The sequence below is a fragment of the Candidatus Poribacteria bacterium genome (assembly GCA_026702755.1).
Taxonomy (GTDB): domain Bacteria; phylum Poribacteria; class WGA-4E; order WGA-4E; family WGA-3G; genus WGA-3G.
Genome location: JAPPBX010000068.1, coordinates 1 through 57,671, shown reverse-complemented (window position 1 = coordinate 57,671; position 57,671 = coordinate 1). Strand labels below are relative to the sequence as shown.

General features: G+C 47.2%; 50 protein-coding genes (1 of these 50 running past the window's edge). 30 read left to right on the top strand and 20 right to left on the bottom strand.

The features are described from left to right. The 9 genes from OXH39_12420 to OXH39_12380 all read left to right on the top strand — a co-directional run. Positions 1-1,629: the 3' portion of a DUF5916 domain-containing protein gene (locus OXH39_12420; GenBank protein MCY3551256.1), read on the top strand. 423 nt of this gene lie to the left of the window's left edge; the window shows 1,629 of its 2,052 coding nt (coding positions 424-2,052); the start codon falls outside the window, past its left edge; it ends in the stop codon at positions 1,627-1,629. A 556-nt stretch (positions 1,630-2,185) separates the two neighbouring features. Continuing rightward, a complete protein-coding gene (locus tag OXH39_12415; protein MCY3551255.1) occupies positions 2,186-2,785 on the top strand; it encodes a hypothetical protein in 600 nt (199 codons plus the stop codon). A 140-nt stretch (positions 2,786-2,925) separates the two neighbouring features. Next, entirely contained in the window at positions 2,926-3,705 is a 780-nt protein-coding gene (locus OXH39_12410; GenBank protein MCY3551254.1) for a hypothetical protein, read from the top strand. An 87-nt stretch (positions 3,706-3,792) separates the two neighbouring features. Further along, positions 3,793-4,500, top strand: coding sequence for a DUF4159 domain-containing protein (locus OXH39_12405; protein MCY3551253.1), 708 nt, complete (start codon positions 3,793-3,795; stop codon positions 4,498-4,500). Between the two features lie 302 nt (positions 4,501-4,802). Further along, positions 4,803-5,651 (top strand): sulfurtransferase, encoded by an 849-nt coding sequence (locus OXH39_12400; GenBank protein MCY3551252.1) that lies wholly within the window; start codon positions 4,803-4,805, stop codon positions 5,649-5,651. A 178-nt stretch (positions 5,652-5,829) separates the two neighbouring features. After that, complete coding sequence (locus OXH39_12395) at positions 5,830-6,123, top strand: hypothetical protein (GenBank protein MCY3551251.1); 294 nt, start codon at positions 5,830-5,832, stop codon at positions 6,121-6,123. A 35-nt stretch (positions 6,124-6,158) separates the two neighbouring features. Further along, positions 6,159-6,986: a 6-carboxytetrahydropterin synthase gene (locus OXH39_12390; protein ID MCY3551250.1), complete on the top strand. Its 828-nt coding sequence runs from the start codon at positions 6,159-6,161 to the stop codon at positions 6,984-6,986. A gap of 61 nt (positions 6,987-7,047) precedes the next feature. Next, positions 7,048-7,626 (top strand): GTP cyclohydrolase I FolE, encoded by a 579-nt coding sequence (folE, locus tag OXH39_12385; protein MCY3551249.1) that lies wholly within the window; start codon positions 7,048-7,050, stop codon positions 7,624-7,626. 174 nt (positions 7,627-7,800) lie between these two features. Next, on the top strand, positions 7,801-8,565 hold the full coding sequence (locus OXH39_12380; protein ID MCY3551248.1) for an SDR family NAD(P)-dependent oxidoreductase: 765 nt from the start codon (positions 7,801-7,803) through the stop codon (positions 8,563-8,565). Between the two features lie 76 nt (positions 8,566-8,641). Here OXH39_12380 and OXH39_12375 read toward each other — a convergent pair whose 3' ends face one another. Together OXH39_12375 and OXH39_12370 are read right to left on the bottom strand one after the other, a co-directional pair. Continuing rightward, on the bottom strand, positions 8,642-10,003 hold the full coding sequence (locus tag OXH39_12375) for a hemolysin family protein (protein ID MCY3551247.1): 1,362 nt from the start codon (positions 10,001-10,003) through the stop codon (positions 8,642-8,644). 27 nt (positions 10,004-10,030) lie between these two features. Then, complete coding sequence (locus tag OXH39_12370; GenBank protein ID MCY3551246.1) at positions 10,031-11,377, bottom strand: hemolysin family protein; 1,347 nt, start codon at positions 11,375-11,377, stop codon at positions 10,031-10,033. A gap of 206 nt (positions 11,378-11,583) precedes the next feature. Here OXH39_12370 and eda point away from each other — a divergent pair, with 206 nt between their 5' ends. From eda to rlmB, 7 genes are all read left to right on the top strand, one after another. After that, positions 11,584-12,243, top strand: a complete 660-nt coding sequence (eda, locus tag OXH39_12365; GenBank protein MCY3551245.1) for a bifunctional 4-hydroxy-2-oxoglutarate aldolase/2-dehydro-3-deoxy-phosphogluconate aldolase — start codon at positions 11,584-11,586, stop codon at positions 12,241-12,243. A gap of 95 nt (positions 12,244-12,338) precedes the next feature. Beyond that, a complete protein-coding gene (locus OXH39_12360) occupies positions 12,339-14,276 on the top strand; it encodes a serine/threonine-protein kinase (GenBank protein MCY3551244.1) in 1,938 nt (645 codons plus the stop codon). Positions 14,277-14,289: 13 nt separating this feature from the next. Next, a complete protein-coding gene (locus OXH39_12355; GenBank protein ID MCY3551243.1) occupies positions 14,290-15,066 on the top strand; it encodes an aldolase/citrate lyase family protein in 777 nt (258 codons plus the stop codon). After that, positions 15,063-16,070: a 5-dehydro-2-deoxygluconokinase gene (gene iolC / locus OXH39_12350; GenBank protein MCY3551242.1), complete on the top strand. Its 1,008-nt coding sequence runs from the start codon at positions 15,063-15,065 to the stop codon at positions 16,068-16,070. The genes OXH39_12355 and iolC overlap by 4 nt, the downstream gene beginning before the upstream one ends. A gap of 125 nt (positions 16,071-16,195) precedes the next feature. Continuing rightward, positions 16,196-18,061: a 3D-(3,5/4)-trihydroxycyclohexane-1,2-dione acylhydrolase (decyclizing) gene (iolD, locus tag OXH39_12345; protein ID MCY3551241.1), complete on the top strand. Its 1,866-nt coding sequence runs from the start codon at positions 16,196-16,198 to the stop codon at positions 18,059-18,061. Between the two features lie 26 nt (positions 18,062-18,087). After that, positions 18,088-18,327, top strand: coding sequence for a hypothetical protein (locus OXH39_12340; GenBank protein MCY3551240.1), 240 nt, complete (start codon positions 18,088-18,090; stop codon positions 18,325-18,327). Positions 18,328-18,366: 39 nt separating this feature from the next. Next, a complete protein-coding gene (gene rlmB, locus OXH39_12335; protein ID MCY3551239.1) occupies positions 18,367-19,110 on the top strand; it encodes a 23S rRNA (guanosine(2251)-2'-O)-methyltransferase RlmB in 744 nt (247 codons plus the stop codon). Positions 19,111-19,120: 10 nt separating this feature from the next. Here rlmB and OXH39_12330 read toward each other — a convergent pair whose 3' ends face one another. After that, complete coding sequence (locus OXH39_12330; GenBank protein ID MCY3551238.1) at positions 19,121-19,864, bottom strand: JAB domain-containing protein; 744 nt, start codon at positions 19,862-19,864, stop codon at positions 19,121-19,123. Between the two features lie 279 nt (positions 19,865-20,143). Between OXH39_12330 and OXH39_12325 the strand changes: the two genes are divergently transcribed. The 6 genes from OXH39_12325 (at position 20,144) to OXH39_12300 (ending at position 25,841) form a co-directional block, all read left to right on the top strand. Further along, complete coding sequence (locus tag OXH39_12325) at positions 20,144-20,491, top strand: STAS domain-containing protein (GenBank protein MCY3551237.1); 348 nt, start codon at positions 20,144-20,146, stop codon at positions 20,489-20,491. 60 nt (positions 20,492-20,551) lie between these two features. After that, positions 20,552-20,902 carry an STAS domain-containing protein gene (locus OXH39_12320; protein ID MCY3551236.1) on the top strand — a complete coding sequence of 117 codons (351 nt, stop codon included), beginning with the start codon at positions 20,552-20,554 and terminating at the stop codon, positions 20,900-20,902. Positions 20,903-21,006: 104 nt separating this feature from the next. Then, positions 21,007-21,768: a universal stress protein gene (locus OXH39_12315; protein MCY3551235.1), complete on the top strand. Its 762-nt coding sequence runs from the start codon at positions 21,007-21,009 to the stop codon at positions 21,766-21,768. Positions 21,769-21,820: 52 nt separating this feature from the next. Next, positions 21,821-24,160, top strand: coding sequence for a PAS domain S-box protein (locus OXH39_12310; GenBank protein ID MCY3551234.1), 2,340 nt, complete (start codon positions 21,821-21,823; stop codon positions 24,158-24,160). Between the two features lie 75 nt (positions 24,161-24,235). Further along, positions 24,236-24,673, top strand: coding sequence for a response regulator (locus OXH39_12305; protein MCY3551233.1), 438 nt, complete (start codon positions 24,236-24,238; stop codon positions 24,671-24,673). Further along, positions 24,651-25,841, top strand: coding sequence for a response regulator (locus tag OXH39_12300; protein MCY3551232.1), 1,191 nt, complete (start codon positions 24,651-24,653; stop codon positions 25,839-25,841). The genes OXH39_12305 and OXH39_12300 overlap by 23 nt, the downstream gene beginning before the upstream one ends. Here OXH39_12300 and OXH39_12295 read toward each other — a convergent pair. Further along, entirely contained in the window at positions 25,838-26,293 is a 456-nt protein-coding gene (locus OXH39_12295) for an ATP-binding protein (protein ID MCY3551231.1), read from the bottom strand. The two genes, OXH39_12300 and OXH39_12295, sit on opposite strands and share 4 nt — an antisense overlap. A gap of 19 nt (positions 26,294-26,312) precedes the next feature. Then, complete coding sequence (locus OXH39_12290; protein ID MCY3551230.1) at positions 26,313-26,657, bottom strand: STAS domain-containing protein; 345 nt, start codon at positions 26,655-26,657, stop codon at positions 26,313-26,315. A gap of 301 nt (positions 26,658-26,958) precedes the next feature. On the opposite strand from OXH39_12290, the gene OXH39_12285 reads away from it, so the two are divergent. From OXH39_12285 to OXH39_12265, 5 genes are all read left to right on the top strand, one after another. Then, complete coding sequence (locus OXH39_12285; protein ID MCY3551229.1) at positions 26,959-29,268, top strand: 30S ribosomal protein S1; 2,310 nt, start codon at positions 26,959-26,961, stop codon at positions 29,266-29,268. A 238-nt stretch (positions 29,269-29,506) separates the two neighbouring features. Then, complete coding sequence (gene metK, locus OXH39_12280) at positions 29,507-30,631, top strand: methionine adenosyltransferase (protein MCY3551228.1); 1,125 nt, start codon at positions 29,507-29,509, stop codon at positions 30,629-30,631. Between the two features lie 40 nt (positions 30,632-30,671). Then, positions 30,672-31,934, top strand: a complete 1,263-nt coding sequence (gene ahcY, locus OXH39_12275; GenBank protein ID MCY3551227.1) for an adenosylhomocysteinase — start codon at positions 30,672-30,674, stop codon at positions 31,932-31,934. A 384-nt stretch (positions 31,935-32,318) separates the two neighbouring features. Next, entirely contained in the window at positions 32,319-32,621 is a 303-nt protein-coding gene (locus OXH39_12270; GenBank protein MCY3551226.1) for a BrnA antitoxin family protein, read from the top strand. 80 nt (positions 32,622-32,701) lie between these two features. Then, entirely contained in the window at positions 32,702-33,607 is a 906-nt protein-coding gene (locus OXH39_12265; protein ID MCY3551225.1) for a PfkB family carbohydrate kinase, read from the top strand. Here OXH39_12265 and lpdA read toward each other — a convergent pair. From lpdA to OXH39_12215, 10 genes are all read right to left on the bottom strand, one after another. After that, positions 33,604-34,992, bottom strand: coding sequence for a dihydrolipoyl dehydrogenase (lpdA, locus tag OXH39_12260; protein ID MCY3551224.1), 1,389 nt, complete (start codon positions 34,990-34,992; stop codon positions 33,604-33,606). The genes OXH39_12265 and lpdA overlap by 4 nt on opposite strands. Before the next feature lie 275 nt (positions 34,993-35,267). Then, positions 35,268-35,918 carry a sigma-70 family RNA polymerase sigma factor gene (locus OXH39_12255; protein ID MCY3551223.1) on the bottom strand — a complete coding sequence of 217 codons (651 nt, stop codon included), beginning with the start codon at positions 35,916-35,918 and terminating at the stop codon, positions 35,268-35,270. 167 nt (positions 35,919-36,085) lie between these two features. Further along, complete coding sequence (locus tag OXH39_12250; protein ID MCY3551222.1) at positions 36,086-36,433, bottom strand: STAS domain-containing protein; 348 nt, start codon at positions 36,431-36,433, stop codon at positions 36,086-36,088. A 175-nt stretch (positions 36,434-36,608) separates the two neighbouring features. After that, positions 36,609-37,031, bottom strand: coding sequence for a hypothetical protein (locus OXH39_12245; GenBank protein ID MCY3551221.1), 423 nt, complete (start codon positions 37,029-37,031; stop codon positions 36,609-36,611). 1 nt (position 37,032) lies between these two features. After that, positions 37,033-38,406, bottom strand: coding sequence for a hypothetical protein (locus OXH39_12240; GenBank protein MCY3551220.1), 1,374 nt, complete (start codon positions 38,404-38,406; stop codon positions 37,033-37,035). 655 nt (positions 38,407-39,061) lie between these two features. Next, positions 39,062-39,958, bottom strand: coding sequence for a glycosyltransferase family 2 protein (locus OXH39_12235; protein MCY3551219.1), 897 nt, complete (start codon positions 39,956-39,958; stop codon positions 39,062-39,064). A gap of 2 nt (positions 39,959-39,960) precedes the next feature. Continuing rightward, positions 39,961-41,559: a glycosyltransferase family 39 protein gene (locus OXH39_12230; protein MCY3551218.1), complete on the bottom strand. Its 1,599-nt coding sequence runs from the start codon at positions 41,557-41,559 to the stop codon at positions 39,961-39,963. A 144-nt stretch (positions 41,560-41,703) separates the two neighbouring features. Then, the gene (locus OXH39_12225) at positions 41,704-42,369 is read right to left on the bottom strand and encodes a hypothetical protein (protein ID MCY3551217.1); all 666 of its coding nucleotides are present in this window, start codon (positions 42,367-42,369) and stop codon (positions 41,704-41,706) included. Between the two features lie 74 nt (positions 42,370-42,443). After that, positions 42,444-42,743: a hypothetical protein gene (locus OXH39_12220; protein MCY3551216.1), complete on the bottom strand. Its 300-nt coding sequence runs from the start codon at positions 42,741-42,743 to the stop codon at positions 42,444-42,446. Positions 42,744-43,207: 464 nt separating this feature from the next. After that, positions 43,208-43,567 (bottom strand): hypothetical protein, encoded by a 360-nt coding sequence (locus OXH39_12215; protein MCY3551215.1) that lies wholly within the window; start codon positions 43,565-43,567, stop codon positions 43,208-43,210. An 852-nt stretch (positions 43,568-44,419) separates the two neighbouring features. On the opposite strand from OXH39_12215, the gene OXH39_12210 reads away from it, so the two are divergent. The 3 genes from OXH39_12210 to gltB all read left to right on the top strand — a co-directional run bounded on the left by OXH39_12210 (position 44,420) and on the right by gltB (position 52,269). Next, positions 44,420-45,634, top strand: a complete 1,215-nt coding sequence (locus OXH39_12210; protein ID MCY3551214.1) for a transposase — start codon at positions 44,420-44,422, stop codon at positions 45,632-45,634. Positions 45,635-45,725: 91 nt separating this feature from the next. Beyond that, positions 45,726-47,336 carry a gamma-glutamyltransferase gene (ggt, locus tag OXH39_12205; protein MCY3551213.1) on the top strand — a complete coding sequence of 537 codons (1,611 nt, stop codon included), beginning with the start codon at positions 45,726-45,728 and terminating at the stop codon, positions 47,334-47,336. A gap of 439 nt (positions 47,337-47,775) precedes the next feature. Beyond that, a complete protein-coding gene (gltB, locus tag OXH39_12200; GenBank protein MCY3551212.1) occupies positions 47,776-52,269 on the top strand; it encodes a glutamate synthase large subunit in 4,494 nt (1,497 codons plus the stop codon). Positions 52,270-52,485: 216 nt separating this feature from the next. Here gltB and OXH39_12195 read toward each other — a convergent pair whose 3' ends face one another. From OXH39_12195 to OXH39_12175, 5 genes are all read right to left on the bottom strand, one after another. Then, positions 52,486-52,842 (bottom strand): biopolymer transporter ExbD, encoded by a 357-nt coding sequence (locus tag OXH39_12195; GenBank protein MCY3551211.1) that lies wholly within the window; start codon positions 52,840-52,842, stop codon positions 52,486-52,488. A gap of 254 nt (positions 52,843-53,096) precedes the next feature. Next, entirely contained in the window at positions 53,097-53,519 is a 423-nt protein-coding gene (locus tag OXH39_12190) for a biopolymer transporter ExbD (protein MCY3551210.1), read from the bottom strand. Positions 53,520-53,572: 53 nt separating this feature from the next. Beyond that, the gene (locus tag OXH39_12185; GenBank protein ID MCY3551209.1) at positions 53,573-54,025 is read right to left on the bottom strand and encodes a biopolymer transporter ExbD; all 453 of its coding nucleotides are present in this window, start codon (positions 54,023-54,025) and stop codon (positions 53,573-53,575) included. 75 nt (positions 54,026-54,100) lie between these two features. Then, complete coding sequence (locus OXH39_12180; protein MCY3551208.1) at positions 54,101-55,096, bottom strand: MotA/TolQ/ExbB proton channel family protein; 996 nt, start codon at positions 55,094-55,096, stop codon at positions 54,101-54,103. A gap of 325 nt (positions 55,097-55,421) precedes the next feature. Continuing rightward, positions 55,422-57,671 (bottom strand): hypothetical protein (locus OXH39_12175; protein MCY3551207.1); only part of this gene is annotated, 2,250 nt, incomplete at its 5' end.

Here is a 57,671-nt window from a genome sequence, read left to right as displayed (position 1 = left end):
TGGGTCTCCTTCAGTCTTGACCCGTTTCATACACACCAATTTTCCGACAGAAACTTCTTTATTGTAAATCCGCTCGGCACGAAATTCGCACATCTCGCCACCGGACGCGCTGAGAAAAGTGAGTGGATCGGACTATGGAAAACTGCTGCCCAGATTGTGGAAGATGGATGGGTTGTAGAGATGGAAATCCCATGGCAGATGCTGGATTATCCTGACACAACTAAACCGGTGTGGATGGGTATCAACTTTGACAGAGAACAGCAACGCACTGGGGAACGTTCGTGGTGGTGTAATCTTGGTGTTCAGGAATTTCGGGAAAACGATGGACACTGGATTGATGTGCTACCCCCGCCTCGCACGCGCGAACTCAAGTTGTTACCCTATCTGATTGGTGGTATCAGTGAAACGGAAACCGATGACAGAGAGTATACGGCTCGCGCGGGAGCGGACCTCCGTTATGAAGTTACCCCGCAGCTACGGCTCATTGGGACCGCCAACCCCGATTTTGATAACATTGAACAAGCCGTAGAAGACATTGATTTCTCCTACGGTGAACGCTACGTGCCTGATCGCCGTCCGTTCTTTTCGGAAGGTGGCAATGTCTATCGCCTCGGTCGGCTGTTCCATTCGCGGCGGATAACAGATATGGACGGAGGGCTTAAACTTTTTGGCAAACTTGCGAAAAACACCTCAGTCGGGACCTTAGGCACATATCACCGGAACAACCAGAACGCTATTCTTCAAGTCTCACAATCGCTCACAGCAACATCTAATATCAGCGCGGCGTTCCTTTCGCATCATCACCGGGACACTGGAGCGAACAATGTCGGTTACCTTTCCGGGGACGTGCGACACGGTAAATTTTCAGTGGGTTCTAACCTCATCCAAACTTGGGCAGATGAATCGGATGGAAGGAATGGATTTGTCAGTATAGGCTACAACGGATCGCTCTTCCAACACTACCTGTCCGCGTTTTTTGTAGATCCGGATCTCGTCAATAGACTCGGTTACCTTCCCTTCACTGGCTACCGCGGCGTAGGTTTGGGTAGTTTCGTCAAAAACGAGTGGCGTGAAGGATTCTTCCGCAGAGCCTCCGTTTCTGTTCAAAGCCAAATCTCTAACACTTATGAAGGTGAGGTCTTCCGGCGTGACTTCTATATATCCTCACTTATCCTAACACATAGTGACTACGCACTTGCCGCTGGCTGGAGGGGCGGGCAATTTGAAGAATTCAGCGATAGTGTTTTCAGCATCGGATTACGTGCGCGTGCTTCTGACAGGTTCAATAATATCGGTATTACCTACAATTCAGGTCAACAGGCAGGTGAGAAGATTCATCGCATCAGCGGAAATCTAAATCTTCGTGCTTATGGTTTCACCGCGGGGCTTTCCTCACGAATCCAGTGGCATTTTGAGAGACGCTACCAACAGATTCTAACACTCACTTATGACTTCAGCCCCGCCTTGAGTCTTGGCAGTCGGTTAATCTGGCAAGACGAGAGTATCAACATCTACTTCGCATTACGCCGATCAGGCTACGTCGGCACGGACTTTTTCATTATCCTTGGCGATCCAAACGCTTTGGAATTCAAACAGCGTCTGGTAGCAAAGGTCCTGAGGGCATTTTAACAATTATAACCCAAGTTGCTACTAACAGATTTCACACGTTTCAGAAAAGGTTTGCAGTCCCTTCCACGCCCCGTATGAAGATTAATAATTTAATCGGGTAATATAGGTGTCCGTTGTCTGAATCAGGATTTATAGGATAATAGAACCGTCTTGATTGAGAACTGTCCTTGATAGAATTACCCAAATATTTTCTTAAACTTCATTAGGGGCAGCGTCTGTATTAAATAAAACTCAACTATTTATGAGATGCGCTGTGGACATCTTGTAGAGAGAACCGCCTTTGTGGGTGCCACAAACTCTTGGCTTTTGAACGGGGCTGTCCAAAAGTTGAACAGCAAAAGTAATATGTCGGGTAGAATTAGCGAAAAGCCCTATTTTAGAGCGGTTTCACATTTGAGTTAACTTTGGCATGAAAATTGCTACGACATAACTATATTACGCAAGAAAAAATGGAATTTTTTCTTGACAAATAATGCAGGAATTGTTAATATTGTTAATATCAACAATACCTTCGCCAACTTATCCATGCCTGAGTTGAGCAAAGGAGGATATATGCATGAAATATATGCGGTTGTTATTGATTCAATTTGTACTGCTTGTATTGGGATTGGTCGGTTATTGCATTGCTACTGAGATTGGCTTTGAAGCCGAAGACGCAGATGAAATTGTAGCAATCATGGAAATTTATGAAGATAAGAAAGCTTCAGGCGGTATGTATATATCCGCGGGAAAGGGCGGCGGTGGTCGCCACCCCGGTAAAGCCGATTTCGTGATTAACGTTAGAACACCCGGTCAGTACACGATGTGGGGGCGGGTGATTGCCCAAGATACGGCGAAGGACTCTTTCCATGTCACAGTCGATCAGAAGAAAAGTCCACAACCGGGTGATGCCAACATGATCTGGGATACAGGTCAGCATCAGGAGTGGACGTGGGCAAAAGTAAAATGGCGCGAAAAGAATCCGTTGACCTTTGATCTGAAATTGGGGAAACATACCGTTACATTTTGGTCTAGGGAAGGCGATACCCGTTTGGATGCCGTTTACATGGCAATAGACCCCAACGCTGTCCCCAAACTACCGAGTGAAATTGAGGGTTTTGCTGTGCATCCCCGGAATCGCTTAACGACAACTTGGGCGGAGCTAAAAAAACGGTAGGGCTGGACTCAAGCACGGGTGTGTAAAGTTTTTGTCAAAATATGAACGAGAGGGCATGTTGCAAGGTATTGCATCAAGCATAAAATTAGATGTAACAAACGTTAAAGCGTGAATATTTAACTATATAGGAGGTGCGTAACATGAAATCGCGCCGTATGCCTCTTGTATGGATGGTATCGTTCCTTTTACACGCCTGTTTTGCAGTCGTTATTGGGTACATAGCGATCTCATCTAAACAATTGAAGGCACAAGATGCCATTGATGTGAGTTTTTTCATTGTTACACCGCCACAAGCGGCTAAAAGAGATGTCATCGCTAAGCCAGCGGTTGTAGCAACCCCTATTCCAGATTTGAGAGTCGTTCCACAAACGGAGACAACATCGCGTCGCACAACACTCGCACGAGCAGCGAGGTCGTCGGCAACTGCAGTGCCTGTGGCGTCACTAACGGCTGGCGCACCAGCCGCACCCAGGGGACAGCAAATCAAAGTTCCCAGCACGTCTCCTGTGCTCCAACATACTGAACAGTCGCTGTCAACTGCCGCAGTACTGCCGACAACATCAGACGCACTACCGACAGCGGGCTTGTCAAGCGGCGGAATTACGGATGGTCTGAGTGCCGGTGTCGGAGACGGTTTAGGTAGCGGCACTGGGCGCGGTGCTTTCGGTTCAGGATCCGGTCTTGGGCAAGCACGGACACAAGGCAATGGTAGGTTAAACACACTCGTGGAGGGTGCGGGTGCTGCGAATATTAATGCCTCGTTGTCAGATGTAGAGCAGAGCATGGTTCTCGGTAACGGTGTACCACAGCTTCCGAAGGGAAGTCCAGGTGCTATTATTCAAGGACGCGGCAAGGAGATTATTGGAAGACTCCATCTCGTCCGCCTTGATGATCCGTTGCATCCGAACCTCGATTTCTGAGGCAGCGGCATCGGACATCTCCGATTCGGGGCAGGTCTGCCCTATTTAGTCAAGTCGCTGAATACAGAAACAGGTATCCAAACCCAAATGGTTGACGCAGTCCAAATCACGGACGCGGCGTTCTTTGAATCACCGATTATCTTTATGGAACCGATTTCCACTTCTGGCGGAAAGCTCGAAAATGGATTGTTGCGTGGTAGTGCTATCTGGCAAACGAAAGGGAGTCGTCCTTCCTTCGGTTATACCGATCGGGAAGCACAACGGATTCGCGAATATATTATCAATCGCGGTGGGTTTATCTATATGCCCACGCACGGGAACACGGAATTGGCAATGCAACCCGCGCTTCGCGTCCTGCGTCAAATTCTTCCTGAATACCACCTCACCACGATCCCTCAGGATCACGAGATTTACAACACTTACTATGAGTTGAACGGACCCCTCCGATTTCCTGTTCGGAAAATGGGGAGTACCATTCTCCATCACGGTCCCTACGGGCAGTTACAGGGCGTTTTCATCGACGACAGGCTCGCTGTTCTCGTTGATACAGAGGCAATGATACACGTGATGGATGGGGCAGTGCAGAAACCTTTCTTCGGTCACTATCAGGACCGGAATAAGATTTTAGAGGAATTTGCACCGGCTGCCGCACGGCAACTCATTAACATTGTCATCTATGCGGTAACACATGGGAGTATCTCGGACTATAGCAACTATATCCCCGCAGACGCTCTCGCCGGTGAAGGGATGGAAAACGTCCCGAAAAAGGCACCCGCTGCTGCAAATCGGTTGTAGAAATCCTGATAAAGAGCAGCACAGAGTTATCAATAAGCCGCGTCAAACAATTGACGCGGCTTTTCTTTTTCCAGTTCAGCGACACGCAGGATGTAGACTGACGCACGCTCTCTAACCAGAAAAAACTTGACAAATCCCCTAAAAATGGACAAGATAATAGCAGAAGCGCATTTCTATTTGACAAACGGCACTTAGAAATGTATAATATAAGCAGCGAGACGCTCTACGAGGGCGCATCTCGCAAGGCTGTTATATTTAAGAGAATCTTAGCAAAGACAGAACAAGGAGGCTTGAAAACAGAAATGGCTGATTACGCAAATCCTGATGTTTTGGTGAGTACAGAATGGGTGGCTGCACACGGTGGTGATGCTGGTATCCGACTGCTTGAAGTTGATGTTGATACCTCGGCTTATGCTGAAGGACATATCGCTGGCGCAGTCGGCTTAAATTGGGAAACGCAATTGTGCGACCAAGTGCGACGCGATATTCTCACGAAAGATCAGTTTGAGGCACTTTGTAATGATAGTGGTATCGCCACCGATACGACAGTAATCTTCTATGGCGACAATAACAACTGGTTCGCAACTTATGCCTTGTGGCAATTCCGCTATTACGGGCACGATGAAAGTCTGCTGAAAGTGATGAACGGTGGTCGCCAAAAATGGATTGATGAAGGTAGGGCACTTGTCACCGATGTGCCAGATCATTCCAGTACTGGATACCAAGCGAAATTTCCTGATGACAACGTTCGCGCCACAGCGGGTAACGTTCGAGACACACTCGGGCAAGGTACTGTTAACCTTGTTGATGTTCGTTCACCTGCTGAATTCATCGGCGAAGTCATTGCTCCGCCCGGTATGAGCGAAACTGCACAACGTGGCGGCCATATTCCAGGTGCCGCGAATATCCCGTGGGCGACAGCGGTGGCTGAGGATGGCACCTTTAAGTCTCACGACGAACTGCAAGCCATCTACGGTGGTGAAGGTGTTGACGATAGTAAAGAAACAATCGCTTATTGCCGTATCGGCGAACGTTCATCGCATACATGGTTTGTGCTGAAGTATCTACTCGGTTATGAGAAGGTCCGCAACTACGACGGCAGCTGGACAGAATGGGGTAATCTTGTCGGAGCACCCATCGCACGCGACTAAAGGAAGAATGGTTGTCGGTTTTTGGTTTTCAGTTATCCTTTAAGCGGTGTTCGTCTAACAGAGGTCACCTCTTGAGATAGTCACAAAATCTGTAGCTCGTAATGTAATGGAGAGCGGATATGAGGAACGTCTATCAAAGTCGAAGCGTCCGTTATTCCTCCGCAAGGTAAAATTAAAAGTGCCTAAATTTATTTCTACTCATGCAATCGCCTGCATGACGCGTCAAGATGTCGCACGTCTACTGAAACGTTTCAAAGAAGAAGAAAACGCCGACGTAAGCAGCATCCGAGTCTTGTGCGATACGCTGTCAGGACGATTGGTTTGCGAATGGGAGGCACGCGACAGCGTCACCTTAATCGAGTGGCTGAAAAAGTGCAATGTCCAGATACGTGGAACAGGCGAATGGCTTATGACAGTCCAATATGAGTCCGTTGGTGACGAACTCGTAGTACCTCCGCGGCACAATGCGTAGATCGCTAAGCACACAAGTTAACGGTGCAAAAACCGATGTACTACTTAACCCGGCAGACAGCGTTTGAGGCATCACATTACAACCGTATCCCTGAATTAAGCGATGCTGAGAACTTTGAGTTGTTTGGCGCATCCGCAAATCCAAACAGCCACGGGCATAACTATGTGCTTGAAGTAATGGTCAAAGGTAGTGTGGATGCGGATGACGGTATGGTTATCAATTTGGTGACCTTGGACGCTTTGTTGAAGACGGAAGTAATCGCCAATTACGATCACAAGCATCTGAACCGTCAGCACCCGGTTTTCTCGAAGAAACCGCACCTGCAACCGACATGTGAGAACATCGCTATTGAGATTTGGCAACGGTTTGTGCTGTCTCTACCAGATCGGATGTTGCACAGAGTGCGACTTTACGAGAGTGCCACGAATTTTACAGACTACTATGGGGAAGAACTGATGGTTTATCTTACCAAAGTCTACGAATTCAGTGCAGCCCATCGCTTGCACAGCCACGCGCTCAGTGACGAAGAGAACCTGGACATCTTCGGAAAGTGTAATAACCCAGCTGGACATGGGCATAACTATGTGCTTGAAGTTACCGTAAAAGGTGACGTGGATGCGAGAACCGGTCTGGTTGCGGGTTTGAATCTTCTTGACGAGGTCGTTCATAAACAGGTCTATGCACGTTTCGATTACAAGCATCTGAATCTTGATACGCCTGAGTTTGAGATGCTCAATCCAACCTCGGAGAACTTTGTCAAAGTGCTTTGGGATGTGCTGGAACCGAACTTGCGCCCGGTGGTTTTACACCGCCTTCGCTTACGGGAAACACCCAAAAATCATTTCGACTACTATGGCGAGTGATCTGTTTCTCTGTGCAGTAGGCGTAGGAAAAAAGAGCGCGACGGAGACATATTTTAATATAATGGAGTTTGATCAGGCTAACGTTACCCCAGAATTAACGGGGCTGTTCACCAAAATTCTTGAGACTTTAGGTGAAGACCCGAGCCGCGAAGGCTTGGTGAAAACGCCACACCGCGCCGCGAAGGCGATGGAATTTTTGACAAGCGGCTACCATCAAAACGTTGATGATATTCTGAACGGTGCTATCTTTGACGAAGACTTTGACGAAATGGTGATTGTCAGAGACATTGAATTTTACAGTCTCTGTGAACATCATATCCTCCCTTTTTGGGGCAAATGTCACGTTGGGTATCTTCCGAAAAACCGGATCATCGGTCTGAGTAAAATCCCGCGCATCGTGGATATGTTTTCTCGACGTTTGCAAGTACAAGAACGTCTCACACGTGAAATTGCCGAGGCACTCGAAACCGCACTTGATCCGAGAGGTGTCGCGGTCGTGATGGAGGGGCAACACCTGTGTATGATGGCACGCGGTGTCGAAAAACAAGCACCGAGGATGGCAACGAATGTCATGCGCGGTGCCTTCCGCGAGGATAGTTCAACGCGGGCAGAGTTTTTGAGGTGCGTCCAAATATCCTAAATATGCTTTCTCAGGACTTACGTACCCGCATCTCTGGTTGGTGTCTATTTACATCGGACGAAGCTTCTAACCACGCCAGCACACAGAACGGATATGCGCAAGTCCTAACTTTTTTGTCGTTGTGGGCACCAACATTAACGAATTCAAGCGCGTAGTGGAAATGTGGAGGTGAACATGGTTTCTCCGAGTCATCCTAATGCGACAGAGATAGGAAGACTTCACGGAAAGGTCGTGGTGGTTACCGGGGCATCAAAAGGAATAGGTAAAGCAACCGCTTCCGCTTTCGCAGCAGCAGGTGCGAAAGTTGTGCTCGCTGCCCGAACACGCGAAACACTCCAACAGGTGGCACGCGAGCTTAGCGTAGGAGGGGTTTCTAACCCCGATTCCATACTTGCTGTTCCTACAGATGTCACTGACGCGGATGCTGTGCAGCGACTGATTGAACGGACCCTGGATGTTTACCAACACGTGGATATCCTTGTCAACAACGCCGGAATCGGTCATTTCGGACCAGTTGTTGATTTCGCTCCGGACGACTGGGACGCGGTCCTTAATTCAAATTTAAAGGCGATTTACCTCTGCGCGAAGTATGCGCTTCCGTCCATGTTGGCACAAGGTGGTGGGCAAATTATCAACGTACTTTCGATCGCAGCAAAGGTAGCGTTTGAAGCCTCGGCTGCTTATTGCGCCGCAAAGGCAGGGGCGTTAGCACTAACAAAAGTTTTAGCCAGTGAGGTTCGCCAGCAGAATGTTCGAGTTACTGCAGTGCTACCCGGCTCGGTGCATACACCATTTTGGGATGATGTCCCGCAACACCCCGACTTTGACCAAATGTTAAAACCCGAACATGTTGCAGATACGATTATCTCTATCTGTCAGCAGCCGCCCGGTATGGTGACCGAGGAAATCGTTGTAATGCCGCCGCTCGGAATTCTTTAAACGGAATGTGCCTAAATCCTGTCTAACATCAAATAACCTAATAGTATAAAGAATTAGACCGCTGTAGCTGTGAATGTTAAGAGGTAAAACGTCCGAGTCGTCGCCGGATGCGAACCTTGCGGATAGCACGTGGATCGGCATCTATGACTGTGATGATAGCATCATCTAAATCAAGTTCAGTGCCAGTTTTCGGAATAGTACCGGTCCGATCCAGAATATAACCGGCGACAGTCTCATAGTCACCTTCAGGAATTGCGAGCCCATAATGTTCTTCAAGAAGATCTACTTCGGTTCTTCCATCGCACTCGAGGATGTTAGTTGCAATTAAACGGATAAGTTCGGGAGCATCGCGTTCATCGGCAAATTCGCCGACAATTTCTTCAACCAGGTCTTCGATAGTGACAAGACCAACGGTGCCACCATACTCATCAACAGCAAATACCATCGTATGCCGAGTATGCTGGATCTCTTTGAGAAGCGCATTGATATTTTTGGATTCGGGGACGTGCAACACCTTTCGGATAAACGGTTCAACCGTTTCGGGCAGAGCGTCCAATTCGTCGTGAGAATTTAAGGCAGTTTCTGATTCAACATCATTGTAAATAACATCAAGGAGGTTGACAATCCCAACGATATTATAAATCTGTTCCTCGTAGACTGGGATTCTTGAAAAGCCGGAGTCAGCGGCGATTTGCAAAAAATCTTCGCATCTTGTATTTTTTTCAATCGCAACGATATCGACAAGTGGGACCATAACTTGTTCAACTGTCCGATCTTGTAGATTGAGCAGGCTATGAATCATCCGTCGCTGGTCTGTGTACAAGTTACCGGAACGTTCACCCATCGTTGCGAGGAGGCGTAACTCTTCACGTTGAGCATCAGGGCTTGGTCTGCTTGACCCTTTATCTGCAGGTTTAACGATGAACTGCGTCAAAGTTTGCACGAAATAGATAAGCGGTGCTAAAACCCATTCAGAGAGGCGTAAGAGGTAGGCGTAGCGCAGTGCTAACGCATCTGCCTTGACACGGAAGATAGTTTTCGGTAAAATTTCTCCAAAAATAAGGAGCAAGGTCGTTATGCCAACAGTCGCAATGGCACCTTGTAGACTTACCGTGAGGTTTGGGAATCCGCGCGAGACGAGTCCTTCACCGAATTGTGCGATAAGCACGTTTGCAAGGTTCGTTCCCACGAGTGTGAGTGCGAGCATCCGCTGCGGTGATTCTACTAAACGGTGAATGATACCCGCTTTGGTATTCTCGGATTCAACAAGTTGGTTAATCCGGATTTTATTGACAGACACTAAGGCTGTTTCAGAACCGGAATAGAAAGCTGACAGGACAAGACAGATAAGAACTGCCAGCACAAACGAACTTAGCACAGCGATCTGCGCTGTGCTACTCGCACCGATTAAAAAGAGCGATAATAGAAGAATTTTCAATTGCTTTGTATCCGGTATCTGTTGTTGTTATGCTTCCGCCTTAGTTTCGTGGGTAACCGGCATTTTGATAAACAAACCTGTAATAGCGTTGCCTTCTGTAGTGGTAATTTCAAATTTGATGCCGTTCTCATCGGTATATGATTCGCCAACGGACGGAATTCGTCCGAAGAGACCAAGGACATAACCGCCAATAGTGTCAGCGTCATCTTCACTGAGTTTTAGTTCAAATTGCTGATTGAGTTCCCGGATGCTCATACGTCCGGAAGTTTCAAGTAACAACGGTTCTTCAGAGTGTTTGACAAAATCAGGCGGAGAATCGTCTCTGTCGTGTTCGTCAACAATATCCCCGACGACCTGTTCAACAATGTCTTCGGTGGTGACAATTCCTGAAACACCGCCGTACTCATCTTGAAGAATCGCCATTTTGGTTTTTTCACGTGTAAGTTGTAGTAACAACATCCCAATTTTACGGGTCTCAAGGACGAAGAAACATTCACGGATGAGAGAGGTACTGGACGGTACCTCAGAAATCTGGTCCCGTTTTTCAAGGAAGGCATCAATCGTCAGTGAATCTATTGCAGTGTGCCGCCACAGTGCAAAATCTTTAACGTAGAAGATACCACAGATATTGTCAATTTGCTCTTGATAAACTGGAATGCGTGAAAATCCATGTTCCTTTGCCTGCTTTAGTGTTTCTTGAATGGTATTTGACGTTGGAACTGCGATGACTTCAGTACGTGGCACCATAATTTCTTTCGCCTCAATGTCGCGTAATTGAAGAATATTGCCCACAATTTCTCGTTCATCGGCTGGAAGTGCTTCCTCTTGGTAAGTATCAAGGATTTCTTTAAGATCTGATGCTGTGAGGTGTTCTGTAGGTGATGGATGTCCACCGAATATTGGGATGAGAAAATCGATGATTTTGCGCAATAAAGAACGTAACGGTGAAATAAGAACGGAAAATACCCATAGCGGGGGTGCTGCTATTTTCGCAAAGAATTCCGCGTGTTTGATTGCGAAGCTCTTCGGAGTCATCTCACCGAAGATGAGCATAAGGAGGACACTGGCGGCTGTGGCTGTGGCAAAGTGGAGAACCTCTGTATAGCTGGGGAGAACTCGCTTAACGAGCCATAGCATGAGGATCGCGAACGAGACGTTGACAAGGTTATTACCAAGCAGAACGGTAATAAACAATCTGCGTGGGTTGTCAACAAAATTGACAATTGCAGATGCACCGCCTTTTTCAAGACGGAGTCGCTCAATTTGGACTTGAGTAAGTGCACATAAAGCCGTCTCAGATCCGGAGAAAAATCCTGAGAGGACAAGTAACCCTGTTAAACCGAGCAGATAAGGGAGTAGTGGAACAACTTCCATTCTTTTTTAGGAGACAATTTATCAGCGCAGCTCGTGTGCCGAAAAGTGCCATTATTAGCGGTAATTTGTAATCCGGCTTGCTTTGTATGTTTAATGATAGCATATTAACAGAAAAATCGCAAGAAAAAATATCACCTTTTTAAGCATTACTTTATAGATGGATATTGAGAAGTACCTCGTAACCTCAAGCAATTAAAAGGAGGTCCATGACAAAATTAGAACAAATGCAACGGATTGAAGCGTGTGGTATTGTCGCTATAATTCGTGCCAACAGCGCAAATGAGTTAATTGAGACGGCAGCAGCAATTCTTGCTGGCGGTGTTAACGTAATTGAAGTGACGATGACGACCCCGGATGCGTTACAAGTCATTAACGATGTTTCATCGGCGTATGGAGAGGCCGTTCTCGTTGGTGCAGGATCGGTACTGGATGCAGAAACAGCGCGGGCGGCGATGCTGGCTGGTGCTGAATTCATCGTCAGTCCAGTTACGAAACCAGACGTAATTGAGATCTGTAACCGCTACGGCAAAGTCGTTATTCCCGGTGCCTTTACGCCAACAGAGATTTTAGCCGCATGGGAAACAGGAGCAGATTATGTGAAAGTCTTCCCTTCAAGCAGTGTAGGTCCTGCCTATATCAAAGACGTGAAAGCACCTCTGCCTCAGATTCCGCTCGTTCCAACAGGCGGCATCAGCGCGGAAAACGCTGCTGAGTTCATCACTGCCGGTGCCACCGTATTGGGAGTCGGAAGTGCGCTTGTTAATAATCAACTCATTGCAGCTGGTGAATTTGCAACGCTCACCGAGAGGGCTGAGAGGCTTGTCAAAGAGGTGCAACGCGCCCGTTCAGCGGATAATCTGGCTTAAACCTGTTAAAAATGTCTTTTTGTATTGACAATTAATCTTAATTTTGTTAATTTTATTACTATAAAGTCGTATCCTGTCCCGTTCAAGCTACCATTATGCAGATTGACCAATTAATCTTAGGTAAATATAGATTGCTTGAGTTTCTCAATTCGGGTGGGTTCTCGTCGGTCTTTCGCGCCCGCGAAGAGATGACGAACCGGACTGTTGCGATTAAAGCCTTGGCAAAAACTGCCTATCCTGCCAGTAGAATGAAGTTTTTGCTAACCGAGTTTCAGGCAATGTCACAGATTTGGGGACATCCAAATATCGTCTCTATTCATACCGTTGAACCCGGAGAGGGTGACTATGTCGCGTGGATAGTGATGGAGTATGTTGAGGGCAAGAGTCTTCACGACCTCATGCAGGAAGGGGCACTCAGCTTAACAGATACACTCAATATCGGTTTGGACATCTGTCGTGGACTCGAAGAAGCGCATACGCACAAGATTATGCACCGCGACATCAAACCGCAAAATATACTACTCACAACTGAAAAACAAGCGAAAGTCGCCGATTTCAGCATCGCTCGTATATTTGGTGAGACAACCGAGTTCGCTGAAACTATGGCTGGCACTCGACGCTACATGGCACCCGAACAGCACTATGGTGCCTATGATTACCGGGCTGATCTCTATTCCACTGCATTAATTTTGTATCAAGCGGTAACTGGACGATTTCCCTTCTCAGGCGAAAATAAAGAAATTGATAAAAAGAAAGCAGCTGGCGAAATTGAAGAAATCCACAGATGCCCGGAAGTACTCCGCAATTTCTTACAGAAGGCGCTCCATCGACAACTCCAAGAACGTCATCAAAGTGCGTCTGAGATGTATGAAGAGTTAGATCGGATTCGCCAAGATGAATACGTCAAGCAAGCTTCGCAGCTTATCAATGCAAGCGTCACTTCCAATAACTCAAGGTTAATAGAAGCACTCGAACGATACCGAAAAACGTTCCGTCTTTCGCTTGCAGATGCAGAACGGATGAATCAGAATCTCTTTTTTCAACGGCGGCAGAAAGAGGAAGGTATTAAACGCGGAAAGCTGGCAGCCGAGCTTCAAAGACATTATACACTCGCCACACGCTATATCGAAAACCAAGACTACCCGAGCGCATTGGCAGAAATTCACAGAGCAAGCCACCTTTCTACTGACGACCAAGGCGTAACCAAAACTGTAGATAACCTGTTCAAAAAACTTAGTACTGCAGGTATTGTCCTTCCAGTAAGTCCAACCGTTGAGGAAATTGCTGCGCTCATTCAGAAATTACCAGAGAATGAAAATGCGGTCCTTCGTGAATGGCTTGAACAGTCAATATCTGTCCCACAAGAAGAAATAATTGATGTAACACCGATACAACCCCGAATCAGGGCATCTGGCAGCTATCGACTCGTAATTGAAGAAGCCTCACCGGAATTCCTACTTGATCAGGTTCATAGCGATATCCAATACCCTCACGAAGAGGAAGCCCTTCGCATCTTCCGACAAATTCAAATCTATGAACAACAGGGACGGACCCGACAGTATCATACGCTTTATAGAAGGCTCGGTAGGTTCTACCAAAAACAGGCGAACAACTTTCTCAGGAAAGACGATTTAGAGCTCGTCGCCAACTGTTATACGCGCGCCCGCTTCGCTTACACAGTCGCAGAGAAACAGCGTCTCGCCAGAAAAAATGCCAAAAAGGGCGCGGTTTATTACACGCGCCTCGCACGTCAATTTGAACTACAGCGTTCATGGGAAGAAGCCGGAAAATCTTATATTCTTGCCGGTTATAACCATGGCTATGCGAATATCCCATCTCTTGTTGAAGAATGTCACAGAATGGCAACCGTTTGCTATTTCAACGCTGCTGAAAGTGCGCACCTCAATGGCGAATTACAAACCGCTTATGATTTCTATTTGTTAATCCTCGCAATCGGTGAAAAGATGTCCGTACCGACAAAAATGGTTAGCGAAGCACAGAAATTGATGTCGGAAATCCCAATCGAAAATTAGAGGAATTATATCCGTGAAAGCATCTTTGAAACGCGGGGAAGTGCTCGTTGGAACATTTGTACTTGAATTCGGTGGTGCCGCGATTGCCACGCTGCTTGCGAATGCTGGCGCAGACTTTATTATTGCAGACTTAGAACATAGTTCCTTTTCCATAGAAACTATGGGGCGGATAATTCGGAACGCGCGAGGTTCAAATCTCCCGTGTATTGTGCGTATACCCGCACTTGAACGCCATTTTGTTTCACGGGTACTTGATGCTGGTGCGACGGGTGTTATGATTCCTCGTGTCGAATCTCGTGAAGATATTGAAAAAATTAAAAAATGGACAAAATACGCGCCTGAAGGCGACCGCGGTGTCGCGTTTGGCATCGGACACACCGATTATGGAGACTTCACAAAACTTGATACGAGAAAATACGTCCGCAGCGCAAATCAGGAAATCCTCGCCATTGGGCAGATTGAAACCGTTCAAGCCGTTGAAAACCTGAATGACATCCTCACCACTGGTGAGTTAGATGTCGTATTCATCGGTCCTTATGACCTATCCACATCTATGGGGATCTCTGGTGAGCTGGACCATCCGCTACTTTTAGACGCTATAAAACAAATCATCAGGCTCGCACAAGCCCACGATGTCCCTTTGGGTTGTTATGTCAACGACTTTGAGAGTGGTGAACAGTGGCTGAGCTTGGGGGTTCAACTCATCGCATGCGGAAATGACGCTTTTCTGCTAACCCGTAAATTTGCTGAGGAGCATCAGAAATTCAGAAACGCAGCAACTTCAAAATGAAAACTTACGATATTCTCACAATCGGACGAAGTTCTTTAGACCTCTACGCGAATGACATCGGTGCCGCATTTCCAGACATTAAAAGTTTCGGTGCCTTTGTCGGTGGATGTCCCACGAACATCAGTGTCGGTATTCAGCGGCTCGGATTTCAAGCCGTGCTCCTTACCGCCATCGGCGAGGATCCTGTCGGGGAGTTTCTGCTCAAATTTTTGAAAAACGAAGGCGTTGAGACCCAGTTTATTCCACAGAAACCGGGACACCGAACGAGTGCTGTCGTGCTGGGTATTGAACCACCAGATCGGTTTCCATTAATCTATTACCGCGACAACTGCGCGGATATTGAACTCACCATTGACGATGTTCTCGCTGCACCGATCGCTGAAAGTCGAGCAGTGCTGATATCCGGGACAGGCTTGAGCAAAGAACCGAGCCGTAGCGCGACCCTCTATGCTGCAGAACAGACACAAGTACTCGGCAATCGTGTCTTCCTCGACCTTGATTTCCGAGCAGATCAGTGGCACGATCCAAGAGCGTTTGGTGTTGTTATGAGATCTGCCTTGCGCTATATTGATATCGCTATCGGAACAGAAGAGGAAATCAAAGCAGCCACGCTTACAAATGCTTCACAACTGACAATTGAACACTCTCAAATCTCAAATCCAACGATTGAGGGTGATATGGCAGTTGCTATTGAGACGCTTTTAGGTGCCGGTCCAGAGGCACTCATCGTAAAACGTGGTATTGAAGGCGCGGATGTTTATCTAACGAACGGCGAAGTCATTCACGCCGAGCCGTTTCCAGTTGAGGTCTACAATACGCTTGGTGCCGGAGATGCCTTCGCGAGCGGTTTTATTTACGGTCATCTCAGCGGTTGGGATTGGGAAAAATCTGCCCGCCTTGGCAACGCAACCGGTGCAATTGTCGTAACGCGGCACGGTTGTGCCAATTTTATGCCGACAATGTCCGAAGTTGACGAATTTGTCGCCGAACGCGGCGGATGGTAACATATCTTGTCTGGGGCCTCGGACCGCAGACATACACCACTTTAGTAAAGGAGAAGCATTTTCCTCAAGGGAAAGGAGCGTTCTCAGAAAACCCTCCTCAACGAACCGCAAGGAAAATAAAAGATATGGAAACACGAAAACTCACGATGGGACAAGCCATCGTCCAATTTCTTCAACAACAATATGTTGAACGAGACGGGAACGAAACCCAATTTTTCGCCGGTATGTTCGGAATCTTCGGTCACGGAAACGTTGCCGGTATCGGACAGGCGTTACATCAGTATTCCGATTCCTTCCGTTTCTATCAGACTCGGAACGAGCAATCAATGGTGCACACCGCCGCCGCATTTGCCAAGATGAGCAACCGCCTGCGAACCTTTGCCTGCACAACGTCTATCGGACCAGGCGCAACGAATATGATTACTGGTGCAGCGGGGGCAACAATTAACCGGATACCCGTCCTCTTACTACCGGGGGACATTTTCTCCACCCGTTTAGTTGCTCCAGTTTTACAACAATTGGAGTCTCCGAGTTCACAAGATTACTCGGTGAACGATTGCTTCAAGCCAATCTCACGCTATTGGGATCGGATTAATCGACCAGAACAGATAATCACTGCACTGCCAGAAGCGATGCGGGTGCTGACATCACAGGCGGAAACAGGGACTGTAACTTTAGCACTTCCGCAAGATGTACAAGCCGAGGCGTTCGATTATCCCGCACAACTGTTTGAAAAGCGCGTTTATACTATATCCCGCCCCCGTGCTGATGCGGATTTGTTTAATCGGGCAGTCGCATGGATTCGTGAGAGTGAACGTCCCTTAATCATCGCCGGTGGTGGTGTTATCTATAGCGAAGCCACAGCGCAACTTGCCCAATTTGTAGAACAAACCGGTATTCCTGTCGGTGAAACCTTCGCTGGAAAAGGTTCGCTGTCATACAATCATCCACAGAATCTTGGGGCAATAGGAGCAACTGGAACACCCGGAGCGAACATTACCGCACGAGAGGCGGATTTAGTGATCGCGATCGGTACACGCTTAAGCGACTTCACAACTGCTTCCAAAACTGCTTTCCAAAACCCGAACGTCCGTTTCATCAATATCAACGTTGCTGAGTTTGATGCGTATAAACATGCGGCTTTACCGTTAGTTGCAGATGCCCGTGTCGCGCTTGAGGAGCTTGCCGCTGCTGTAGGAGACTACCGCGTTGACGCAACCTATGCCGCGCAAATTGAGAAATATCGGGACGAATGGGAAGAAGAGGTAGATCGACTCTATCACCTTGGACATACGCCGTTGCCAAGTCAAAGTGAAGTGATTGGCGTGGTGAACGAATTTTCGCGTCCTGAGGATGTTATGGTCTGCGCCGCGGGTAGCCTTCCCGGCGACTTACATAAGTTGTGGCGAACCCGTAATCCGAAGCAGTACCACTTGGAATACGGTTACTCGTGTATGGGATACGAAATCGCTGGTGGATTAGGCATCAAAATGGCTGATCCGAGTCGTGATGTCTATGTCATGGTGGGCGACGGTTCATACTTGATGTTGGCACAGGAAATCATCACGTCAATTCAGGAAGGTTACAAACTAATTGTCGTGCTCGTGAACAACGAGGGGCATAGCAGCATCGGTGGATTGTCTCGGGCGACCGGTGTCCAAGGCTTCGCTACCCGCTTTCGCTATCGGGACGAAGAAAGCGGTGAACTTGAAGGAGATTTTTTACCGGTAGATCTCGCTGCAAATGCCGCCAGTCTTGGTGCCAAGGTAATTGAGGCGACAACCTTGCAAAGTCTGAAAGCCGCCCTGCATGAGGCGCGCGAAGCAGCGCATACAACCGTCGTGAAGATTGATGTAGATTACTACCAAGGGGTTCCGCGCTACGAATCGTGGTGGGATGTGCCTGTTGCCCAAGTCTCCGAAGTGGACTCGGCGCAGGAGGCGTACGAAGAGTACGAATCGGACAAGCAAAAAGAGCGTTACTTTCTCTAATCAATTTTGCGAACGAAAGGCAAGTCATGAAAGCATCAGAACTTTTAGCGAAAGTCAAATCGGGGGTAGCTATTCCCTGCGATTCATGTGATCAGAAAATTCCGGCAGGTGACATCTTAGGGTTTGTGTTTAAGTTGGGAAAACTTGCACCGCGCATGGAGAATGCAAATATCGGTGACATCACCTGTGTCGGATGCCAAACCGCAGACCCAGATATTAAGATTGAGCCGCGCGGTCCAGATATTAAATTCATTCGTGGGGACTAACCTGTAAGGGCGGATAACCCTATTCGCCCATACTCCAATATGCCCGAATACATTGTTGGCAGAAACCCAGTTATAGAGTACCTACAGCACGGGACTCAAAAGATAGAAAAAATCTGGATTGCTGAAGGCACAACCCATTCCCGTATTCGCCGTATTGTCGCAATGGCAACAGAAGCAGGTGTCCCTATAAAACGTTGCACCCGACGCGAGTTGGATAGGATCGAACCCTCTTTACCACATCAAGGGGTCATCGCCCTTGTCAACCCGACGCGCTATAATGACTTACAATCAATACTCGCGAAAATAGAACGCAGTAAGCACAACGCGTTGTTAGTCATGTTAGACAACATTCAAGACCCAAGGAACCTTGGCGCGATCCTCCGGACTGCCGATGCCGTGAATGCTGATGCTGTTCTCATCCCAAAGAACCGTGCTGCTGGTATTACAACCGCTGTGCACAAAGCATCAGCAGGTGCATCCACACATATCCCTATCGTTAGAGTAACAAACGTTGCACAAACCTTAGACACACTTAAAAACGCGGGTATCTGGGTTGCTGGTGCTGCTACCGAGGATGCCTCTTGTCCGTATACAGATGCGGATTTTAGGGTGCCGTTGTGCCTTGTCTTAGGAAGTGAAGGTAAAGGCATTCGGCGGTTAGTCAAGCAAAAGTGCGACTATCTTGTTTATTTACCGATGTTAGGAAAGATTGAATCCCTCAATGTGTCAGTGGCTGCCGGTGTTCTGTTATACGAGGTGATCCGACAACGGAGTGCGTCCTAAATCCGCGCCCTCAAATGAGATTTTCCTCTTTCAGACTAACAAATATCCCGTCGCCAATGATGATGTGATCCAGCACCTTAATCCCGATTTGATTTCCAGCCTCAATTAACTGTTTTGTCGCTCGAATGTCCTCTTGACTCGGCTGCGGATCGCCGGATGGGTGGTTATGAACAAGAACGATTGAATTCGCTGACTCCTCAATCGCGAATCGGAAGATTTCGCGTGGGTGAAAAACGCTCGCGTTTAGAGTGCCTTCAAAAACTGTTCCCTCTGACAATTTTTTCCCCCAAGTCAAATCGCCACCCAAATCACCAGCGACACCTTTGGTTGTCACACCGCCTTTGGTATCAAGGCACAAGACACAAACGACTTCTTTCTGTAAGTACCGCATTTTAGACATCATCAGGTCTGCAACATCAGCTGGAGACGTAATCTTGTCGCGATCCGCATGAAAGCGTGCCAACCGTTTTCCGAGTTCAAACGCCGCGACGATCTGTGCCGCTTTCGCTTCACCAACGCCTTTAATTTTCTCAAATTGCTTGAGTCTGTTATCAGCCATCCGCTTCAGATCACCTTCAAACGCCGTGAGAATCTGTTCGCCAAGTTGAACAGCTGTTGTCCCTTTGAAGCCACTTTTGAGAATGAGGGCTAAGAGATCGGAATCTCTCAGGCTCTCTGGTCCATATTTACGGAGTCTTTCACGGGGACGTTCATCCTCGGGGAGATCCTTAATTCGAGGGTTCGCTTTGTACATTGTTTTCCTTTCTGCCAATATAAATTCGCCACTATTATACTCTGTTTCGGTGTTAAAAACAAACAAAATCTGACGGTGTGAGCGTCTAAAGTTTTTGTGTGCAATCCGTGTAATCAGAAAATTAGACAAAAAAAGATAATCTATCTCAATCCTAACGCTTGACAAAATATTCGTGCACTTGCATCTAAATTGGATATTGACAAATAGTTTGAAATAGTGTAGAATTTAAAAAAGTGGGTTGACATTTCAGTTTCTAAGCAAACGAAGAAGGAGAGAATCATGGCAACTACGATTCGCCAGAGAGATGGCGTTGCGATTTTGGAACCGAGCGGGAAAATAATGGGAGCTTCAGTATCCGAATTACGGGAAGCAATCACTTCACAGATAGATGCGTCCGAAGCACCACGCATCCTCATTAATTTTGACCGGGTCAATATGATGGACAGTTCTGGTCTCGGTACGCTAATGGGTGCCCATGTCGCTGCAACGCGAAAGAAAGGTCGTATCGGGGTCATCAATGTCGGAACAAATATCAAAAACCTGATAGTCCGTAGCCGACTCGTCAGTATCTTTGAACATTTTGATACCGAGGATGCTGCAATTTCGGCACTGTCAAACGAAGGTTAAGTGTTGTGATGGGGAAACCCACCTAACAATTAAAATGGGCGGTAGCGTTAGGAGTATACTATGCCAATCACCGTGTCTGAGAAGGAAGGGATCGTTATTTTCAGGCTGAGCGGTAGGATTATCACCCCAGGTGTCAAAGAGTTTTCGGAAACTGTAGAGGACGCACTTGGAGGCGAGACCTCACCTCCCAAACTACTCTTTGACTTTAAAGAAGTAACTGGGATGGATAGTTCCGGGCTCGGTGCACTCATGAAAATCTATTCCGATATCCATCCGCGTGGCGGGCAGATAGCAGTGATTAATGTAAACAAGCATGTCAAAAATCTCATTGTCATGGCGCGATTAATCACCGTTTTCAAAAGTTTTGAAAGCGAGGATGATGCTGTTGCTGCCTTGCTACAGCACCCCTAATGAGATTAGGCTAACTTTAGTTTTGTTGTAGCGCAAGCAGTCTTACGAATATCGGAAACTTGCGGGTAACGTTCTACTGCCTTGCGCTTATAAGGGGATGTCTCATGATAAAAAATATCCTCGTTGCCATCGGCGATACGGATTATGAAAAAAATGCCTTTGAATATGCCGGGCAATTGGCGGTGCTTTTAGGAACGCACCTATCGTGTGTTTTCTTCCAAGACAGCCAGCACGGCGGAAACGCTGATGTCGCAGCGACTGTTCTACGTCGGACAGAAGCGGAATGTTCACTCTACGATTTTTTGGACTACCACGTCGAGGCGGTCGCTGGCAACCCACGACAGATGATCTGCGAAAAAGCACACTCCGCTGATCTTGTTGTCGTCGGGCTCCCTGAAGATATAAGGAAACGTCGCCTTAAGCTTATTCAGAACCAAATTGACGACGTACTTTTGCATATCACGAGACCTATTATCGTGGTGCACGAACAATGCACACTACTGCGCAAGATTCTCGCCGTCCATCACGGCGACACTTATTCTGACCATGCCTTAGGGCTTGTCGCTGAAATCGGAGAATTGACAAAAGCTGGGATTCTTGGACTCGCCCTTTCAAGCACGCAGCCTGAAGCAACACAGATTCAGCAACAGATGGAAGCCTACTTGAAATATTATGACGTTCAAGCCGATTTCCTTACGGCTCGCGGCTTTACAGTAGCAAATATCTTAGAGAACGCAGAGGAGAATGACTGTGATCTCATCGCCCTCAGCGCAAGTCATCACGGAAGATTATATGAACTCGTTTTCCAAAGCACCACGCAAACCGTTGTAAAATTAGCAAGTCGTGCAGTACTCGTGACAAAGTAAACCTGCCCAACTCACAAAGGTGCTTCCTACCTCGCACCCGGTGGGGGTAAATATGGAACCTAAGGATGACGTTCGCAAACATATATTAACGGACGAAATTGTTGATCCTAACTGTCTTTTGGAAATTGCCACGGATATGTTCGGATATATCAGTTGTGACGGTAGTTTCCTTGCTTTCAATTTGGCGTGGGAAGAAACTCTCGGATTTACTAAATCGGAACTCCAAAGTCCGAAATGGCATGTGTTTGTACATCCGAAGGAACGGCAAGGCACACTCACCGAAATTGAGAAGGTAAAAACAGGTAAAAGCCATACTGCTACCTTTGAAAGCCGATTTCAATGCAAAGATGAGTCTTACAAGTGGTTAAGATGGCGCATAACAAAAGATCCCAAAAAACAAGGCTGTTACGTCGTCGCAACAGATATCACGCCACGAAAACGACTGGAAGCGAAATTGAAAGAGAGTGAAACCCGCTTTCAGCAATTGGCAGCGAAGCGCGCGCAAGAGGGTGATCTGCTGCATACCCTAATGGAGAATACACCCGACCACATCTACTTCAAGGATCTGGAGAGCCGGTTCATACGAATCAATCGCTCTTTGGCGGAACGGTTCGGTCTAAAGAATCCCGCCGAGGCAGTCAATAAAACGGATTTTGATTTCTTTACCCGTGAACATGCCCAACAGGCGTATCAGGACGAGCAAGATGTCATCGAATCTGGAAAACCAATTGAAGGTATACAGGAAAAAGAGACTTGGCCCAACGAACAAGATACGTGGGTCTCAACGACCAAAGTTCCAATTCGAGATAGAGATGGACGTATAAATGGAACGTGCGGCATTTCACGAGATATAACTGAGTACTATCGCGCACAACAAGCTGTCCGAGATTCGGAAGCAAACTGGCGTTCTCTTGTTGAAAGTGTACCCGACCTCATCTCAACGATGGCCCTTGACTATCGCCTTGAATTTATCAACAGACTCCCCCCTACCCTCGGATTAACACCTCAAGACATCGTCGGAAAAAGCGTCTTTGAATTTCTCGCTGAAGAACATCATAAAGGGTTCAGGGAAGCCTGTGCCCGAGTAATCGAAACTGGCGAAGTTGCAACCTATGAAGTTCAGGGACTGATAAGTGGATATTGGTACGCATCCTGCATCGGTCCAATTCAACAGGATGGAGAATTGGTTGGGTTCGTGATGGCATCAACGAATATCACGGATCGGAAGCGAGCGGAAATTGAATTGCAGCACAGCGAAGAGCGTTTTCGTCGTGCCGTACTGAACGCACCCCTACCTATCATGATTCATGCCGAGGATGGTGAAGTCTTGCAAATTAGCCGGGCGTGGACAGAATTAACCGGGTACACTCTTGAAGATATGCCTACAGTCTCAAAATGGTTGGAGCAGGCGAATCATCAGGAAGCTGAGAAGATCAAAGCACATCTTACCCAATTGTATAGTTCTACGGAGCGTGTAGCAGAGGGCGAGTACGAAATTTTTACCAAGTCTGGCAAAAAACAGATTTGGGAGTTTAGTTCATCGTTGCTTGGTGAACTTCCGGGTCCGAGTAAAAGACACTTGGGTATTAGTATGGCACTCGATATTACAGAGCGAATAAAAACCCAAGAAGTAATGCAACATGCCAAGGAAACCGCTGAATACGCAAGCCGCGCAAAAAGTGACTTCCTCGCAAATATGAGCCACGAGTTGCGGACACCCTTGAATGCAATTATTGGATTCGCTGAGATTCTGCGGGATGAACTCGTCGGGAGTATCAACGCTGAGCAGCGGGAATGTGTCAATGACATCCATATTAGTGGTCAACATCTACTGGAAATGATTAACGACATCCTCGACCTGTCAAAAATCGAGGCTGGAAAAATGGCACTACAACTGGAAATATTCTCTATTGTTGAAGCTGTTGAGGAGGTGAACGCTATTATCACTGCGCTTGCTGTAAAGAAAGATTTGGATCTCACCTTGAACTATAATCGGAACGGTATGATTGAGGCTGATCGGGTTAAAATCAAACAGATCTTCTACAACTTACTCTCCAACGCAGTGAAATTCACACCAGAAGGCGGTAAGGTGGCAACGGAAGTAGAAGTGACCGATACAGAACTACGTGCCCAGGTTATTGATACCGGTATAGGTATCGCTGAAGAAGATCAAGCGAAACTCTTCGCTCCGTTCACACAGATTGATACGTCAAAATCTCGGCGGTATGGCGGAACCGGGCTTGGGTTAGCATTGACACATAGACTCATTGAACTGCATGGCGGCGAAATTAGTGTGAAAAGCGAAGAAGGGAAAGGGAGCAATTTCGCTCTGAAAATCCCCTTACAACACTTAAAAAGCAAAGTCGGTACCGGATCTGATAAGGCAGCATAGAGAAACCGAAGCATCGATATCTGACAGTATATTCCGTTCCACTTTAAAACTGCTGGCTTGAACAGAGGACGACCCGTGAAAACTGAAAACTCACTTCCACTCGAAGAACAGGCAGAAACCCCAAAGCGTATCTTGGTGATTGAAGACCAGGAGTTGAACCGTAAAGTTGTTCGGATTGTCCTGCAATCAAAGGGGTATACGGTGGTGGAGGCGACTGACGCTGTGGAAGCGATCGCCAGTTTAGAAAAAGCAATCCCGCAACTCATTCTTATGGATATTGCTTTACCCGGACAAAGCGGTGAAGATTTAACGAGACGGATTAAAGCGAATCTGGCGTGGGTACATATACCGATTATTGCCCTAACAGCTGCAGCGATGTCCGGCGACAGAGAACGTATCCTCAAGGCAGGCTGCGACGATTATCTTAGCAAACCTATTGATATTAAGGTTCTGGTGGAGCGTGTAGAAACTCACATCAAAGGACAGAAACATGAACACGGAAGCAACTCCTGAACCGCAAGAAGCCGCGAAGATCCTTGTTGTTGATGATGAACCGAGAAATGTCAGAATTCTCCAAATTCAACTCAACGCACGGGGATACACAGTCTATACAGCCGCTGACGGACTTCAAGCTCTTGAGGTCGTCAAGGAAGAGATGCCGGATCTCATCTTGTTGGACATTAATATGCCGAAAATGGATGGGTTTGAAGTTGTCAAACAGGTCCGAGCGAATGAAGCAACCGAATTTATCCCGATTGTAATGATAACCGCGCTGCGCGATACACGCGAAAATCGAATCAAGTCTATTGAAGCAGGTGCCGATGACTTTATTGAAAAGCCTTTTGATAGTTTAGAGGTACTCGCGCGGGTTCGTTCACTCTTACGAATCAAGCACTACCAAGATACCCTCGCAAAATACAACGCCCGTTTGCAAGAAGAACTCCAAATGGCACGCAGCATTCAGGAGATCCTGATCCCTCAGGATGGCGTGCAAGAATTATCAGGGTTTCGTGTCGCTTCCCACTGTTGTCCTGAGATGGCAGTCGGCGGCGATTTTTTTGATGTCTGGGAAATTGCCCCGAACCGACTCGGTGTTTTTATCTCTGATGTTATGGGGCACGGTGTTTCAGCTGCTTTTGTAACGGTTTTCATTAAAACAATTTTGGCGGAATTTCAACAACAAATCGCGAATAATCCAGGACACCTGCTTGAGATACTGAATACTCGTTTTAACGATCTCATTAGTTCAAGGCTGTTTATGTTTGCTACCGCCTTTTGCGGTATCATTGACCTTGATAAAGGCGAACTCGTCTGTGCAAATGCCGGACATTCATTTCCATTTTTGTACAATGCAGAGAAAAAAACATACCATCCTGTCGGTGACAAAAATACAGGAAATGGGCTGGGCATTTGGCGAGATTCGGTGTATGAAACGACGCATTATCCATTTGACCCGTTAGGTAGAATGTTTCTCTATACCGACGGTGTTTACGAAGCCAAAAATCCGAAAGGTGAGGAATTTACTGTAGATCGACTTGGACAATTGGTCAGCGCGTGGAGGGAGCAATCCGCAGCAGAACTCATCGCCGGTGTCTCCGAGGCTATTGACACCTTCACCGATAACTGCCCAAAAGATGACGACCTAACGCTTATTGCTATTGAAGTTTCAGGGGGGGATTAAATTTTAATATCGCTCGGTTTCGGAAAGTGAAAAACGACTCGCACATCCGTTCCACCTGCCTCGTTCGGTTGCATTTCATGCATATCCGAGAGAGATTTCACGATAAAAATACCGTGTCCCCTCTCATTGCTTGGGGAACGATTCGTTTCAATCTCTAAAAGTCTTTCATCCGTCAGCCAACTCTTTTTTCCCGCCTGCCGTGTACCGGTATCTTTTACTAAAATTTCGAGGGCGTGTGTATCAATACCGATATGCAATTTAACGCTATCTGTAGGATCCACCGAGCCATGATGGACTGCGTTGCTACAGATTTCATCAAGCACAAGTTGGATGTCTGCCACACGTTTCCTTGAAAATCCGAGGCTCCGCGCGAGGTTCCCAACAAATGCGCGAACAGGTTCTATGTAAAAGACAGCACTCGGAATCTGAAGTTGAATATCTGCTTGCGCCATGTGTTAAAATCTGTTTTGTTTAAAATGCAGCGAGGGCACTGTTTTCTGACTCATAGATTTCAACGACACTGGAGGCACCGATAAGATTAAAGGTACGCGTCAAGTTGTCCGCAAGCGCGCAAATCTTAAGGTCACCACCGTTTTGGCGAAGTCGTTTCGCAACACCCACCAACGCACCTACAGCCGTACTGTTGATATGACTCACCTGACTCAGGTTGACAACGACTTTCTCGACTTTCTCTGCTAAGAGCCCCTCAAGCACCTTCCGTAAATCAGATGCTGCGTAACTACTCAAGTCTGTTTTTATTTCAATTATTTTTATACCGGATTCTTCCCGGAGGTTCATTAATTTTGTTGAATCCATAGCAAGCACCTCCAAATAAATTAATTAGGACTTTAAGAACCGTTTTTAAATTCTATCTTAACTCAACAAAAAAATCAAACAAAATTCTGCACCTGAATCGCAAATTATATGAGGAGTTTTCCAAAACAGAATATCCTTTCGGGACTCAAATCGCAGGAATAAAAAATTGTTGTTGCTTTTCTTTATATATTTGTGATATACTATTAGGTAACCGATTTGAAAGTGCCAAAAGCACTTTGAATATAAGGAGGAACTGGCGGATTAACGCCGTTGCGCGTTTTTAAATGGACCAGGTATCTTAATGAACAACGAACAGGCAAATACAAATGTCTCCACTGTTAATGTGGAAGAAGAAAAACAGTCAACTGAAGGCTCAGTTGAAGTGAATCAGGAAGTAGCGAGCGAGACAGAAGCAGAGGCAACTTTGGCAACCGACGCAGACGTTGAACAGCATGAAGAAGTCACAGACAGCGAGATGGAAGGGGCCGCTGATGACACCAATTCTGAAGATGCAACGCTTACCAATGAAAATGCCTCCGAGACGGCGATAGAAGTTGCTCATACGGACACTGATTCTGAGCAAGCCGACCAAACTGCACCAGAAGAAACGGTAGAAATAACTGATAGCGAGGCTGATGAAGATGAAGCAGCATCGCCGACTGATGAAACCATTTCTGAGGAAGCAGCGGCAGTGCCGGAAGAACCATCGGAGCCGATGAGCCCAGAATCCCTTGAAGAAGCGTATGATAATTCGATCAAAGCGTTTACAGATGGCGAAATTGTTAAAGGGGTCGTCGTAGATGTCAACCGTGATGAAGTCATGATCGATATCGGCTTTAAATCGGAAGGCTATATCCCGGCATCAGAATTTGACGTTGGACAAGGCGATTTACCTGCTGTACAGGCAGGCGATGAAATTGATGTCTATATCGTCCGGCGTGAGGATTCAGAAGGGCAAATAGTCCTTTCGAAGAAGATTGCCGATCAGACACTTATTTGGGATGAGATAGCGACTGCGCATGAGAGCGGTACACCTGTGAAGGGCCGTATCACCGAGCGGATTAAAGGCGGATTAAGGGTAAATGTCGGTTCACTGCGAGGCTTTTTACCGGCTTCACAAGTTGAGTTGCGTCCCATCCAGAACCTTGAGCAGTATGTAGGACAGACGCTTGACATGAAGGTTATCAGCCTCAGCAAGCGACGGCATAACATCGTCTTATCGCGGCGGGCATGGTTGGAAACCGAACTTCTCCAAAAGCGCTCAGAGGTACTCAATACACTTGAAGTCGATCAACTCATAACCGGCGTAGTGAAAAATATCACTGCCTTCGGTGCTTTTGTTGACCTCGGTGGTGTTGATGGGTTACTTCATAAGACGGATATGGCATGGAAGCGAATCCATCATCCCTCTGATGTCGTTTCCGTTGGCGAAGAAATTGAAGTCCAAGTTATCGGCATCAACCAAGAGAACGAGAAAATCTCTCTCGGCTTGAAACAGAAGACACCGGATCCATGGGCGGACATTGAAGGGAAATATCCTGTCGGTGCCACCGTCCGAGGTGCTGTTGTCAATATTGTCAACTATGGGGCGTTCTTACAACTCGAAGAGGGTGTCGAAGGCTTGATTCATGTCTCTGAGATGGCGTGGACTCGCCGTAACGTCGCACCGTCGCGAATCGTCAATAAGGGTGATGAAATTGAAGCTGTTGTGCTTGAAATCTCGAGAGAAGACAAACGGATTTCGCTCGGACTGAAGCAGCTGCAACAAAATCCTTGGGAACTCTTGGCGGAAAGATCACCCGTCGGTAGCAAGATCACTGGACGTATCCGAAACTTAACGAGTTTTGGCGCGTTTGTTGAAATCGAACCAGGGATTGACGGTTTAATTCATACCTCAGATCTCTCGTGGACCAAACGGGGGGCTGCAGCCAACGAGGCGCTTAAGGAAGGTAGTGAGATTGAAGTCGTCGTGCTCCAAATTGATGCCTCTGAACGTCGAGTCTCATTAGGGCTTAAGCAGACACAGCCTGACCCTTGGGAAGAAGTCCCCGAAAAGTACAAGGTTGGTTCTGTCGTTCGAGGCACAGTTGTCAATCTCACCAGTTTTGGAGCGTTCACCAAACTTGAGGAAGGCATTGAAGGCTTAATCCACATTTCTGAACTCGCAGACCGGCGAATCGAAAAGCCGGAGGAAATCGTCTCTGTAGGCGATGAGTTAGACTTAAAAGTCATTAACTTGTCTCCAAAAGATCGACGGATCGGACTGAGCTTGAAAGCACTCCTTGCCGAACAGGAACGCGCCGCGGCACCTGAAGAGGAGCGGCCAGCAAGACCGCGAACCGAACGCCCATCTCGTCCACGACGCGAACGCGAACCACGACGACAAGCAACCGCACATGAAGAGACTGTCACTACATTGGGTGCTTTGCTCAAAGAGGAAATGGGTAAGTCGAACGCGGAGACCGCCGAGAACGTTGAGAGTGTAAAAAACTCTGAGAGCGTCGAAAATGCAGAAAGCTCTGCGGAGGTTGAGAGTGCAGAGACTTCCAAAAGCGTTGAGGATGCAGAAAATTCCGAGAACCCTGAGAGTGTAGAGAACTCTGAACAATAATGTTTCTTGTATCTTCGTTCCAGATCAACTCTAAACTTTCGGAACAGAGGCAGAGATACAAAACGAAAACCTCGCCACAGGGTGTGTCTACGTTTGAAATGTAGGGGCGCGTTTTTGCGCGCCCGTTTTCGTTATCTCACATATCCGGGTGGGCGGCATGTTCATCCATTCTCTCTTTCATGGAAACCTTGATTTACAAACAGAATAAAAATAGATACGTAGATTGGGAGACGCTGAATTGAGCAAAAATTTTTTGTTTACGTCCGAATCTGTCACTGAAGGGCATCCAGACAAAATCGCAGACCAGATCTCCGACGCGGTGCTTGATACCATATTCAGAACCGACCCGATGGGTAGGGTCGCTTGTGAAACATTGGTCACAACTGGGCTTGCTATCATTACCGGTGAAATCACAACGACTGCAAATTACGATGCACAACAAATCGCGCGGAAGGTAATAGCCGATATCGGTTACACCGATATTGAATACGGTTTTGATGCTGAACGCAGTGCTGTACTGAGTGTTATTGATAAGCAATCACCTGATATTGCAATGGGTGTAAATCCGGGAGGCGCGGGCGACCAAGGATTAATGTTTGGATACGCATGCACCGAAACGCCAGAATTGATGCCGCTACCGATTACCCTCGCCCATCAACTAACACGGCGTTTGGCAAAAGTTCGCAAAGATCATACCCTTCCCTTTATCCGACCGGATGGAAAATCTCAGGTAACCGTTGAATATGTTGACAGTAAACCCAAGGCTGTCACCGCAGTTGTTATTGCCTCACAACATAACCCAGATGTTGCGGATACCGAACTGCGCGAAGCAATTATTGAAGAGGTTATCAAAAAAATTATTCCCGAGGATCTCCAAAGTCCAGACATTAAATATCATATTAATCCAACTGGGCGTTTTGTGACCGGTGGCCCCCAAGGTGATGCTGGGTTAACAGGACGAAAAATTATTGTTGATACTTATGGTGGGATGGGACGGCACGGCGGTGGGGCACTCTCTGGGAAAGATCCAACCAAAGTAGACCGAAGTGCAACTTATGCTGCACGACACGCTGCTAAAAACCTTGTTGCCGCCGGACTCGCGGAGCGGTGTGAAATTCAAATCTCCTATGCAATTGGTAGAAAAGACCCCCTCTCTGTTATGGTTGATACGTTTGGGACTGGGGATGACGAAGCACTCACCGAGCTTGTCAACACATACTTTGATCTAACACCCGCGGGTATTATAGAACGCCTCAAACTACGTCAACCTATCTATCAGAATACTGCCGCGTATGGACATTTTGGGCGCGAGGAACCCGGTTTCACGTGGGAAGAAACCGATTACGTCGAAAAACTCCGGTAGTTGAAAAAACTGAAAACACCAGTGAATAAAAAGGAAATTGATGAACTACGATATTAAAGCAACAGAGCTCGCATCGGATGGCAAACAACGGATTGACTGGGCAAACCGATTTATGCCCGTATTAGATTCTATCCGCGTACGGTTTCAAAAAGAACGTCCATTGGATGGGTTAAAGGTAGCCGCGTGTCTGCATGTCACGACTGAAACCGCAAACTTGATGAAAACACTAAAGGCGGGTGGTGCGGAAGCGGTTGTCTGTGCGTCAAACCCGCTTAGCACACAGGATGATGTCGCTGCATCTCTCGTTGTTGACGAACAGATCGGGGTCTTTGCGATTAACGGAGAAGATACAGACACCTACTACAAGCACATTGATGCCACTCTTGATTTGCAACCGACGATTACTATGGATGACGGTGCCGACCTCGTCTCAAGACTCCATTCTGAAGAGACAAATCCAGCTTTAGTTGAACAAGTCGTGGCAGGAACGGAAGAAACAACAACTGGTGTCATCCGACTCAAAAGTATGGCAAATGAAGGCGTACTGAAATATCCGATTATTGCTGTGAACGACGCACGGACGAAACACTTTTTTGATAACCGATACGGAACCGGACAAAGCACATTGGACGGTATTATCAGAGCAACTAATCTACTCATCGCAGGAACAACGGTTGTCGTCGCGGGCTATGGATGGTGTGGTAGGGGCGTTGCTAACCGAGCACGCGGCTTAGGCGCGAACGTTATTGTGACAGAGGTCACCGCCTTGAAAGCGTTGGAAGCCGTAATGGATGGATTTCGAGTTATGCCCATGCAGAAGGCAGCGCAGGAAGCTGATCTGTTTGTGACGCTCACGGGAGATATCCATGTCCTCCGTCAGGAGCATTTTGAAGTGATGAAGGATGGTGCTATTATCGCGAATTCCGGGCACTTCAACGTTGAAATTGATATTCCTGCGCTTGAAAAATTGAGCGTCGATAAAGGAAACGCACGCCCCTACGTAGACATGTACACCCTCGAAGACGGTAGGAAACTCTATCTTGTCGGTGAAGGCAGGTTAGTAAATCTTGCTGCTGCTGAAGGCCATCCAGCAAGTGTCATGGACATGAGTTTCGCGAATCAGGCACTTTCTCTTGAATATATCGCCCAAAACCGTGATAACCTTGAAAATCGGGTGTATGATGTCCCCGAATCCATTGATGAGACCGTGGCAGAGTTGAAGCTGCAGGCGTTCGGTGTTGAAATTGACACGCTCACTGCAGAGCAGGAGAAGTATCTCAACTCGTGGGAAATGGGAACTTAACACCATTCTTCTACCAATTATCCCATATATCCTCTTCGATATCATCCCTGTGTGAGGGAACTTTATGAAGAAATCAGAGATTGTAGAAGGAGTGATATTACTCCTATCAGCAGTGCTATTGTTAGTAATCATGGTGCCTTCTGACGTGCTACAACTCTCGCCGACGTTGGTAAAAGTACTGAGTTATTTATTAGTTATCGTGCTCGGCGTAATTTTTGTTCGTCGTCTACGACGGGTTATCCGCGCGTTTCGCGAAAATAAGAATAAACCTGGCCCTTTTTTATTTTAATTTGTGCTATTTGTTTCGCAGTCACGACTACGCAATTACTAGATCAAGAATTGGAGTGATCCAACGGGTTGAACTTGTGAAAAAGGCGAACACCCATGAAAGAGCGGAATACATACGTCGAATACAGTCATTCTGAAATAGATACACAGCCGGATGAGACCAAGTGGAATCGCTTTGATGCCCTAACGGATGCGGACATTGATACTGCTGTAGTGTCTGACGCGGACGACCCCAAAACGGATGCAACCTTCTGGAAAGATGCAACCGTGGTAATGCCAGAAAATATTGTTGCTATTGATCCGGACCTGTTAGAGTGGTTTAAGACACAGGCACCTGACTATGAAACACAGATTAACACAGTCCTTCGGGAATACATTGAGGCAAACGCCGACAGTTAGCCAATCTTCTATCCAGAGGCATGATGAGGGGAAACGAAGAGCGTTGATAATTCGAGGCATGTCGTAAAAGGGTTCACAATATGGGAGTTTTGGTCGTTGGCACAGTGACTTTAGATACAGTAGAAACGCCAAGCGAACGGGTTGAGGACGTGCTTGGGGGTTCTGGGGTCTATGCTGCTGTCGCCGCGAGTTTTTTTAACGGGACTGTCCAACTAGTTGGCGTTATTGGTGCCGATTTTCCACGCACCTACACGGATTTCCTCGAAACCCAAGGCATTGATCTCCAAGGTCTAAAGCGGGTTGATAACGGCAAATCATTCCGATGGGGTGGTCGTTATACCGAAGACTTTAACGTGCGAGATACACTTTTTACAGAATTAAATGTCGTTGCCGATTTCCAGCCTGTTTTGCCTGAAGCTTACAAAGATGCCCCCTATCTTTTTTTGGCAAATAGCTCACCAGTATTACATTTGAGCATCATTGAACAAGCGACGAATCCAAAACTTATTGTCTGTGATACGATGGACTTTTGGATTAACGAGGAGCGAGAAGCGTTAGAAGCACTCTTAGCACGCGTGGATATTCTCATCTTGAACGATAGCGAGGCACTCCTGTTCACTGGCGATTCCAATTTAATGCGAGCGGCGCAGGCAATTTTACGCTACGGTCCGAAACGGGTGATCATCAAGAAGGGGGAACATGGCGCAATCAGCGTCACGGAATCATCTTTTTTTACTGCTCCGGCATACCCACTCACACAAGTAACGGATCCTACAGGAGCAGGCGATAGTTTCGCTGGTGGGATGATGGGGTACCTCGCCTCTATTGGAGATACGTCTGAAGAAACGGTACGCGGTGCTATGGTATATGGAGCGGTTGTCGCCTCTTTTAATATTGAAGATTTCAGCATCAATCGACAGAAAGATGTGCAATTTTCCGAAATCTCATCCCGTTATCTTGAACTTCAAGAGGCTGTCCGTTTCTAATGTAAACTGTGAATCGCCCTACCGTACGCTGCTTCAGCAGATTCCATCACCATTTCTGAAAGAGTCGGATGCGCGTGAATAGTGTGTGCTATATCTTCAGCAGAAGCCCCTAAACGCACTGCGACTGCTGCTTCATGAATGAGGGTTGATGCCTGCGCACCCACGATGTGAACCCCCAGAATATCCCCACTCTCAACATCGGAAACAGTTTTAACAAACCCATCCGTTTCACCTAATCCCAATGCCTTCCCGTTTGCAGCGTATGGGAATCGTCCTATCTTTACTTCATAACCCTCATCTGTTGCCTCTTTTTCTGTCATACCGACATGTCCAATTTCCGGTAAGGTAAAAACACACCACGGAACAACCTGATAATCCATCTCAACACGCTCACCGAGGCAATTCTGTGCCGCAATCTTTCCCTCTGCTGATGCGACATGTGCCAACAGGTACCGACTCGCGACATCTCCAACCGCATAGATGCCCGGAACATTCGTCTGCATCTGGGCATCCACAACGATTTTCCCATCCGCGGTATGGACACCAACCGCTTCCAATCCTATGTTCTCTGTATTGTAGCGTCTCCCAATCGAGACGAGCATCTTTTCTGCCGCAAGTTCTTCGCCAGATTCAAGCACGGCAGTGACACCTGCTTCCGATTTTTTGACGTGGGTAAGTTTCGCACCGGTGTGGATCGTGATACCTTTTCGCTTCATAAAGAGTTGGATATGGCGAATAACTTGGATGTCTTCAGTTGCTAAAATTGTCGGAAGGAGTTCCAGCACGGTCACCTGACATCCGAGAGCACTAAAAATGGAAGCGAACTCACAACCTGAAACCCCACCGCCAACAATCAAAAGACTTTCAGGAAGTTCTGTAAGGTTGAGAATCCCTGTCGTCGTCAAAACCTGTTCCTCGTCAATGTCAAAAACCGGTGGCTCCGCAGGTTCAGAACCCGTAGCAATGATAATATTTCTCGCGTGCAATTGTTCGGTTGTACCATCAAACTTGCTGACGACAATGCTATTTCTGTCAGTAAGTGTCGCTGTTCCATTGAAGGTATCAACCCCGTTTGCCTTCAGTAGTTGTGCAATACCTCCTGTCAATTGCTTGATGACTGAGGCTTTGTGATCTAATACCTGCGCGTAGTCAATTGTTGCTTCACCACCGATATGTATACCGAAGGCAGATGCTTCCTGAACCTGTGTCGCAAGGTTAGCAACCGCAAAAAGCGTTTTTGTTGGGATGCACCCTCGGTTCAGACAGGTCCCACCCCACTCCCCTTTTTCTATCAGGCAGACGCTGCCACCGAGTTGCGCCGCTTTAATAGCTGCGACGTACCCCCCTGGGCCCCCACCGATAATTCCAACATCATACATAGACATGATTGCTCCTGTTTTGTAAGATGAATTGAATTTTATCACAAAGGTCGGAGGGCTGTCAAACTCAAATTCCCAGTGAGTAGTGCTCTGCCCGCTGCTGGCGAGGATTGTATCCTCGCCTTCTCACAAGTGTAAGTAGTGCTCTGCCCGCTGCTGGCGAGGATTGTATCCTCGCCTTAAAATAAAAAAGGCGATTGCGTTCCAGCTTACAACTGGTATCCACAATCGCCGCTACCTTTGAAGTATGATTATTTCCAAGGGAGTGCCTCCAAAAATAGTTATTCTGATAGACCGAGCCTTTGTCCCGCTTGTGTCAGTTTCAGCGTTACCCGTTTCACCAGTTGGCTGACGCGCGCTTCAGAAAGTTTCAACGCCTCAGCAATTTCGTGATTCTGCTGATTCTCACGAAGGCAGGCGAAAACCTCGCGTTCACGCGCGGTCAACGTTTGTAGGAGTTCCGGTAAGGTCTCCTGAAAGCTGATGTTTTGCACGAGTTCATCCTCAAATTCGGAGTTCAAGTCTGAAACCTCGTGCAACCATCCCACTGCCTGATCGGCTTCAGCATCCACATCTCCGTGCAAATTCCACCCTTCATCAACATGCGGCAGTTCACGCCTGCTGTGTAAGAGTTCCTTCTCTTTTGCGTTCTTCAAAATTCCACAGATTTGTGGGCGGATGAAGGTACCGAAACTCGCGCCACTCTGATGTGTCGAATTGAACCCAGGTCCCTTTTCGACGAGGACAATGGAGGCAATCTGCAGCAAATCATCCCGGATATCAGGGCACCGCGGGGTGGCATACGCCATACAGTTAGCACACCAATTCAAGTCCGGCAGCAACCGTTTTACCGTTTCGTCATCAGGCTGGAAAACCCCATGATGCTTATAACGTGGACATTTTATGCCCTTCAACTGACATCTCAATTTCATGAATGTGCCCTCCGTCAAAACAAGTCCTTAACTTGTGATGTGCTATCTTGACAGCAGGCACTTATCGTGCCGCTATCAAAAAATCCATTGACCGTTTATCTATTTTATAATTTTTAACGGGAAAAATCAATGTGAATTTCAAAATCTTTCAAAATAGTTTCTTTGCCTCAATCGTTGGTGAGTGCCGAAATCGCAACATCCTCGCTCTCAAAATGTTCAAAAATATTCACCAGCCGACTTAGGACGAGGAAACTCTTAATGTGTCGCCCAACATTGATAATACCGATACGACTTTTCATCTGTGCCGCGATAATATGCACATTTACCAACATGCCGAGCCCCGAGCTATCTATCTTGTGAACGTGCTCGAAATTGATGAGAAAGCAGGGCGTATCGGAAGCGTCTAATAACTCTAACGCGAGTTGCTCTCGCAATTCCGATACCGCAGGACCGACAATTTTACCGTGGGGTTCCAAAATCGGAATACCATCTTTCAGACGCGTCATCATTTTCATGGGTTTCTCCTTTATTATTGTTTTGGGAGCCGGTCAACCGTAAAATATACCTTCAGTTTTTCTCATAGACGGGACATAAGATTTTGCATAATGATACAGGCAAATATCCAGTATATTACTTATAAGGATCAAACTGAAAAAGTTAATAGTAAATGGTAAATTTTTTACATTTTTATTAGAAAAAAGATTGAAAGCTTCTTTTGTCACAACTGCCCACTCTCTCAAGAGAGGAGGAATACACCGTAGGTTTCGCTCGGAACTGATCTGCAAGGTGTTGCGCGAATTCCTCCGGCGACATTTTAGAACGCCTTTGATACGTTTGAGGCGGTTCCTCTTGCGTTAATCGTCCGGTAGAACCCTTCTGTGCCTTGCGCTTGCGTTCGCCTGCCTGTTGAATCCGTTTTCGTAGACGATCCATTGTCTTTTTGCAACAGAGACACGTTTTTTTTGGGGATCTTACGGCTGGAGTCGTCTCTACAGGGGGGCGTTGTTTCCAGATGCGTACTGGGGACGACTCTGTCGCAAACAGGAGAAAGCAGACAAGGATACTAACCCCTGCAAGTCGTGCCAATCGGTAAAGAAACTGAGGCGTTTTCATCTTAACGCGCCTCCTGTTTTTGGAGAAGGTCTTCCACCTGTCTACCAACTTCTGGATCAACGGCTTTCAATCTGCGAACGCCTTCTTTGGGACCGTAGCGACTCAGCATCTCTATAGCTTGATTGAACCGTGCGGGAGAAAAGCGTTGACGCAGTTGGGTTTTAAAGCTTTCCTCAGAAGGTAATCCAAGGGATGTGTCTGTCGCACTACTCACCAATTCTCTCTGACTTGGAGAGAGTTGTCGATTCAATTCAGCTTCAATTTCTGCATCTGTCATCTCTAAGAAACGATCCAACGGGATCCCCATAGCCTCTTGAAAAAACTTCTGCATCTCTTCCCACTCAGCGGGGTCAGACGTTTTGAATTCTGTCAGCGACTCCTTCCACGAATCAACCTCTTCTTCCGTAATGATGGGTTGAGGATATTCTTGTGGGAGTTCTGGCGGTGTCCGAACTGTGGCATCCGCCTGCTGCTGAGCAGATGTTTCTTTCCCGTTCGCATCCACATAAACATCGTTGTATTCTATAGCGAACCGTAAATCTTCATGTTCGGGCGGTGGCGGTGTTTCCCAAGGGGGCGTGTTCTCTAACAGATTCACATACGCCTCAATCTCTTGATGAAGATCTGGGTCGGTCGCTCCACCCCTTGAACCGGCGTACTCTATCTCAACTGTTCCGTCGGGGTGATGGATCCTTTTTTTATAGATTGTCAGCATATTCGGGTAGACTTTTGTGTATTCCCCGGTGAGATCGTTTTTTTCTAAGCCTACGATGTCAGGATCCGTCTCTTTTAACGCAGCAAAAACACGTGCCATCTCACGAGTTTCCGCCCCATGACTTTCCAGCACGGCGCGCCGGTTTTCGAGGATAGAGAGAAACGCTTCTTTTGCACCAATGGACATGTCTTCGGAGGCTTTGACTTCTTCTATAGCAGCGATAACATTTTCAAGTTCTTCTTGCCGCTTTTGTTGGCGTTCATAAACGACTTCATGATTTTCTGTCTCCGCATGTGCTTCTAAGCCGATGTCTGGATTCTCAAGCAGGAGTCCCTCGATATGCGCGACAAAACGCTCGTATTCCGCTTGTGGCAGCAAGGGACCCTGTTGCGCCCTGAAAAGTTTTTCTAATGCGAAAGTGTTATCAAGATATACTGTTTTTTCTTCGGGAGTTAATCTGCCCGAAAGTGCATATAGCTTATTGAGATGCCCCTGTGCTTCTTGGCGGATGTTTGAACCTGCCGGAGTTGGCCTTGAAATTGATGCATCCCTGGGGCTTTCTGCTTCTCGGTGGACGTTTTGATCCTTCGCCGAAAAGACGAAAAAAGCACCAACAATGGCGGCAATGCACAATAAGGCAATCATCGTAACTCTTAACATAATGCTGTTCTCCTTGAAATTGATACCACTCCCTATCTATTCTGGTCATTATTGTATTTGTTTCCTCTATATTTGGATTCGTTATATTGTAGTGAGCATGCTACAAGTAAAAACTCGTAGCATGCCAGTTAAATAACTATCGGCAGAGGTAGACTACTCTGATTCAGGAGTGCTAAACACAAATTTATAGAGTGTTTTTAGACCCCACCAAATGCCCTGTATTACGAAGGCAGTTAGCATCCATAAAACACCCCTAAATACGATAACAAACAAAAGTGGTCTTGAACTCAGCTTTGAGTCGCCTGTTATCCAATAAGGAAGCCACAAACACATCGCTGCTATACCGTAGTTTAACAGCCATTTCATAATACGTTTAAACATAGAATACCTCGGGGAATCGCCTCAAAACACTTGACATCTGTCGATGCCATCAGGTCTGGGTTGGCGATATTACCTACGTCCGTCTCAAGGGACACTTCATCTATGTCGCTCTGCTCATAGATGTCTTCGAGCGTATGATAATATGACTGCTAAAAGAATCTCAGCGGATAGCATCCAGACACGACAGAGCAGCGCAACGCGCGTTGCCTGTGAGGCAGACATGCAAGGAGAGACTGCTGGCGGTGTCGGTTTTGCGTATGTATTGACAGAGGGTTCATTCTTTACTCAATGCGATAATCAATTCTCCCAATAACCCCATCGCAGCAAGCAGTAGTCCCGTGAGGATGCAGAGTCCGCCCGCAATCCCGAATGTTGTGCCGTGGCGTTCAATGATGGGGAAAAAGTATAAAGCCTCCCGTCCGGCAAGAAGGACGAAGCCCGTGAAAGCAAAGAGACTGCCAATGCCTGCGAAGAAGTGCATCGGGCGTTTTTTGTATCTCGTTAAAAACAGCACCGTAAGTAAGTCAAAAAAGCCTTTTGGTATCCGCTTGAATCCGTATTTTGACTTCCCAAACCGCCGGGGATGGTGCTTGACTTTTACCTCACCGACAGAAAAACCCTCCGCACTCACCCAGATGGGGATGTACTGATTTAAGTCTCCGTAGAGGTTTAGTTTCTTGGCAACCTCCGCACGGTATGCTTTGAATCCACTATTGATGTCATGGAGTTTGATACCTGTAAGCAGAGAGGTGACGCGGTTGAAGATAAAAGAGATGAAACGTTTTTCAAGTGGATCTTTGCGTGGGTATTTCCACCCAGAGACAACATCGTAACCCCCGTTATGAAGTGTCTCTAACAACTTGGGGATCTCGTTAGGGTCATCTTGGAGGTCAGCATCCATGGTGATCACGATGTCGCCAATGGCTTTCTGAAAACCGGCAGTTAGTGCTTCCGCTTTGCCTCGGTTGCTCTTGAAGTCGATCACATGAACACATAGGAGCGATTCAGAGGCAAGTTTGTTTAGAACTTTTGCGGTTGCATCGGTGCTGCCATCATTGATAAAAATGACTTCTGCGCTATATCCGTGCGTTTTTATGGTCGCTTGTATGTTTGCGAGCAGCGTCGGCAGGGACTTGGCTTCATTATAGGCTGGAATAACAAACGAAAGCATAGTTAAGGGGCTTCTTTACGTGGAATCCGGTATATCCAAACGTGTTCAATACTGTTTAGGGTTATCATGTGTTCTAATTGTCCGCCCCGCGTTCCTTCCTGCGGTACCCGTTTAACTTGTGAATCGCGGATGTAGACGACTTCATAATTTGGTTTAAGTCCTATACTTCTACCTGTACTATAGCTGTATCCTTGGAAGTAGTACCACATAAACTCTGCAGCCAACGGTGATACTTCTACGAAAAGATCCTGTGCTTCTGGTTTGTTATTAAGATATTTTGCGGCGATATCCAAGCCAGAGGCATCACCGACGGTGATAATTCTTGTAATGTCCGTTGTTTTCCAGCAGAGATTATAGTAGGTGCCGTAATACGGATGGCGTGCGAGAACAGGAAATACCTGAATACAAAAGAATCCGATACAGGCAATAACAGTGAGTGTTTCTTTGTATGTGGCGATTTTGTCGTTCCGAAAACGTGTACGAAGTGCCGTGTAACTCCATTTGAGTCCCTCTACTAACCCGATAGCTGCAAGTATCTCCAACATCGGGAAAACAGGCAACAGATAACGGTTGAACTTTTTGCTTGTGGCAGAGAGGCAGATAGTAAAAAGCAGTATCCCAGCAACAAAGGCGATTCCTGTTTTGAAATGTGTGGATGTCTCCGCTGACTCTTTCCGGTGTTTCCAAAGTAGGATACATCCAAGAATCGCAAGTGGCAGCATCAACGGTGTGCTCTTGATGGTCAGCACGAAGGGGTAGAAGAGCCAACCAGGGTCGTTGATAACCTTCCCTAAAAAGAAGTGTTCCACTTCGTGTGGTGTTGTGACAGCCCAAGTTATGCTCTCAAGGACACTCGATATCTTCGGGATTGCTTGCACATAGGTAAGGAGTAGTCCTGCTACTGCTATCCCTACGATCCAAATTGAACAACGTTCCTTTTCCATGCCACGGAATACGGCAAAGGTGAGTCCGAAAAGCCCTAATCCTGTGATTCCAAAACTGGGGGTCCAGAAAACGGGCCAAAGGCCAAGGACGGTGAGAGCAGCACAATTGAGAAAACAGATCCCTTCTGCAAGAGATGTCCAAAAGTTTCCAGTCTGTTTCTCCCAAAATAGAAACAAACATAGCAGTATCCATGGCAACAGAATCAGGGTGTGACTTTTGGAAAGTAGCGCGAGCCCAAAGGCGACCCCCGAAAAAACAAGATAGCGATGGCTGTGCCGATTTTGACAATAAAGCAGGAACAGTAACACCAGTAACAGAATAAAGACGGTGGCAAGTGCATCAGTCATGACTCTCCGGGTCTGTGCTAAAAAGAAAGGCGAATAGGCAAGACAGACAAAACTAGTGAATGCTATCCACTGCCCGAAGAGTCGATAAAGTAAAAGACATGCAATACCAATGCCTATCCATACAATAATTCCGATAAACCATCGTGCAAAGACAAGGTCTTTAACATCTAAATGTGGTGGATCCGTAAAAAAGGTACGGGGTCCCGCAAGCCACATCGTTGTTACACCTGGGTGATAAGCGATGCCGGTTTCGGAGAATTCTCCGTTTTTGACAGCAGACATGAACTGCGCACTTTGACGAAGCCACATTGCTTCATCACTGGACCAGTGCGCGTCTAAAGAGAATAACCGAGGCAAGCATGCAAGAGTGAAGAAGCACACACCTAAAAAAAGGAGGGCAACCTTTCGTACACGAGGCTGCGTTTCGTCTTGGAAAAACTCCATATTTAGGAATTATTTAGGGCGGTAGAGTGTGTAACCACGCTTTAGTGGTATAGCCTCATAATCCTCTTCAAGATTTGGAGGCGGTGTAACACTCTTAGGCAACATTGGAAGTTTTCTCGTTATCTCTAACATAATCTTGTGTTCTTCGGTTGGATACAGGAGGTAATATGCTTCGGCAGCTGCGAGAGCGTCTGCATAAGTCAAACCAAGTATAGAGCCAACCTTGCCCCGCCGTCCCTTCAGCCAATTTTCAGGATTCATATAAATACGTTCGAGTGTTTCCCTTGCTCTTACATACTCCTCAGCCATGGGTTCCGGTGATTCAAAATTCTCTGTTGTGTCATCGTTTTGTAGTTCTTCTAATTCTGCGAGTGGTACCTCAATTGGAACTCTCATTTCTTCGACTGTTAGTTCTGGCATATCCGTGTGTGGATGCACGTGTTCACTCTCAGCGTGGGAGTTGTCAGGTACGGTTTCAGAAAGCACAGAATCTACATCGGTGATATTGCTGTTTCCTGATTCTGTGTTTTCGGTATTAGTGTTAACGGATAGTGTGGAGGTAGGACGTACTTTTGGAAGATTTTCCACAAAACGTTTGTTACTATACTCTAAGTACAACATCCAAGCGGAGCCAAGAACGATTAAAAATAGAGCAGTGAAAATGACTCTTTTCATAAGGTTTCTCCTTATTGAAGAAACCAACACCTATAGCGTTTACAGGTAGTAGGTATTGGTTTCTCCAAAGAAATTCATGAGGAAATAGCACAACCAAGGCACATCCCCGCCTCTTCAAAGCCAATAACTCTCTTAAAAGTAATGTGGGGCAATCCGTCATCATGACCTGCCAATGTAAAATACCAGTTGTCGAGACGCTCTGCGTAAGGGACGCCACACTCGGTGCACTTAATTTCTATCATCTCAAACATAATTGTCACATAAAAGTGTGCATCACCCTCGGCTTCAGTCACTTGAACGAATGGTGCAGCTGTCATAAATCCGACGGCGAGGATAGAAATAATGGTAACCATTTGAAGTGTTGAGAATTTCATTCTGAAATCTCCTTATTTTTCGTGGATTGCTTTTGGAATGCAAACGGTAAGGCGTGTTGCGTTCTTGGCAATCCATTGTTGTATAAGATGCTAACCTAAAAGTCTCGCAAAATAGAGTATTTTTTGATACAATTAGGCTAACGCTGTCATAGTCCAGTTATGGCAGTGCCGCGCCGGTGGGTAGTGGTTATACCCTCGGCGCACCTCTGAAAACAGAGGAGACTACCAAGTACGAAAGATATTATAGAAAAAATGCGAAAAAAAGTCAAGTTTTTTTCTATTCATGTTCTATTGATGTTTTTGTCTTTTCATATCTTAACGTGCTTGGCGATTTTTCCTATGAGCCGCTCTCGTAACAGGTTCACAAATAAAGTAGCAGTGTCATAGTCCAGTTATGGCAGGTGTCTCCCTGTTGATGGGTGTTTTCAGCACCACCAATCTGTAAATCCTGCTTTAGACAATCATCAAAGCACGTGCCCGTCTTCAATAATCCCCTTCTCCTCCAAAGCAGCAAGCGCATTCTCAGCAAATCCGGGTGGGATACGGAGTTTCCGGCTGAGATGCGTTGGGTCGAGCAGTCCGCCGTATGAGAGGTGAAGCCAGACGAGAATCTCGTTGCGGGTTAAATCCTCCCGCTTGGCAACGGGCACAAATCGCCACATCTTTTCCGTTCCGTCGAGTGTATTGGTGATGATATGAAGGTAGAGCAAAACCTCCTCCTTATTGAGGTTATGCTGTACCGCCGTCTGGACAAAAGCAGGAATATCCAGATCATACCGAAACCGCAAAAGTTCACGCGGATTGAATCGGTCAACAGATGACATAAAAAAATAAAATCCTTTGGATTGGTTATCAGTTTGTCTCGCAGTGAGAGTTGTCAGCGATCCGTAAAAGGTTTCTTTGTAGGAGCGACCTCCCAGTCGCAACTCCTAACTCTGATAACTGAAAGATTTTTCGCAGAAAAATCGTACTAATAACTGACGACTATTCCTCTGATAACTATTTATTATTTTAGAGTCTGGAGATTGTGAATTCTCAGACGCATACCCATATTGCCAGATGGGCGGAGACGGGAGGTAGTGGGACTACCCCAGCAATCCGTCTCCAACGTCCATTCGCGATGATACCCGATCCTCCGAAGAAAACCAAATAAAACCACGACGCTTGTTTAGAATATCAGTGACATCAAACGAGATATATGATATGCTTAAACCAGCACTGACAAGCTCCGTTTGGCAGTGCCGCGGTTGGGGAGACTACTATTCTCGCCCAACCATTCAATCCATATATAAACGGATTTTCCGGATGCCGAAAAATAGTATACCAAAAAACAAAATAAAATACAACAATTTTTTTATTGCAGTCCAATTTTTGCGATAAACCCACGCCCACCTAACAAATCTTCCCATCTTTCAATCCTGCAAATCCTAAAATCTTGTAAATCCTGATTCAGATTCTGACCCTCCGTGTCGCTAAATTTGACGGGCATTGTCTAACAAGCCCACTGCTTTAGCTTTGGGTCGAATGGGTAACGCCCGGGCAGAAGTCCAAAAAACATTTAATTTTTGCCTAAAAATGTGGTATACTTATACTACATGGTAGCGGTGGATTCCACCTCCTGCGAGGGAGTGCCACCGCCCCGTTTGGAAGCGGTATCACCATGTAAAGGAAGCACCATGTATACCACAAATTACAAACTTTTCCGTGCGCCACGCAATCGGAACTTAAAACGCAAGACGTGGATAGCACACACAATATGGAACTATTTCTTAGGTTGGCAACGCACCCGTCATGCCCTGGGGTTGCCCTATATGTCTTTCAAGGAGATGTCGCGTGAGTTTACCGTACTAAAGAACTCGCATCCTGAAATATTTGCACATTGGAGAGAACTCAATACGTGGTCAGCGCGTGAGATTCTCAAACGCCTGAATGAAGGTTATGTGCGTTTCTTTAAAGGTCTTGCCAAACGTCCTCCAAAGTTTCGGTCATGGCGAAAACCTTACTCGTTCACGATGTGCCAATCGGGTTTCAAGTTTGCGGATCCCGAGGAAGGCGATTTAGGGTTTGGTATCTATGGTGATCGCGTTCGGATTATGAAACGCGACTACCGTTTTAATCTCAGTCGCCCGATACTCGGAAATATCAAGACTGTCATAGTCAAAGCAGATGTGCTTGGAGATTTCTATATGTCCGTTGTAACAGACCATATCGCAACCGAAGTCACACCCAAGACGGGTAAAGCTGCAGGGTACGACTTCGGCATCAAAACGATGTTCACTTGTTCTGATAGTACACAACGCGAGTCCCCAGCATTCTATAGCACTGCACAGTCAGAACTCAAGTCTGCTCAACAGAAGATGTCAAGCAAGCAAAAAGGCAGCAACAACAGAGAGCGAGAACGCAAGAACTTTGCCCGTGTTCATCGTAAAATCAGACGACAGCGTGAAAACCATCATTGGAAACTTGCGAAGCAGCTTGTCCATCAATACGATGTGCTGTTTTTTGAGACGCTTTCCTTTGAAGGTATGAAACGCCTTTGGGGACGTAAAGTCTCCGATCTTGCGCCATACGCATTTCATCTGAAGTTGCGACACCAAGCGAAAAAGCACAGCAAGCAAGTCTGCTACATTGATAGATTTGAGCCAACATCAAAAACGTGTAGCGACTGCGGACAAATAGATATGTTGATAACGTTAGACATCCGTGAGTGGCAGTGTTCAGGTTGCAAGCGCAAACATCATCGGGATGTTAACGCGGCGATCAATATACTTAAGGTTGGGGCATCAACCTTTGGGTTAGAGGATGTAAGACTTGCGATCGCAAGCGGACCTTGTAGACTTCGTCCGAAGTCTATACCCCACGATCCACACAGAAAAGCAACGGATTCTTAGAGAATCCCACTGCTTTAGCTGTGGGAGTATGTCAAAAAAGCAGTCGCTTATGCTATAGTGGATTGCACGGTTTTAAACGAGGAGATAAAGCATGTTTGATGGGTACTCCCCAAACCAATTTGGACCTGGACGTTCTGCTGTCATCTGCCAACATGGGGCAGTCGCAACGAGCCAACCGCTTGCTGCGCAAGGCGGATTACAAATCCTACGCGAGGGTGGAAACGCTATTGACGCTGCGGTCGCGATGGCAGCGATACTCAACGTCGTTGAGCCGATGTCAACCGGTATTGGTGGGGATGCCTTCATGCTGGTTTACCAACCCAAAGACGGTGTTCTTCGCGGCTTAAACGCAAGTGGTCGGGCACCCTACGCAGCAGAACTGGAATTCTTTACCAAGCAAGGGTTAACCAGTATCCCTTCTTTCGGGAGTATGTATCCGGTTACAGTGCCGGGCACAATTGATGGGTGGTCAACACTTCTTAAAGAGTGTGGAACCATGCCATTAGCAGAAGTACTGCAACCTGCTATTGATTATGCAGAAAAAGGGTTCCCAGTCAGTCCACAGATTGGTCTCGCGTGGCAAGAAAGCGCGGCAATGTTGGCACAGCATCCCGATACGGCGCGGACATACCTCAACAATGGAAAAGCACCAGCACCAGGAGAAATCTTTCACCAACCGAATCTCGCACAGACCTTTCGACTGATTGCAGAAGGCGGTCGAGATGCCTTTTATGAAGGCGAGATTGCTGATAAAATTGTGAAGTTCTCCGATGAAAACGGCGGGCTGTTTACAAAACAGGACTTCGCTGAACACAGATCGGATTGGGTTGAACCGATTTCTACGAATTATCGGGGCTACGATGTCTATGAAATTCCACCAAATGGACAGGGTATCGCTGCACTACTCGCACTCAATATCGTTGAAGGCTTTGAATTCGGAACGATGGGGCATAACACTCCGGAACATCTACACTACGCAATTGAGGCAATGAAATTAGGCTTCTCCGATCTCTACCAATACGTGACAGATCCGACGTTTGTAGATGTACCGGTAGCTGGGCTGCTTTCCAACGATTATACGGAGAGTCAGCGAGCGCGTATCTCGCCGGGACGGGCGAATATGACACCAACTCCCGGTGTTCCGTCAATGGGGAGTGATACGGTGTATCTCTGCGCGGTTGACAGCGATCGAAACGTTGTCTCCTTCATCAACAGTATCTTCGCCGGTTTTGGGTCAGGTTTAGTTGCTGGTGATACAGGTATCATGTTACAAAATCGGGGCGCGGGTTTTTCACTCAACCCTAACCATGCGAATTGTATCGCTCCACATAAACGCACGCTGCACACGATTATCCCCGGTATGATCGGGCAAAACGGCGTTCCCTTAGTGACATTCGGGGTCATGGGTGGACAAATGCAAGCACAAGGGCACCTCCAATTTGTGTCCAATCTCGTAGATTTCAATATGGACGTACAAAACGCGTTAGACGCACCTCGATTCCGGGTGATGGATGACTCGCGGATTATGCTGGAGACAGGCATTCCGATGAATGTACAAGCCACGTTGGCACAGAAAGGACATCATATCATACCGGGGAACACGTTTTTTGGCGGCGGGCAAGCGATCTTCGTCAACCCATCCTTTGACACGCTTGTCGCCGGTTCAGATCCAAGACGAGATGGGTGTGCAGTCGGCTATTAACGAGAAAATACGGAGGTTCAGTTTAGCGAATTTCTTGACTTTTGGCTTGAATTAAGGTATAATATTAAAACTCGCAAACGGTTTTGACTCAAAAATTGAGAACCGAACCGAAGCATGTAAGCCCGCCAAACCGGTCGCGAATCATCAGTAACGCGATCGCTGATCGCCGTTGATTCCAAAGGCACTCTTGCCTTGGGGCGCGCTACCTCTGGCAGGATACAAGTAGTCAGCGTCCGATGTAAACCGTGCGAAACACCCTATCCAACCTTGAAAGCGAAGTCCGTTTTTCGATTGTTTGTACCCTTGGGAAAAGGGTGGGGCTAAGGCACGCAAACCTCGCTCGGCAGATTAAATATGGAATCATCTGGAATTGAGCGGCCGCTCTACAATGCCAATGCAAAAGAAATTATAGAAGGATGTATGGAGAGTCAATTTACAAATGTATAATGATTTAAAAGAAAAAGATGCTTGTGGCGTTGGTTTTGTTGCGAACCGTTTCGGAAATCGGAGCCATGAAATTATTAAAATGGCAACACAAGCTGTCACAAACCTGACGCACCGAGGTGCCGTAGCCGCTGATGCAAAGACAGGCGATGGCGCAGGTATTCTAACACAAATTCCGGAGAAAATATTTCAAAAAGCACTTGAGAAGCTTGGTATACACCTGAATTCGATAAATGACATGGGCATCGGAATGATTTTCCTGCCAAGGCACGACCAGGATGCTCAGACGCAAGGGCGCGAAATCGTTGAAAGCATACTACAGCAATACGGTGTTCCGCTCCTCGGATGGCGTTCAGTCCCTCAGGATCTTTCCGCACTCGGTGCTAAGGCGCTCGAAACGCTGCCGGAGATTCAACAGGTATTGGTCGGACGGCCAGAGCAACTTACCGATGACGCTTTTGAACAACGCTTGTATCTGATATGCAAAGAGTTAGAACATCGTGTCTCAGCGACCGAACTCGATGAATTCCATATCGCCTCTTTTTCGCATCGAACCATTGTCTATAAAGGATTGCTGGTAGCACCCCAACTTGATCACTTTTATCCAGATCTAAGAGATCCGGATTTTCAGGCAGCACTTGCTGTTTTCCACCAACGCTACAGCACCAATACCTCGTCTACGTGGATGCTTGCCCAACCCTTTCATACGCTTGCACACAACGGTGAAATCAACACCTTGATGGGCAATCGCAATTGGATGCGAGCGCGCGAAGCCGACTTGCAGTCCCCTCTCTGGAACGAACATATCCAGAAACTCGTCCCAATTATCAATCAACACGGAAGTGATTCAATGAGCTTGGATAACGTCTTGGAGTTGCTAACGCACTCTGGACGTGATATCCTACATGCTATGATGTGTCTAATTCCTGAAGCGTATGAGCAGATTCCAGATATGCCGGACGTGTTGAAAAACTGCTATGAGTACCTTTCATGTGTCAGTGAACCTTGGGACGGACCAGCAGCGGTCGCGTTTACAGACGGCGTTGTCGTCGGCGCAAGTCTGGATAGAAACGGACTACGGCCCGCACGCTATAAAGTCACAGAAGACGGAACCGTTGTTATGGGATCCGAAGTTGGTATCATTGGACTTGATGATAATAGTGTCGTCGAGAAAGGGCGTTTGGGACCCGGGCAGATGATTGCTGTTGACACAGCACATGGGAAATTGATAAAAGATTCGGAGATTAAACATAATATTGCCAAGCGGAAACCCTATGCCGAATGGGTAAAGAAAGGCATCGTGACGCTCCCAACGCAAAAGACTGATCCGAACACAACGATAGATACCGCTCCTGAGCAACTGGCGACATACCAGAAGGCTTTCGGCTATATGATTGAGGATGTCGAACGATTTATCAAGCCAATGGTAACGCAGGCTAAGGAAGCCGTCGGTTCAATGGGGGATGACACACCTCCTTCTGTGATTTCTCGGCATCCCCGTTCGCTCTACAGTTATTTCAAGCAACGTTTCGCGCAGGTTACAAATCCACCCATTGATTCAATCCGGGAACGTTTGGTGATGTCGCTCACGACTTACCTCGGACGACGGTACAGTTTACTCACAGAGACAGACGTACATGCGCGACTCATCCGGTTATCTTCACCTGTCTTGACAAATGAGGATTTACAAGCGTTACGAAATCTTGATATACCCGATTTTCAAATAGCGACACTCCCTGCTTGTTTCCCGGTAGCCTCTGGCAAACAAGGCTTAGGAGCCGCGTTGGAAGAATTGTGCCAGCAGGCTTCCGAGGCAGTCGATGCTGGGAAAACCCTGCTTGTGCTAAGCGACAAGGATGTCGGTCCTGATACCGCACCAATTCCGATGGCACTTGCTGTCGGTGCTGTCCATCACCATCTGATTCGAGAAGGCAAGCGGATGCGCGCAAGCCTCATCGCCGAAACCGGTGATGCAAGGGAAGAACACCATTTCGCTGTTCTCCTCGGTTACGGGGCAGCTGCAATCAATCCTTATCTCGCGTTCTCAACTATCGCTCACCTTGCTGAGGATGGTGAATTTGAAGAGCTCACAGCACCGAAAGCCATTGAAACTTATAAAGAAACTGTCGAGAAAGGGATCCTAAAGATTATGGCAAAGATGGGGATCTCGACGGTGTCGAGTTACCGCGGTGCCCAGATTTTTGAGGCACTCGGGATCAATGCAACGGTCATTGATAAGTGCTTTACAGGGACCACTTCGCGCCTAAGCGGCATCGGGTTTGATGAAATTGCCGCTGAGACGCTCCATTTCCACACAAAAGCGTTTTCCGGGAGCGATGGCGACACATCGTTAGAAGAAGCAGGCTATTTCCGATTCCGTAGAAACGGCGAATTCCATGCGTTCAATCCGGCAGTGTTTAAATCACTTCACAAATTTGTCAAGGGCGGTGAATCGGAGGATTATGAGAAATACGTTGCCGCTATTGAAGAGGGAGAACCCTCCAGTCTACGAGACCTCCTCGCCTTCAAGCCCAGCACGCCCATTCCGATTGAGGAGGTTGAACCAGCAGAAGATATTGTTCGGCGTTTTACAACCGGTAGTATGTCCTTTGGAGCGTTAAGTCGTGAGACACATGAGACCTTAGCAGTAGCGATGAATCGCCTCGGGGCGAAATCAGGAAGTGGAGAAGGCGGTGAGAGTAGCGCGCGCTTCAAACCACAACCCAACGGAGACCTTGCCTCCAGTGCTATCAAACAGGTCGCATCTGGACGTTTTGGTGTCACACCGACCTACCTCGCCTCGGCACGGGAATTGGAAATCAAGATGGCGCAAGGCTCGAAACCCGGAGAGGGTGGACAGATCCCTGGGCATAAAGTAACAGCCGAGATTGCCTCTATTCGACACTCTGTACCCGGTGTACCACTGATCTCACCACCGCCGCATCACGATATCTATTCCATTGAGGATTTGGCACAACTCATCTACGATCTGAAGCAAGCAAACCCGCGAGCAAAAGTCGCTGTGAAACTGGTATCTGAATTTCTGGTTGGAACGATTGCATCAGGCGTAGCAAAGGGGTATGCTGATGTAATACAGGTAAGCGGGCATGAAGGAGGCACCGGTGCTTCTCCGCTTAGCTCCATTAAGAACGCAGGCACGCCGTGGGAACTTGGAATCGCGGAAACACAACGCTCGCTTGTAACGAATGAGTTGCGGGATCGCGTGGTATTACGGGCGGACGGTGGCATGCGTTCTGGACGTGATATTGTCATCGCTGCGATGCTCGGAGCAGAAGAATACGGCTTCGGGACAATAGCAATGGTGGCAACGGGGTGTGTGATGGCACGTCAGTGCCACTTAAATACCTGTCCAGTCGGTGTCGCTACCCAAGATCCAGCTCTCCGTGCGAAATATCCCGGCACCCCTGAAATGGTTGTAAATTTCATGCTTGGTGTGGCAAACGAGGTCCGAGCCATTCTTGCTAATCTTGGACACCGAAGTTTGAACGATATTATTGGGCGTCCAGAGCTGCTTCAACCTGCCGATTTAGCAGATTATCCGAAGGCGGACACGCTGGACTTGAGTGAAATCCTGACACCTGCGGATCCAACTGGAACACAACCACGTTATCACCTGCAGGAGCGAAATGATCGCGATGGCGTTTCTCTCGATGATCAAATTTTGGCGGATGCAAAGCAAGCAATCGCGCAAAAAACATCAATTCAACTTTCCTATCCTATCCAGAATACGCACCGCACAGTGGGAGCGAAGTTATCCGGTGAAATTGCAGGGTGCTATGGCGATGCTGGCTTGCCTGATAGAACGATTCAGTGCGACTTTAAGGGCAGCGCAGGGCAAAGTTTCGGTGCTTTCTGTATCAGCGGTGTGCAATTTGTGCTGACCGGAGAAGCCAATGATTATGTAGGTAAAGGGCTGGCGGGTGGAGAACTTATTATCAAACCCACGTCAACTGCACCGTTCCGAACTTATGAAAATGCAATTATTGGAAATACAGTCTTGTACGGTGCTACAAGTGGGGCACTTTATGCAGCAGGCAGAGCCGGTGAACGCTTCTGTGTCCGAAATAGTGGTGCCACTGCTGTTGTGGAAGGTGTTGGCGACCACGGATGCGAGTACATGACCGCAGGGACCGTTGTAATCCTGGGCGAAACAGGTAGGAACTTTGGAGCAGGCATGACGGGCGGTACCGCGTATATCCTTGACAAGGAAGAGCAATTCGAGAAAAAGTACAACTCCGATTGGGTAAAACTGGAAAAAGTGACCGGTGAAACTGATATTAAAAACTTGCTGGCACTTATACAGAATCATGCGGTATACACCGGCAGTGAACACGCTGAAGACATCCTCACCAATTGGGAGGATTTCCTGCCACACTTTTGGAAAGTTGTGACACCGCCACCGCCACCTCTTCCCGCACCAGTTAAACTTAAACGGAGAGCTGCATCGCGGAGAGCACGAAAACGTTAAAGCCTTTTATGTCAGTGCCCTTCCCGCTACCGCTGGCGAGGTTTGTAACCTCATCCTTCCCGCTACCGCTGGCGAGGTTTGTAACCTCGCTCTTCCGTATGAGAGAAAAAAGCAGCCGAAGCTGCCTTTTTTGTTAACTGCGTTGCAGTCTTCAGTCTTCTTCCGAGACCGCGAAAGCGATTTCAAGCCCCTCCGTTTTATTGGAGCATTGTTCGCTCATTCTACGACATCAATAACGACCCCGTGTTTTGCACGCTTACCTGCTTTGATAATTAGGGTGCTGACTTGGTTTTCATGGGCTGCAATGAAAAGTTCCATATCTTCCAGTGTCAACATCTCCTGATCATCAATCGAAATCCGTCCGTCAGGGCTAATGAAGAGATTAAACTTCTGCCCTGTGGACTCATGCTTAGTTGCGGAATTCGGTAAAGTGGCAGTAAAAGGCGGGGGAACCCGCATGACAACAGATACCATGAAGAAAATAAGCAACAAGAAGACACAATCAATCATTGGTGCCATCGGAATTCCATCATCGTCGCCTGTTTTCTTCCGTCGAGACATGTTCAAAGCCATCTGAATTCTCCTTAGACTTAGACAAGTACCAAAGAATAACGTTTCATTTACATTATTGCTAACACCTATTCGGAAGGCCTAACAGGATGAAATTGTCCAAACTATAGTTAGTCTTAAAACACCTGAAAGTTTATGAGGTTACGCGTGTTCTTCAGATGATTCTTCTGGTTAGTACGTTTTACAGGGATATCGATTATTAGGTAAAAAAAAAGGCAGCCGAAGCTGCCTTTTTTATTAACTGCATTGTGCAGTCCTCAGTCTTCTTCCGAGACCGCGAAAGCGATTTCAAGCCCCTCCGTTTTACTGGAGCGCTGTTTCGCTCGTTCTACCACGTCAATGACAACACCGTGTTTTGCACGCTTATCTGCCTTGATAATTAAGGTGCTGATCTGGTTTTCGTGGGCTGCAATGAACAGTTCCATATCTTCCAGGGTCAGCATCTCTTGATCATCAATCGAAATCCGTCCGTCAGGGCTAATGAAGAGATTGAACTTCTTCCGTGTAAATTCGTGCTTTGTTGCGGAATCGGGTAAGGTGATGGTGAAAGGCGGTTGAGCTTTCATGACAGCAGACACCATGAAGAAGATGAGCAACAAAAACACACAATCAATCATTGGTGCCATCGGAATGTCATCATCATCGCCTGTTTTCTTCCGTCGAGACATGTTCAAAGCCATCTGAATTTTCCTTCTATAGAGAGTGAAGGGCTATTACTATCGCGTGAGATACGTCAGTCTCTCGCAACAATAGCGAACCCGATTTTATCTATACCTGCCTGTTTCGCGATATCCATCACTTGCACAATCTGCTCATGAAGCACGTCTCGCTCGGATTGGATAATCAGCATGCTTGTCGCTTCATCAGGAGCGTTGATGAACCTATTGAACATTTCATCAATCTGGACAACCTCATCATTTAGCACCATAGTGCCTCTGTCATCGCCAGGTTCCGGGTTCGCGATTCGGACGGTCAATCCTTTCGTTTTATCGGGCGATGGTTTCCCCGGTGGGGGTAGCTGCACCCGAAGACCTGGAATCGGCGAAAAGGTTGTTGAGACCATGAAGAAGATCAAGAGCAAAAACACACAATCAATCATAGGGGCCATACTGAGCGTTGGTGGTTTGCGTTCCCGAATCTTGGTCGCAAGCAGACTCAATTTCTGGTCTCCGTTGACTTGTGCCATTCAGAATCTCCTTTCTCATTAATAAGAATTAGAAGGGGCGAGTGAAACACCCACCCGTTCCATTCCAAGAATAGACTAAGCGTCGCCGCCTTCACCAACAATCAGCTGGTTCACGATCTCGGTAGAAACCTGAGAGATCTCAACCATGTGTCTGTTAACCCAGCTATCGAAGAGTTGGAAGAAAATCAGGCAAGGAATAGCAACTGTCAAGCCAGCAGCAGTTGTGAGAAGTGCCTGTGAGATACCACCGGCGAGCTGCTGCGGGTCACCAGTACCCTCAAGCGCGATTGTTGTAAACGCACTAATCATACCTGTAACTGTTCCGAGCAAACCAAACAGCGGAGAAACGACTGCAACTGTACCAAGAACCGGTAGGTTCCTTTCCAGCTCAGGAATTTCAAGGAGGCTTGCCTCCTCAATGGCTTCCTGAATTTCTTCTTTGCTAATATCGCGTTCCTCAATTTGGGCTTGGCTGTATCGCAGCAATCCTGCTTTAAGGACATTCGCAAGCGGTCCACCAGCTTCTTCGCAAGTGGAAACGGCTTCCATAATGTTCTCTTTACGTAGTGAATCAGCAATACTGGCGATAAACTGTTCGGTTCCAATTCGAGAGCGGTTCCGGACAAAGGTGAAAAGCCTTTCAATAATGAAAGTCAATGCCGTAATGGAACAAAGCGCGAGCGGCCAGAACACAAATCCGAACTTCTGGAAGAAAGTAATGATATTGTCTTTCTTGGTCATCTTCAGTGGCACGAAGTGGTCACCACCATTAACAACTGTAACGGGTTTACCAAGCCGATCACCGTATCCTTCTCTATAGATACTGATGAGGTAACGACCTGCTGGAACACCGGAGCGTTCATAATCACCGTTCGCATCCGTTGTCGCTTCATATTCCTCGCCACCTTGGGCAACAATCTTGACTTGAACGCCTTCGATTGGGCTCTGTGCCGTGGTTGTATCAACGATTTGACCTCGGACAGTTCCACCGCTTGCGTCTTGGGCGTAGGCAACGCCGACAGACATGCTGACACAAGCAATTAAAATTAACACCAAACTTAAACGAGTCATTCGTTCTGATCCTCCTTAGGGTAACTTGCCGAGCGCGTTGGCAAGTCTCTCAAAATCATCTCATAAAGTGTTGTGGGAACCTCGCCCAACAACTCAATTTGGCTAACATTTGAGTGTTTCAAAACTACACAAATTTTCAGGTTGGATAGGTCCGGTCTCGGGACTGTTCCTTCCACTTACAACGCCATTTTCATTAAAAAACACCTGAGTGCTTAAGAAGTTACGCGTTTTGTTCAGGCATTACAGAAAATGGCAGCAGGGGTAATATTGCGAGACATAAGATCACTGGACACGATCTCTTCGTGTCCAGTGATCCAAATATCATCTAGAAACCCATCATTGCTCGGACAAACGTCGTATTACTCGTCGTATGGTCAAGCAGGATGGTGGTTCGCCGGTAACCAGCGAGGATAACAATGTTAAACCCAAGCCATTCACCGCGGTTGATTGCTTGGACCTCAAATATCCGTGTTCGCAGGTCCGGTCGGAAGAGGACTGGGACATCCTCATCTTCTGGGAAGTTTGTCAAATAGTTCTTGAAATTATTATCACGGTTAGTGAACTTCCTATATTGGAAACCACCGAGAATGTTCATTCGTTGCGTGAACTGATAGTCAAGCCGTACGCCGAGCACATCCTCACGACTTCTACGGTTGAAGCGTAAGTATTCGACGGGTTCGTCATCAGTCGGAACAAACAGACGTGGGTTAAGGGCATCCCCAATTTCTTCCGCACTGCGATCGAAAGCACGATCCCAGATATATTTGACCATCGGTGTCAGCGTCAAATCTTCACCGATTCTGTCAACGAAGGGGAGGTCACCGAGCGGAATCTCGTATCTTGCCTTGAGAATCGTCTGCTGGTTACGAATATCCCGTTCTGGATAACGACGCTTCTTCCAGTTTTCAGAATCATAAATTAAGCCCGGGTCCTCGGGGTCAAGAGCGTTAATTCCGTGGTCTGGATAGAACGGAAATTCACGCCTTTCACCGGCGGCTCGAACTTGCTCAACGGGTACCATAAAGTCAACGCGCTGATCAGCATTCAGCGGATCATCTTCGTCTCCTGAGCCCTCAACATCCAAGAAAATCGCGTCTGCCTCATCTTGTTCAAACTGTTTTTGGAGCACGACGAGGAACTTCGCTTCAAGCGTGAGGTTGGGAACAGCAGTATAGAGGAACTGCAGCGTTGTCGTGTTCACACGAGCATTATAGAAGTCAAGTTCGTCAGAAATTTGAACAGGCTCTAACTCGCCAACACGAAGGGTAATGGTGTAATCTGGAATATCGTCGCGAACTCGGACGAAGCGGTTTTGGAAAAGTACAGTTCCAAAGTCCGGAATGTCACGTTGATAAGTAACGTGTAGGTATTTGGAGTCGTTCTGCCGGCGGCTGGAAACTTCATTTTCGTTGAGCCACCCAACTTTGAGTGAAAGGTTATCAAGAAGGTCATATTCGGCGAAAACGTGGTAGCCTTCCCTGTCTACTCCATACTCATATTGTGGTTCAAAATCATCCTCAAGAGAATCAATCGTACCGTTGTTGTTCAGATCGACGAGATCGGTAAACACTGGTGGATCAGCATCGAAGATGAGGAAGTCTTCTTGGAAGTCCAAAACACCGTTCTGGTCTCTGTCATCGGCGCGCGGTAAGACTCCATCAAAATCAATGTCATCCGGCCAATCGTCATCATCATCATCATCTTCAATGAGGGCGTAATTAACTTCATCCCACGGATCTTGTTCAGACTGAGATTCGGGGGTACGCTCCAGTGAGTAGGGCTGGTCTCTATCGGTGTTAGAACCAAAGTTGAGGTAGGTTGTCGTGTAACCCGGATCGATGTGGTAGTAGACACCTTCAAGGTACAACTTCCCGAAACGAGATTTGAGTTGGACGAACCATGCGGTCTCTCTTCCCATTTCTCCGTCACCGCTTTCATCAGTTCCACCACCGCCCAATCTGGCTTCAAAGCGCTCACCTTCGGTTTCCGAATAGGTGGGTACGCCATTGCCATCTAACGGCAAACCTGTCGCCGGATCAATGGAAATGCCGGTTTCTTCCTCACCATCTTCACCTATGATAGTCGGCTTAAGTCTACTAAATCCAATCTGATCTTTGGGGATCGTCGGATATTGCTTATATTTACCATTAATAGAGTAGTGAGCACGGACGAAAACATTGCCGACAGTACCTTCTAAATCAAGACCATAGAGGAGTGCTGCGCGTCCCGCACCATAGCGATAACTGATTTTGCGGGGCCTGCCTTCGCCTTCCCAATCGCTCGGATTGTCAAGGAGACTTGAGCGGTTACTGGTGTAATCTGAGGATTGACCGTAGTTGCCAGGTGCTTGAATAACATCACGATATGGCATCTGGATGTGACCATCTTCGGTCTTAATCCACTCTTGGATTTCCGGATCTGATTCGGCTTTGTTCGCATCACTGAATCCGATGACAGCAATGTTATAATCACCGGCTACAATTATATCAAAAACGACCGATTGAACGGTACGTGGATCAATATCGTGATCGGCAAAAACAAGATCATATTTCATTTTGTTGAAGCCGTCGACAAT

Bases quoted from the DNA above. Each gene is read 5' to 3' on its own strand.
- OXH39_12415 (MCY3551255.1), top strand. From the start codon at position 2,186: ATGAAATATATGCGGTTGTTATTGATTCAATTTGTACTGCTTGTATTG.
- OXH39_12410 (MCY3551254.1), top strand. From the start codon at position 2,926: ATGAAATCGCGCCGTATGCCTCTTGTATGGATGGTATCGTTCCTTTTA.
- OXH39_12405 (MCY3551253.1), top strand. From the start codon at position 3,793: ATGGTTGACGCAGTCCAAATCACGGACGCGGCGTTCTTTGAATCACCG.
- OXH39_12400 (MCY3551252.1), top strand. From the start codon at position 4,803: ATGGCTGATTACGCAAATCCTGATGTTTTGGTGAGTACAGAATGGGTG.
- OXH39_12390 (MCY3551250.1), top strand. From the start codon at position 6,159: ATGTACTACTTAACCCGGCAGACAGCGTTTGAGGCATCACATTACAAC.
- folE (MCY3551249.1), top strand. From the start codon at position 7,048: ATGGAGTTTGATCAGGCTAACGTTACCCCAGAATTAACGGGGCTGTTC.
- OXH39_12380 (MCY3551248.1), top strand. From the start codon at position 7,801: ATGGTTTCTCCGAGTCATCCTAATGCGACAGAGATAGGAAGACTTCAC.
- OXH39_12370 (MCY3551246.1), bottom strand. From the start codon at position 11,377: ATGGAAGTTGTTCCACTACTCCCTTATCTGCTCGGTTTAACAGGGTTA.
- eda (MCY3551245.1), top strand. From the start codon at position 11,584: ATGACAAAATTAGAACAAATGCAACGGATTGAAGCGTGTGGTATTGTC.
- OXH39_12360 (MCY3551244.1), top strand. From the start codon at position 12,339: ATGCAGATTGACCAATTAATCTTAGGTAAATATAGATTGCTTGAGTTT.
- iolC (MCY3551242.1), top strand. From the start codon at position 15,063: ATGAAAACTTACGATATTCTCACAATCGGACGAAGTTCTTTAGACCTC.
- iolD (MCY3551241.1), top strand. From the start codon at position 16,196: ATGGAAACACGAAAACTCACGATGGGACAAGCCATCGTCCAATTTCTT.
- OXH39_12340 (MCY3551240.1), top strand. From the start codon at position 18,088: ATGAAAGCATCAGAACTTTTAGCGAAAGTCAAATCGGGGGTAGCTATT.
- rlmB (MCY3551239.1), top strand. From the start codon at position 18,367: ATGCCCGAATACATTGTTGGCAGAAACCCAGTTATAGAGTACCTACAG.
- OXH39_12330 (MCY3551238.1), bottom strand. From the start codon at position 19,864: ATGTACAAAGCGAACCCTCGAATTAAGGATCTCCCCGAGGATGAACGT.
- OXH39_12325 (MCY3551237.1), top strand. From the start codon at position 20,144: ATGGCAACTACGATTCGCCAGAGAGATGGCGTTGCGATTTTGGAACCG.
- OXH39_12320 (MCY3551236.1), top strand. From the start codon at position 20,552: ATGCCAATCACCGTGTCTGAGAAGGAAGGGATCGTTATTTTCAGGCTG.
- OXH39_12315 (MCY3551235.1), top strand. From the start codon at position 21,007: ATGATAAAAAATATCCTCGTTGCCATCGGCGATACGGATTATGAAAAA.
- OXH39_12310 (MCY3551234.1), top strand. From the start codon at position 21,821: ATGGAACCTAAGGATGACGTTCGCAAACATATATTAACGGACGAAATT.
- OXH39_12300 (MCY3551232.1), top strand. From the start codon at position 24,651: ATGAACACGGAAGCAACTCCTGAACCGCAAGAAGCCGCGAAGATCCTT.
- OXH39_12295 (MCY3551231.1), bottom strand. From the start codon at position 26,293: ATGGCGCAAGCAGATATTCAACTTCAGATTCCGAGTGCTGTCTTTTAC.
- OXH39_12290 (MCY3551230.1), bottom strand. From the start codon at position 26,657: ATGGATTCAACAAAATTAATGAACCTCCGGGAAGAATCCGGTATAAAA.
- OXH39_12285 (MCY3551229.1), top strand. From the start codon at position 26,959: ATGAACAACGAACAGGCAAATACAAATGTCTCCACTGTTAATGTGGAA.
- ahcY (MCY3551227.1), top strand. From the start codon at position 30,672: ATGAACTACGATATTAAAGCAACAGAGCTCGCATCGGATGGCAAACAA.
- OXH39_12270 (MCY3551226.1), top strand. From the start codon at position 32,319: ATGAAAGAGCGGAATACATACGTCGAATACAGTCATTCTGAAATAGAT.
- OXH39_12265 (MCY3551225.1), top strand. From the start codon at position 32,702: ATGGGAGTTTTGGTCGTTGGCACAGTGACTTTAGATACAGTAGAAACG.
- lpdA (MCY3551224.1), bottom strand. From the start codon at position 34,992: ATGTCTATGTATGATGTTGGAATTATCGGTGGGGGCCCAGGGGGGTAC.
- OXH39_12255 (MCY3551223.1), bottom strand. From the start codon at position 35,918: ATGAAATTGAGATGTCAGTTGAAGGGCATAAAATGTCCACGTTATAAG.
- OXH39_12250 (MCY3551222.1), bottom strand. From the start codon at position 36,433: ATGAAAATGATGACGCGTCTGAAAGATGGTATTCCGATTTTGGAACCC.
- OXH39_12245 (MCY3551221.1), bottom strand. From the start codon at position 37,031: ATGAAAACGCCTCAGTTTCTTTACCGATTGGCACGACTTGCAGGGGTT.
- OXH39_12240 (MCY3551220.1), bottom strand. From the start codon at position 38,406: ATGTTAAGAGTTACGATGATTGCCTTATTGTGCATTGCCGCCATTGTT.
- OXH39_12235 (MCY3551219.1), bottom strand. From the start codon at position 39,958: ATGCTTTCGTTTGTTATTCCAGCCTATAATGAAGCCAAGTCCCTGCCG.
- OXH39_12230 (MCY3551218.1), bottom strand. From the start codon at position 41,559: ATGTGGCTTCGTCAAAGTGCGCAGTTCATGTCTGCTGTCAAAAACGGA.
- OXH39_12225 (MCY3551217.1), bottom strand. From the start codon at position 42,369: ATGAAAAGAGTCATTTTCACTGCTCTATTTTTAATCGTTCTTGGCTCC.
- OXH39_12220 (MCY3551216.1), bottom strand. From the start codon at position 42,743: ATGAAATTCTCAACACTTCAAATGGTTACCATTATTTCTATCCTCGCC.
- OXH39_12215 (MCY3551215.1), bottom strand. From the start codon at position 43,567: ATGTCATCTGTTGACCGATTCAATCCGCGTGAACTTTTGCGGTTTCGG.
- OXH39_12210 (MCY3551214.1), top strand. From the start codon at position 44,420: ATGTATACCACAAATTACAAACTTTTCCGTGCGCCACGCAATCGGAAC.
- ggt (MCY3551213.1), top strand. From the start codon at position 45,726: ATGTTTGATGGGTACTCCCCAAACCAATTTGGACCTGGACGTTCTGCT.
- gltB (MCY3551212.1), top strand. From the start codon at position 47,776: ATGTATAATGATTTAAAAGAAAAAGATGCTTGTGGCGTTGGTTTTGTT.
- OXH39_12195 (MCY3551211.1), bottom strand. From the start codon at position 52,842: ATGGCTTTGAACATGTCTCGACGGAAGAAAACAGGCGACGATGATGGA.
- OXH39_12190 (MCY3551210.1), bottom strand. From the start codon at position 53,519: ATGGCTTTGAACATGTCTCGACGGAAGAAAACAGGCGATGATGATGAC.
- OXH39_12185 (MCY3551209.1), bottom strand. From the start codon at position 54,025: ATGGCACAAGTCAACGGAGACCAGAAATTGAGTCTGCTTGCGACCAAG.
- OXH39_12180 (MCY3551208.1), bottom strand. From the start codon at position 55,096: ATGACTCGTTTAAGTTTGGTGTTAATTTTAATTGCTTGTGTCAGCATG.